This window comes from Thalassospira sp. SN3W, from assembly GCF_038070535.1.
In the GTDB taxonomy this organism is placed as follows: Bacteria; Pseudomonadota; Alphaproteobacteria; order Rhodospirillales; family Thalassospiraceae; genus Thalassospira; species Thalassospira xiamenensis.
The window spans coordinates 3,499,501-3,555,978 of record NZ_CP121124.1; the positions used below are offsets into that span (position 1 = coordinate 3,499,501).

The 56,478-nt window shown below is 55.4% G+C and carries 55 protein-coding genes (1 of these 55 only partly in view); 19 read left to right on the plus strand and 36 right to left on the minus strand.

The genetic code is table 11. The annotated features are described in order from the left end of the window. Positions 1-2,005, minus strand: the 5' portion of a protein-coding gene (locus tag P8T57_RS16020; protein ID WP_007090860.1) for an RNA degradosome polyphosphate kinase. Its footprint begins 143 nt before the window's first position; 2,005 of the gene's 2,148 nt are visible here — the first part of the coding sequence; it begins with the start codon at positions 2,003-2,005; its stop codon lies beyond the left edge, outside the window. 195 nt (positions 2,006-2,200) lie between these two features. Between P8T57_RS16020 and P8T57_RS16025 the strand changes: the two genes are divergently transcribed. The 4 genes from P8T57_RS16025 to P8T57_RS16040 all read left to right on the plus strand — a co-directional run bounded on the left by P8T57_RS16025 (position 2,201) and on the right by P8T57_RS16040 (position 6,731). Beyond that, on the plus strand, positions 2,201-2,737 hold the full coding sequence (locus tag P8T57_RS16025) for a histidine phosphatase family protein (RefSeq protein ID WP_341363657.1): 537 nt from the start codon (positions 2,201-2,203) through the stop codon (positions 2,735-2,737). Between the two features lie 246 nt (positions 2,738-2,983). Further along, complete coding sequence (aspS, locus tag P8T57_RS16030) at positions 2,984-4,771, plus strand: aspartate--tRNA ligase (RefSeq protein ID WP_007090862.1); 1,788 nt, start codon at positions 2,984-2,986, stop codon at positions 4,769-4,771. 146 nt (positions 4,772-4,917) lie between these two features. After that, on the plus strand, positions 4,918-5,835 hold the full coding sequence (locus tag P8T57_RS16035) for an SPOR domain-containing protein (RefSeq protein ID WP_341363658.1): 918 nt from the start codon (positions 4,918-4,920) through the stop codon (positions 5,833-5,835). Positions 5,836-5,837: 2 nt separating this feature from the next. After that, the gene (locus P8T57_RS16040; protein WP_341363659.1) at positions 5,838-6,731 is read left to right on the plus strand and encodes a DUF1849 family protein; all 894 of its coding nucleotides are present in this window, start codon (positions 5,838-5,840) and stop codon (positions 6,729-6,731) included. 97 nt (positions 6,732-6,828) lie between these two features. Here the strand turns inward: P8T57_RS16040 and P8T57_RS16045 are convergent, their stop codons facing one another. Continuing rightward, positions 6,829-7,146: a metalloregulator ArsR/SmtB family transcription factor gene (locus P8T57_RS16045; protein ID WP_007090865.1), complete on the minus strand. Its 318-nt coding sequence runs from the start codon at positions 7,144-7,146 to the stop codon at positions 6,829-6,831. Between the two features lie 465 nt (positions 7,147-7,611). Here P8T57_RS16045 and P8T57_RS16050 point away from each other — a divergent pair, with 465 nt between their 5' ends. The 5 genes from P8T57_RS16050 to dxs all read left to right on the plus strand — a co-directional run bounded on the left by P8T57_RS16050 (position 7,612) and on the right by dxs (position 12,887). Next, positions 7,612-8,541, plus strand: a complete 930-nt coding sequence (locus P8T57_RS16050; RefSeq protein WP_341363660.1) for a histone deacetylase family protein — start codon at positions 7,612-7,614, stop codon at positions 8,539-8,541. 153 nt (positions 8,542-8,694) lie between these two features. After that, positions 8,695-8,958, plus strand: coding sequence for an exodeoxyribonuclease VII small subunit (locus tag P8T57_RS16055; protein ID WP_341363661.1), 264 nt, complete (start codon positions 8,695-8,697; stop codon positions 8,956-8,958). A 14-nt stretch (positions 8,959-8,972) separates the two neighbouring features. Beyond that, positions 8,973-9,869 carry a polyprenyl synthetase family protein gene (locus P8T57_RS16060; protein WP_007090870.1) on the plus strand — a complete coding sequence of 299 codons (897 nt, stop codon included), beginning with the start codon at positions 8,973-8,975 and terminating at the stop codon, positions 9,867-9,869. 16 nt (positions 9,870-9,885) lie between these two features. Then, entirely contained in the window at positions 9,886-10,854 is a 969-nt protein-coding gene (locus P8T57_RS16065; RefSeq protein ID WP_341363662.1) for a hypothetical protein, read from the plus strand. Between the two features lie 113 nt (positions 10,855-10,967). Next, a complete protein-coding gene (gene dxs, locus P8T57_RS16070; RefSeq protein ID WP_007090872.1) occupies positions 10,968-12,887 on the plus strand; it encodes a 1-deoxy-D-xylulose-5-phosphate synthase in 1,920 nt (639 codons plus the stop codon). A gap of 79 nt (positions 12,888-12,966) precedes the next feature. Here dxs and P8T57_RS16075 read toward each other — a convergent pair whose 3' ends face one another. The 3 genes from P8T57_RS16075 to P8T57_RS16085 form a co-directional block, all read right to left on the minus strand. Further along, positions 12,967-15,207, minus strand: coding sequence for a TonB-dependent siderophore receptor (locus P8T57_RS16075; RefSeq protein ID WP_341363663.1), 2,241 nt, complete (start codon positions 15,205-15,207; stop codon positions 12,967-12,969). 177 nt (positions 15,208-15,384) lie between these two features. Further along, positions 15,385-16,167, minus strand: coding sequence for a glucose 1-dehydrogenase (locus tag P8T57_RS16080; protein ID WP_341363664.1), 783 nt, complete (start codon positions 16,165-16,167; stop codon positions 15,385-15,387). A 99-nt stretch (positions 16,168-16,266) separates the two neighbouring features. Next, positions 16,267-16,986 carry a YkgJ family cysteine cluster protein gene (locus tag P8T57_RS16085; protein WP_341363665.1) on the minus strand — a complete coding sequence of 240 codons (720 nt, stop codon included), beginning with the start codon at positions 16,984-16,986 and terminating at the stop codon, positions 16,267-16,269. A 657-nt stretch (positions 16,987-17,643) separates the two neighbouring features. Here P8T57_RS16085 and P8T57_RS16090 point away from each other — a divergent pair. Beyond that, positions 17,644-18,132, plus strand: a complete 489-nt coding sequence (locus tag P8T57_RS16090) for a hypothetical protein (protein WP_341363666.1) — start codon at positions 17,644-17,646, stop codon at positions 18,130-18,132. 60 nt (positions 18,133-18,192) lie between these two features. On the opposite strand, the gene P8T57_RS16095 is transcribed toward P8T57_RS16090, so the two are convergent. From P8T57_RS16095 to dctP, 5 genes are all read right to left on the minus strand, one after another. Beyond that, the gene (locus P8T57_RS16095) at positions 18,193-19,734 is read right to left on the minus strand and encodes a malonyl-CoA synthase (protein WP_341363667.1); all 1,542 of its coding nucleotides are present in this window, start codon (positions 19,732-19,734) and stop codon (positions 18,193-18,195) included. A 9-nt stretch (positions 19,735-19,743) separates the two neighbouring features. Next, positions 19,744-21,060, minus strand: coding sequence for a malonyl-CoA decarboxylase (locus P8T57_RS16100; protein WP_007090878.1), 1,317 nt, complete (start codon positions 21,058-21,060; stop codon positions 19,744-19,746). A 1-nt stretch (position 21,061) separates the two neighbouring features. Further along, positions 21,062-22,378, minus strand: a complete 1,317-nt coding sequence (locus tag P8T57_RS16105; protein ID WP_341363668.1) for a TRAP transporter large permease — start codon at positions 22,376-22,378, stop codon at positions 21,062-21,064. 12 nt (positions 22,379-22,390) lie between these two features. Continuing rightward, positions 22,391-23,089, minus strand: a complete 699-nt coding sequence (locus P8T57_RS16110; protein ID WP_037990007.1) for a TRAP transporter small permease — start codon at positions 23,087-23,089, stop codon at positions 22,391-22,393. Between the two features lie 81 nt (positions 23,090-23,170). Next, positions 23,171-24,178 (minus strand): TRAP transporter substrate-binding protein DctP, encoded by a 1,008-nt coding sequence (gene dctP, locus P8T57_RS16115; RefSeq protein WP_037990004.1) that lies wholly within the window; start codon positions 24,176-24,178, stop codon positions 23,171-23,173. 319 nt (positions 24,179-24,497) lie between these two features. On the opposite strand from dctP, the gene P8T57_RS16120 reads away from it, so the two are divergent. After that, positions 24,498-25,175: a GntR family transcriptional regulator gene (locus P8T57_RS16120; RefSeq protein WP_007090882.1), complete on the plus strand. Its 678-nt coding sequence runs from the start codon at positions 24,498-24,500 to the stop codon at positions 25,173-25,175. A gap of 32 nt (positions 25,176-25,207) precedes the next feature. Then, entirely contained in the window at positions 25,208-25,948 is a 741-nt protein-coding gene (locus tag P8T57_RS16125; RefSeq protein ID WP_341363669.1) for a TlyA family RNA methyltransferase, read from the plus strand. A gap of 31 nt (positions 25,949-25,979) precedes the next feature. Here P8T57_RS16125 and P8T57_RS16130 read toward each other — a convergent pair whose 3' ends face one another. Together P8T57_RS16130 and P8T57_RS16135 are read right to left on the minus strand one after the other, a co-directional pair. Then, positions 25,980-26,408: a heme-binding protein gene (locus tag P8T57_RS16130; protein ID WP_341363670.1), complete on the minus strand. Its 429-nt coding sequence runs from the start codon at positions 26,406-26,408 to the stop codon at positions 25,980-25,982. Between the two features lie 96 nt (positions 26,409-26,504). After that, on the minus strand, positions 26,505-27,434 hold the full coding sequence (locus P8T57_RS16135; protein ID WP_341363671.1) for a LysR family transcriptional regulator: 930 nt from the start codon (positions 27,432-27,434) through the stop codon (positions 26,505-26,507). A gap of 130 nt (positions 27,435-27,564) precedes the next feature. Between P8T57_RS16135 and P8T57_RS16140 the strand changes: the two genes are divergently transcribed. Further along, the gene (locus P8T57_RS16140; protein ID WP_341363672.1) at positions 27,565-28,548 is read left to right on the plus strand and encodes a DMT family transporter; all 984 of its coding nucleotides are present in this window, start codon (positions 27,565-27,567) and stop codon (positions 28,546-28,548) included. Positions 28,549-28,562: 14 nt separating this feature from the next. Here the strand turns inward: P8T57_RS16140 and P8T57_RS16145 are convergent, their stop codons facing one another. The 5 genes from P8T57_RS16145 to fabI all read right to left on the minus strand — a co-directional run bounded on the left by P8T57_RS16145 (position 28,563) and on the right by fabI (position 33,129). Beyond that, positions 28,563-29,030 (minus strand): DUF2269 family protein, encoded by a 468-nt coding sequence (locus P8T57_RS16145; protein ID WP_063095447.1) that lies wholly within the window; start codon positions 29,028-29,030, stop codon positions 28,563-28,565. Positions 29,031-29,062: 32 nt separating this feature from the next. Further along, the gene (locus tag P8T57_RS16150; protein ID WP_341363673.1) at positions 29,063-29,668 is read right to left on the minus strand and encodes a TetR/AcrR family transcriptional regulator; all 606 of its coding nucleotides are present in this window, start codon (positions 29,666-29,668) and stop codon (positions 29,063-29,065) included. Positions 29,669-29,830: 162 nt separating this feature from the next. Continuing rightward, positions 29,831-30,964, minus strand: a complete 1,134-nt coding sequence (locus P8T57_RS16155; RefSeq protein WP_341363674.1) for a hypothetical protein — start codon at positions 30,962-30,964, stop codon at positions 29,831-29,833. A 162-nt stretch (positions 30,965-31,126) separates the two neighbouring features. Then, positions 31,127-32,218: a chorismate synthase gene (gene aroC / locus P8T57_RS16160; protein ID WP_341363675.1), complete on the minus strand. Its 1,092-nt coding sequence runs from the start codon at positions 32,216-32,218 to the stop codon at positions 31,127-31,129. Between the two features lie 80 nt (positions 32,219-32,298). Further along, complete coding sequence (gene fabI, locus P8T57_RS16165) at positions 32,299-33,129, minus strand: enoyl-ACP reductase FabI (RefSeq protein ID WP_007090890.1); 831 nt, start codon at positions 33,127-33,129, stop codon at positions 32,299-32,301. A 258-nt stretch (positions 33,130-33,387) separates the two neighbouring features. On the opposite strand from fabI, the gene P8T57_RS16170 reads away from it, so the two are divergent. Then, a complete protein-coding gene (locus P8T57_RS16170) occupies positions 33,388-34,689 on the plus strand; it encodes a YihY family inner membrane protein (protein ID WP_341363676.1) in 1,302 nt (433 codons plus the stop codon). A gap of 84 nt (positions 34,690-34,773) precedes the next feature. On the opposite strand, the gene P8T57_RS16175 is transcribed toward P8T57_RS16170, so the two are convergent. The 5 genes from P8T57_RS16175 to P8T57_RS16195 form a co-directional block, all read right to left on the minus strand. Then, positions 34,774-35,442 carry a tetratricopeptide repeat protein gene (locus tag P8T57_RS16175; RefSeq protein ID WP_341363677.1) on the minus strand — a complete coding sequence of 223 codons (669 nt, stop codon included), beginning with the start codon at positions 35,440-35,442 and terminating at the stop codon, positions 34,774-34,776. After that, entirely contained in the window at positions 35,439-36,242 is an 804-nt protein-coding gene (locus P8T57_RS16180) for an SDR family NAD(P)-dependent oxidoreductase (protein ID WP_341363678.1), read from the minus strand. Before P8T57_RS16180 ends, P8T57_RS16175 begins: the two co-directional genes overlap by 4 nt. Further along, complete coding sequence (locus tag P8T57_RS16185; protein ID WP_341363679.1) at positions 36,214-38,232, minus strand: AMP-binding protein; 2,019 nt, start codon at positions 38,230-38,232, stop codon at positions 36,214-36,216. Before P8T57_RS16185 ends, P8T57_RS16180 begins: the two co-directional genes overlap by 29 nt. Before the next feature lie 2 nt (positions 38,233-38,234). After that, entirely contained in the window at positions 38,235-38,933 is a 699-nt protein-coding gene (locus tag P8T57_RS16190) for a thermostable hemolysin (RefSeq protein WP_341363680.1), read from the minus strand. A gap of 101 nt (positions 38,934-39,034) precedes the next feature. Continuing rightward, positions 39,035-40,378 (minus strand): mechanosensitive ion channel domain-containing protein, encoded by a 1,344-nt coding sequence (locus tag P8T57_RS16195; protein ID WP_341363681.1) that lies wholly within the window; start codon positions 40,376-40,378, stop codon positions 39,035-39,037. Positions 40,379-40,593: 215 nt separating this feature from the next. Here P8T57_RS16195 and slyA point away from each other — a divergent pair, with 215 nt between their 5' ends. Continuing rightward, the gene (gene slyA, locus P8T57_RS16200; protein ID WP_085645668.1) at positions 40,594-41,094 is read left to right on the plus strand and encodes a transcriptional regulator SlyA; all 501 of its coding nucleotides are present in this window, start codon (positions 40,594-40,596) and stop codon (positions 41,092-41,094) included. Between the two features lie 22 nt (positions 41,095-41,116). On the opposite strand, the gene P8T57_RS16205 is transcribed toward slyA, so the two are convergent. The 4 genes from P8T57_RS16205 to P8T57_RS16220 form a co-directional block, all read right to left on the minus strand. After that, complete coding sequence (locus P8T57_RS16205) at positions 41,117-41,383, minus strand: hypothetical protein (RefSeq protein WP_085645667.1); 267 nt, start codon at positions 41,381-41,383, stop codon at positions 41,117-41,119. Beyond that, positions 41,383-41,796: a hypothetical protein gene (locus P8T57_RS16210; RefSeq protein ID WP_341363682.1), complete on the minus strand. Its 414-nt coding sequence runs from the start codon at positions 41,794-41,796 to the stop codon at positions 41,383-41,385. Before P8T57_RS16210 ends, P8T57_RS16205 begins: the two co-directional genes overlap by 1 nt. A 107-nt stretch (positions 41,797-41,903) precedes the next feature. Then, positions 41,904-42,824: a DnaJ C-terminal domain-containing protein gene (locus tag P8T57_RS16215; RefSeq protein ID WP_040059695.1), complete on the minus strand. Its 921-nt coding sequence runs from the start codon at positions 42,822-42,824 to the stop codon at positions 41,904-41,906. Positions 42,825-42,993: 169 nt separating this feature from the next. Then, positions 42,994-43,470 (minus strand): RT0821/Lpp0805 family surface protein, encoded by a 477-nt coding sequence (locus P8T57_RS16220; protein ID WP_007090901.1) that lies wholly within the window; start codon positions 43,468-43,470, stop codon positions 42,994-42,996. Between the two features lie 148 nt (positions 43,471-43,618). Between P8T57_RS16220 and pdxH the strand changes: the two genes are divergently transcribed. Continuing rightward, a complete protein-coding gene (gene pdxH, locus P8T57_RS16225) occupies positions 43,619-44,239 on the plus strand; it encodes a pyridoxamine 5'-phosphate oxidase (protein WP_341363683.1) in 621 nt (206 codons plus the stop codon). A gap of 70 nt (positions 44,240-44,309) precedes the next feature. Here pdxH and P8T57_RS16230 read toward each other — a convergent pair whose 3' ends face one another. Continuing rightward, on the minus strand, positions 44,310-44,615 hold the full coding sequence (locus P8T57_RS16230) for a metalloregulator ArsR/SmtB family transcription factor (RefSeq protein ID WP_007090903.1): 306 nt from the start codon (positions 44,613-44,615) through the stop codon (positions 44,310-44,312). A 322-nt stretch (positions 44,616-44,937) separates the two neighbouring features. Between P8T57_RS16230 and P8T57_RS16235 the strand changes: the two genes are divergently transcribed. Together P8T57_RS16235 and P8T57_RS16240 are read left to right on the plus strand one after the other, a co-directional pair. Further along, a complete protein-coding gene (locus tag P8T57_RS16235) occupies positions 44,938-45,795 on the plus strand; it encodes a universal stress protein (RefSeq protein WP_051682248.1) in 858 nt (285 codons plus the stop codon). 213 nt (positions 45,796-46,008) lie between these two features. Beyond that, a complete protein-coding gene (locus P8T57_RS16240; protein ID WP_063095421.1) occupies positions 46,009-46,197 on the plus strand; it encodes a hypothetical protein in 189 nt (62 codons plus the stop codon). A 24-nt stretch (positions 46,198-46,221) separates the two neighbouring features. On the opposite strand, the gene P8T57_RS16245 is transcribed toward P8T57_RS16240, so the two are convergent. Beyond that, entirely contained in the window at positions 46,222-46,935 is a 714-nt protein-coding gene (locus P8T57_RS16245) for an SOS response-associated peptidase (protein ID WP_007090906.1), read from the minus strand. 184 nt (positions 46,936-47,119) lie between these two features. Here P8T57_RS16245 and P8T57_RS16250 point away from each other — a divergent pair, with 184 nt between their 5' ends. Continuing rightward, positions 47,120-47,863, plus strand: coding sequence for an SDR family oxidoreductase (locus P8T57_RS16250; protein ID WP_071239676.1), 744 nt, complete (start codon positions 47,120-47,122; stop codon positions 47,861-47,863). Between the two features lie 58 nt (positions 47,864-47,921). Here the strand turns inward: P8T57_RS16250 and P8T57_RS16255 are convergent, their stop codons facing one another. The 8 genes from P8T57_RS16255 to P8T57_RS16290 all read right to left on the minus strand — a co-directional run bounded on the left by P8T57_RS16255 (position 47,922) and on the right by P8T57_RS16290 (position 56,386). Then, a complete protein-coding gene (locus P8T57_RS16255) occupies positions 47,922-48,434 on the minus strand; it encodes an N-acetyltransferase (protein WP_007090908.1) in 513 nt (170 codons plus the stop codon). Positions 48,435-48,509: 75 nt separating this feature from the next. Continuing rightward, positions 48,510-49,049, minus strand: a complete 540-nt coding sequence (locus P8T57_RS16260; protein WP_341363684.1) for a hypothetical protein — start codon at positions 49,047-49,049, stop codon at positions 48,510-48,512. 148 nt (positions 49,050-49,197) lie between these two features. Further along, positions 49,198-49,617, minus strand: coding sequence for a nucleoside diphosphate kinase regulator (gene rnk / locus P8T57_RS16265; RefSeq protein WP_037989959.1), 420 nt, complete (start codon positions 49,615-49,617; stop codon positions 49,198-49,200). A 799-nt stretch (positions 49,618-50,416) separates the two neighbouring features. After that, a complete protein-coding gene (hemA, locus tag P8T57_RS16270; protein ID WP_341363685.1) occupies positions 50,417-51,634 on the minus strand; it encodes a 5-aminolevulinate synthase in 1,218 nt (405 codons plus the stop codon). Between the two features lie 522 nt (positions 51,635-52,156). Beyond that, positions 52,157-53,557, minus strand: coding sequence for an aspartate aminotransferase family protein (locus tag P8T57_RS16275; RefSeq protein WP_341363686.1), 1,401 nt, complete (start codon positions 53,555-53,557; stop codon positions 52,157-52,159). 210 nt (positions 53,558-53,767) lie between these two features. Continuing rightward, positions 53,768-54,610, minus strand: coding sequence for a universal stress protein (locus tag P8T57_RS16280; protein WP_007090914.1), 843 nt, complete (start codon positions 54,608-54,610; stop codon positions 53,768-53,770). A gap of 176 nt (positions 54,611-54,786) precedes the next feature. Then, entirely contained in the window at positions 54,787-55,332 is a 546-nt protein-coding gene (locus P8T57_RS16285) for a hypothetical protein (RefSeq protein WP_063095410.1), read from the minus strand. A 160-nt stretch (positions 55,333-55,492) separates the two neighbouring features. Continuing rightward, a complete protein-coding gene (locus P8T57_RS16290; protein WP_037989949.1) occupies positions 55,493-56,386 on the minus strand; it encodes a LysR family transcriptional regulator in 894 nt (297 codons plus the stop codon). Positions 56,387-56,478: the final 92 nt, after the last annotated feature.

The window sequence follows — 56,478 nt, forward strand, 5'->3', positions numbered from 1 at the left end:
CGGGCTGCAGGTACCAAGCCTGCGCCGTATCTTTCAGATTTGCAATCATGATCTGTTCGACAATCTGGCGCTGGCAGGTGGGGTTTTCCACCGGGACCAGTGTTTCGACACGACGGTTAAGGTTGCGCGGCATCCAGTCGGCAGATGAAATAAACGCCTTGGCCTTGCGCGACGGCAGTTTTGCGCCGTTTGCAAAGACGACAATGCGCGAATGTTCAAGGAACCGACCGACGATGGATTTGACCCGAATATTTTCCGATAACCCCGGCACACCCGGCCGCAAACAGCAGATTCCGCGCACGACCAGTTCGATATGAACCCCGCACTGGCTGGCGCGATAAAGCGCGTCAATCACCACCGGATCAACAAGGCTGTTCATCTTGGCCCAGATGCCCGCCGGTTTGCCCGCCTGACAGTTTTCGATCTCCTGATCGATATGGGCAAGCAGGGTCGGGCGAAGCGTATGCGGCGCGATGGCAATCTTTTCAAGCGACCGCGGGGTGGCATAACCGGTCATGAAATTAAAGATGCTGGCCGCGTCACGACCCAATGCCGGATCGCACGAGAAGAACGAAATATCGGTATAGAATTTCGCAGTGATCGGGTGATAGTTGCCGGTCCCGAAATGGACATAGGTCCGAAGCCCGTGGCTTTCGCGCCTGACCACCAGTGACACCTTGGCATGCGTTTTCCAGTCAAGGAAGCCATAGACCACCTGACAACCGGCACGTTCAAGATCGGCCGCCCAGCGCAGGTTGGCTTCCTCGTCAAAGCGGGCCTTGAGCTCCACCATCGCCGTTACCGATTTGCCCGCTTCGGCAGCCGCAATCAGGGCCTTGACGATCGGGCTGTTTTCCGATGTGCGATAAAGGGTCTGCTTGATGGTGACGACTTCGGGGTCACGCGCAGCCTGCAACAGGAACTGCACGACGACGTCGAAATCCTCGAACGGGTGGTGAACCACCAGATCCTTTTTGCTGATCGCGGCAAAGCAATCGCCGCCAAAGTCGCGCACCCGTTCAGGATAACGCGCGCCATAGGGCGGGAACAGTAGATCATGATGCAGATCGGAATCGATCAGCTGTTTGACATCGACAAGCCCGACAAGCCCGTCGACCTTGACGACTTCTTCGGGGGCGACAGAAAGTTCGTCGACCACGAAATCCAGAAGGTCTTCTGGCATCTCGGCATTGACTTTAAGCCGGATGATGCTGCCGCGGCGACGACGTTTCAGCGCGGTCTTGAAAACGCGCACCAGATCTTCGGCTTCTTCTTCGATTTCAACGTCCGAGTCACGGATAACACGGAACAGGCCGTGTTCGATCATGTCGAAACCGGGGAACAGCTTGTTAAGGTAAAGGACAATCGCCTGTTCCAGCGGCAGATACCGTTCGGTCCGGCCCGGCATGCGCAGGAAACGGCCGATTTTCGGCGGTACCGGGATCAGCCCGCGCATGTTGTGACCATCCGCCGGGTCAAACAGCTGCATGACAATCGCAAAGCCAAGGTTCGGAATGAACGGGAAGGGATGGGACGGATCAATGGCAAGCGGCGTTAAGGTCGGGAAGATTTCGCGCATGAAATAGCCATCAAGCCATTTGCGGTCGGTCTGGGTCAAATCATCCGGTCTGATCACCGAAATCCCGTGCTTGTCCATCTCGCTGCTAAGCTGCTGCCAGATGCGCTGCTGATCCTGCATCAACTGGCTGGCATCATATGTGATGGCGCGCAGCTGCTCGGACGGGCTCATGCCATCCTGGCTGACCTTGGTCATGCCCGCACGCAGTTGCCCGACCAGACCTGCAACGCGCACCATATAGAATTCGTCAAGGTTGCTGGCGGAAATCGACAGGAACCGCAAGCGTTCCAGCAACGGATGCCGTTTGTTCTGGGCCTCTTCAAGGACGCGGCCGTTAAAGGCCAGCCACGAAAGTTCGCGGTTTATAAAGCGCTTGTCCGAATCAAGTGTGATGGCGCTTGATTGAATAACGGCGGCGTGGGTCACGCTGTGCCTCCTGCGAAAGTGGGTTTGTGTCCTTGAAATAAAGCGACAGGTCCCGGTTGCGATTGGAGTATAGGATAACTGCTTGTCGGGGTGCAATTTTCTTAAATTTTTAAGTCAGTTTTCTTGGTGGCTTCACAGCGCCCGATGTGGCATGCAAAAGTCTGCTTTCCTTAAGATCACCGGATACCCGATTTTATGAAGACATTGCTTCTGCTCAGGCATGCAAAATCAAGCTGGACCGATCCGTCCCGATCCGATCACGACCGGGAACTGAACCGGCGCGGCGAAAAGGCGGCCCCGGTGATGGGGCGCTATTTGCATGAACAGGGGCTGGTGCCCGATCTGATCTGGTGTTCAACCGCGGAACGTACGGTGCAGACATTAACCCTGCTGGGGCGCGATTTTGCCAGTGCATCCGACGTGATCTACAGCGAAGACCTTTATATGGCGAACGAGGCCGTGCTGCTTGAAAGCCTTGGGCACACCCATGACGAGGCCCGCTGTGTGATGATGATCGGCCATAATCCGGGACTTGCCGATTTCGCCGCCCGGCTGTTTGGCGAGGGCGATGGCGAGGCATTGCTGGAAATGAACCGTAAATATCCGACCTGCGGTCTTTGCCAGTATGAATTTGATGTTGATCATTGGGCGGACGTTCGGTTTGAAGCCGGGCGCCTGATTCGCTTTGTAAAGGTCAAGGATTTGCAGGGGATCGGTGCGCCGCCGACCTGAAATTCCGGCCCGCAATGCAGACCATTGCGACGGGCACTTGACGGCGGGGCTTTGGCAGCGTTTTATACCGCAGAATTTCAAGCGCCGCGTCGCGCAAACAGACAGATCACCCGATTTAAGCCCCCCGAATTGACCGGGGTGGCTGGATTGCGGTGCTTTTTTGTTTGACAGCGCGGTGCAGCCATGCACCTTTGCGCCAAATTTGTGGCCCAAAATACCAAGCATACAAAGCAACCTGGAAAGACCATGCATCCTTATCGTTCACACAATTGTAATGCGTTGCGCGCCTCTGACGCCGATGCGGAAGTGCGCCTGTCCGGCTGGATCCACCGCAAGCGCGACCACGGCAACCTTCTGTTTGTCGATTTGCGCGACCATTACGGCATCACCCAGATCGTGATCGATATTTCAAGCCCGCTTTTCGCGGTTCTTGAAAAGTCGCGCGCCGAAAGTGTGATCACGGTGGACGGCAAGGTCGTCAAACGTACCGCCGAAACCGTCAACCCGAACCTGCCGACCGGCGAGATCGAGGTTTATGCATCGAACATCGAAGTCCAGTCGTCGGCCGACGTGCTGCCGATGCCGGTCTTTGGCGATGCCGAATATGGCGAGGAAATCCGCCTGCGTCACCGTTACCTTGATCTGCGTCGCGAAAGTGTTCATTCGAACATCGTTCTGCGCTCGCGCGTGATTTCGGCGATGCGTCAGAAAATGACCGCACAGGGATTTTTGGAAATCCAGACCCCGATCCTGACGGCAAGCTCGCCGGAAGGTGCGCGTGACTTCCTCGTACCGTCGCGCATGCATCCGGGCAAGTTTTATGCCCTGCCGCAGGCCCCCCAGCAGTTCAAACAGCTACTGATGGTTTCGGGCTTTGACCGTTATTTCCAGATCGCACCGTGCTTCCGCGATGAAGACGCCCGTGCCGACCGCTCCCCGGGCGAGTTCTATCAGCTCGACTTCGAGATGGCCTTTGCCACTCAGGACGATGTGTTTGACGCGATCGAGCCGGTTCTTCATGACATCTTCGTCGAATTCGGCGGTGGTCGTGACGTAACGCCGCTTCCGTTCCCGCGCATTCCGTTTGATGAATCGATGGCGAAATACGGCTCGGACAAACCCGACCTTCGCAACCCGATCATCCTGTCTGACGTGACCGAAGCCTTCCGCGGTTCGAATTTCGGCATCTTTGCCTCGAACATCGAAAAGGGTTCGGTGGTTCGCGCCATTCCGGCACCGGGGGCCGCTGGCCGCCCGCGCAGCTTCTTTGACAAGCTCAATGCCTGGGCCCGCGAAGAAGGGGCCGCCGGTCTTGGTTACATCGTTTACGATGAAAACGGCGAAGCCAAAGGCCCGATTGCCAAAAATCTTGATGCCGAACGCATCGCAAAGATCAAGGAAGTTACCGGCGTTGCCAATGGCGATGCGGTCTTCTTTGCCTGTGACAAGGAACTGGCAGCAGCCAAATTTGCCGGCAAGTCGCGCGACAAGGTTTGCGATGAACTGGGTCTTCGTGAAGACGGCATGTTCAAATTCTGCTGGATCGTTGATTTCCCGATGTACGAGGAAGACGACGACGGCAAGATCGAATTCAGCCACAACCCGTTCTCGATGCCGCAAGGCGGTCTTGAAGCCCTTGAAACCATGAACCCGCTTGATATCAAGGCGTGGCAGTATGACATCGTGTGTAACGGTATCGAACTGTCGTCCGGTGCCATTCGTAACCACCGCCCGGACATCATGTACAAGGCGTTCGAGATTGCCGGTTATGGCAAGGAAGTCGTTGATGACCGCTTTGGCGGCATGATCAACGCGTTCAAATTCGGCGCCCCGCCGCACGGTGGTTCGGCCCCGGGTGTTGACCGTATTGTGATGCTTCTGGCTGACGAGCCGAACATTCGCGAAGTCATTGCCTTCCCGCTGAACCAGCAGGCGCAGGATCTGATGATGAATGCCCCGGCCGAGGTCGATGACCGTCAGCTTAAAGAACTGCATCTGCGGGTGCAGCTTCCGCCGAAAATCAAAAAAGACTGATTTCTGTCTTTTGATGACGATAAAAACGGTCCGGAAATTTCCGGGCCGTTTTTGTTTGTCTATTGAGCTTCGATGCTTACGTAATCTTAACCCGCCGTAATCCACATTCAGGGTGGAACAATTTATATCCTGCGGGGGATTACGGTTTGAAAAAGATACTTGTGGTGGTGGCACCGTTGGCTTTGGCGGCGTGCGGTGGTCCGGTCGAACTGACCGTTGCCAAGCTGGCCGGCGATCTGATCAGCTATGTGACCACGGGCAAAAGCACCACCGATCATGCGGTTTCAGCGGTTGCCGAGCGCGATTGCGCCCTGCATCGCCCGCTATTTGAAGAAGACGTCTGCCGCGATAATGTCGTGCTCGATGATGCGGTTGCGCTGGCCGAACCGGGCGCACCATCGGTGAAACAGAAAATCCGCGACGCCGAACCTGCAATTTATGCCGTTAACGCGCCCGGCGAAGACTGGTCAAATCCCAAAGCCGGTGCCCGCACATCGGCCGTGATTGTCCAAACCGATCTGCCGCCGCGCGCAACCTCCCATGCCGAAGCGACCGTTGTTCCGCAAACAGCCCCGGTCGAAATCGCCAGCGCACAGGCGCAGTTCACCCCCGATCATGACCGTATCCCGCTTCGCAACGAAGGTCCCCTTGATCCGCAGGGCGAAGCCGATGCCGCGGTTGCCGGATATGTCGCCCCGCCAAAGCCGGTCGCACCTGTTGCCAAAACCCAAACCGCCGCCCTGACCGATACCGGCATCATGACCGACGAGGTCAGCGTGATCGCGCCGGAAAACGCCGGGCAGGACAAGCTTGTTGCAGTGCCGCTGCCGGGAGACTATGTAATACTGGCAAGCTTTGCAGATCTGCTGCGCGCGCAAAATGCCCTGTCGCTTTACCGCGAATATCAGCCGCGCCTGATCAGTGCGACGGTTGCGGGCCGTGAATATCTTCGTGTCGCTGTTGGTCCGCTTTCGCATCAGCATGCAAAAGATTTACGCCATCTTGCTGCCAAAAAGGGTGTCAAAGATCCCTGGATTGTCGGGATCGACGCTGCCGGAGAATAGAGTTGCCAGTTATTACGGTTTGTCCTGAAAATCGACAGCGTTCCGTCTTCGGGGCGCTGATCTTTTGTGTCGCCCTGGCGGGATGTTCCGCGCAGGCAGGGCAATCCTTTGCCGCCGGTCCGGGCGGTTTTGACCCGGCCCATGTGCGCAAGGCGGCCGATACTCAGGCCGAACTGGTGCCCCATGTGGCGGAATACCGGTTTTCGATGGTGTCATCGGATGTCGGCAGTTCCGTTGTCGGTGTGCGCGGTGCGCTGGGTTACCGGTTTGAAAAGGTCTGTGATGGCTGGATCACCGAGATGCAGCATCTGATGGTTCTGCAAGGGGCCGAGGGCGGTTCGATCAATTCCGCCTATTCGATGACCCAGTGGGAAAACTTTGACGGATCGAAATACCGCTTCCGGATGCGTGATTATCTCGACGGTGTGCAGGTCGACGAGGTTGTTGGCGATGCGGTGCGTGACAAGGACAAGGTTCTTGTGACCTACGAAGTTCCGGTCGAAGTGACCGAGGAACTTCCGGCCGATACCATGTTCCCGACCCAGCATTCCCTAACCCTGCTGAAGCGCGCGCTTCAGGGGGATAAATTTGCCAATGATCTGGTGTTTGATGGCAGTGGCGATACACCGACCAACCGGATTGCCGCGGTGATTTCGGCAGCCAGACCATCGCAGAACACGGCCGAAGATGCCGATGGTATCGCAAATCGGCCCTATCACAGCCTTAACCTGGCCTATTACCCGCTTGGCAATGCCGAAAACGGCCCGTCGACCGAGATTGCGGTTGATTTCGGTGAAAACGGTGTTGCCCAGGAACTGCGGATGAATTACGGCAGTTTCCGCGTGCGCGGCGACCTTCAGAAAGTCACGCGGCTTGCTGCCCCCGAATGCGGTTAGGCACAAACCGGATTATTGCCGCAATAACGGCCCGATAACGCAAAAAAGCCTGCCGGATGTCCGACAGGCTTTTTTGTGGGGGAAGTTCCATAAAGTCTTAGGCGGCGACGGCGCTGCTGTCGTCGCGGCAATACAGACCATAAAGTGTCTTGATGACGGTGACGGCTTCATCGCCTTGCAGCGAATAAAAGATCGTCTGTGCCTCGCGCCGGGTTTTAACCAGCTTGTCCCGCCGCAATCTTGCAAGATGCTGTGACAGGGCGGACTGGCTCAGTCCGACAATGCGTTCAAGTTCACCGACCGATTTTTCGCCATCGTTAAGCTGGCAAAGAATCATAAGTCTGCTCTGATTGCTCATGGCCTTCAGAAGCGCGCTGGCTTGCTCGGCCTTTTTTTCGAGATGGGTAAGTTCCATTTGGCTCCCTTTAGCCTGGCCATATTCGGCTTTTGTCCCAACTGGGGCATCGGGTGTATCACATTCGTGGTGATAATCTCCGATGGGATGTCCCCGATTTTTTCCAACCAACGAGGTCTTGGTGCCTCAAACCCATTAATGAAATTCAAGAATGGGAAGATTCCTATTCTCAAGTATAACATCAAACTGTCAAGACACTCTTTGTCTTGTGGACAGAGATTATGGCGATATTTCGTTCTGAGTCACCGTGTATACAATAGACAGTTCATACAGGGTCTTAATCTGTCATTCAGTTTGAAAACTTGCAGTATTTGTCTGATTCATGATGATCTAGAACAAAGCAGCAGATAACGTCGGCTGGCACGATGAAACAATAATAACCAGGGTCGCCGCCCGTAAGGCAAGGTGACCGGCAAAAATCAAACTTGTCTGACTGGCATCTATTCAGGAAGGTATCCGCAAAACATGGCGACATTATTTGTCACGCATCAAAGCTGTATCGATCACGATACGGGGCCGGGCCACCCGGAACAGTCTGATCGTCTTCGCGTGATCCAGCGGGTGCTTGAAGCCGAAGAATTCATGTTCCTGCACCGGGAAGAAGCCCCAAAAGCCGATCTTGATCTGATCAAAAAGGTGCATGACCCTGCCTATGTCGACCGGGTCATGGCCGCGATCCCGCAAAGCGGATATGAATCCCTTGATGGCGATACCTATGTTTCACCGGCCTCGGGCGAGGCGGCATTGCGCGCGGTTGGCGGTGTCTGCGTCGCGGTCGATGCGGTCTTGGCCGGCCATGAACGCAATGCCTTTGTCGGCGTGCGCCCGCCGGGACATCATGCGGAATATGACCGGGCGATGGGGTTCTGTCTGTTTAACAATGTGGCGGTCGGTGCGCGTCATGCCCGCGATGCCCATGGCATCAAACGTGTGGCGGTGATGGATTTCGACGTTCATCACGGCAATGGCACACAGGATCTTTTCTATAACGATCCCGACCTGTTTTACTGTTCAACCCATCAATGGCCGCTTTATCCCGGCACCGGTGCCCCCGATGAACGCGGATGTGCCAACAATATCCTCAATGTCGGGCTGTCGGCCGGGGCGGGAACGGCTGAAATGAAACACGCCTTCGAACAATCGGTTTTACCCGGCATTGCCGCCTTCAAACCGGAATTGCTGATCATTTCGGCCGGCTTCGATGCGCATCGCAATGACCCGCTGGCGGGACTTTCATTTGTTGAAAGCGACTTTGCCTGGATGACCGAACATCTTCTCGCCCTCGCGGGCGAGGTTTGCGATAACCGCGTCGTCTCGGTGCTTGAAGGCGGCTATGACCTGCCATCGCTGGCAAGTTCGGTCATGTTCCATGTGCGAACCCTGATGACGGCATAAGGCATCCTTTTCCGCATTAGTTTCCGCAGTAATTTCCCCAGTAATTTACAAAGTAATTTACAAAGTAATTTCCGCTGCGATTTCCGTTCTGGCCGGTTGCCCTGCCGGGACGGTCGGCGTAAACTCCGCGCCAATCAAATCAATGGAGCAGATATGTCCACGCCAACCCCATCCACCACGATCCCCGATGATATCGCCAAACTCAGCTTTGAAGAGGCCCTTGGCCAGCTTGAAAGCCTCGTGCGGCAGCTCGAACAGGGGCAGGTGGGGCTTGATGATGCCATTGCATCCTATGAACGCGGTGCGGCGCTGAAACGTCATTGCGCCGATAAACTGCGTGCAGCCGAAGAACGCATCGAGAAAATTACCCTCAATGCCGATGGCCGCCCAACGGCAACCCCGACTGAAATCGAATAATTCTCGCGGAGAATATGGTGAGTTACGACCTGCTTGCTGAGCTGAGTACTGCTTCTGCTGACCTTGGCGAAACGCTTGATGGCATTCTGCCGCGTCCCAATGGCCAGATCGAGCAACGCCTGTTTCAGGCGATGCGTTATTCAACCCTGGGCGAAGGCAAACGCCTGCGTCCGTTTCTGGTGTTAAGCTCCGCCGGATTGTTCCGGGTATCGCGCCAATGCGCCTTGCGAGTCGCCGCTGCGGTTGAAATGGTGCACAGCTATTCGCTGATCCATGATGATCTGCCGGCCATGGATGATGATGACCTGCGGCGTGGCAAGCCAAGCTGCCACAAGCAGTTTGACGAGGCGACCGCCATTCTGGCCGGTGACGCGCTGCTGACGCAGGCCTTCGAAGTGCTGGCCGATGAAAGCACCCATCCCGATCCGCGTGTCTGCACCGATCTTGTCCGCGCCCTTGCCCGTGCGGCCGGGCCGTATGGCATGGTCGGCGGTCAGATGATCGATCTGGCGGGCGAGGGGCAAAGCCTTGATCAGGCGCAGGTCACCCATTTGCATCTGCTGAAAACCGGCCGGATGTTTGCCTTTGCCTGCGAAGCCGGGGCGATTCTGGGCAAGGCCCCCAAAAGCATGCGCATGGCCTTGCGGTCCTACGCCCATGACATGGGTCTGGCCTTCCAGATCAAGGACGATCTTCTCGATGTGGAATCCAGCAGTGCGGAACTGGGCAAGACGGCAGGCAAGGATATCGATCAGGATAAATCGACCTATGTGAAGCTTCTGGGCCTTGAACAGGCGCGAGAGCAGGCAACCATGCTGTGCAATCAGGCGATCAATCACCTGAACTGCTTTGACGGCGAAGCCGAACCGCTGCGCGAAATGGCGCGTTTCGTGATCGAACGCGGGCGTTAAGGCCAGTCCCCCTGACATGAGCCAGCAAACCAGATATACAGCCGGTTTTCGTGACCGGCTGTTTGACAAGGACCCGTTCCCGCTGGCGATCTGGTATCCGTCGCATGCCGCCGAAGGCCCGGTGCGTCATATGGGTGTCACGTCAACCGGCGCCCGCGATGCGGATTTCGCCGATGGCGGACCCTATCCGCTGGTGATGTTTTCGCATGGCTCCGAAGGGCACCGGTTCAATCAGTTCTGGCTGGCGGAATATCTCGCGCGGCGCGGTTATATCGTCGCCGCCCCGCAGCATCATGGCGACAATTACCTTGATCCGTCCGATGCGCGGCAATTGACGATCATCGAACGCCGTCCGCGCGAAATGCGCCTTGCGCTTGATCTGTTGCTGGATCATGACGGCATTGCTGTCCATATCGATACGGATCGTATTTACGCGCTCGGCCATTCGGCGGGTGGGGCGACGGTGCTTAAAATGGCGGGATGGCGGTTTGATGCCTCCGCCTGGCAAAGCTATTGCGCGCTTAATGCCGATCAGGACCGCGTGATTTGCCAGCATGTACCGGGTGATGACATGGTCGATGAGTTGCATGATCGTTATGGCGGCCCGGTTGTTTCCGCACGCGATGACCGGATTGCCGGCGTGATTGCCGTAACCCCGGCCTTTGGCGTTGCGGCGACCGATGCGGGCTTTGCCGATGTGACGATCCCAATGCTGTTTATCGAGGCCGATACCGATGAAATCCTGCCCGAAACCGCCAATGCCGCGCATTTTCGCACCCTTTTGCGCGGGCGGGCGAAGTTTGTTAAGGTCAAGGGGGCCGGGCATTATTCATTTCTGCCGCCCTGCACGCCCTATATCGCGGAAAATTTCGGCTATTTATGCCGGGATTTCGGGCGCGAACGTGTTGATATTCACCGCACTGTTGAACAGGTGGTGCTGAAGTTCCTAAGTGACATCAAATCAGGTGATTTTCAGGGTCGCTAATTATGGCGAAGCTGTTTATTTTACGCTGCTTGCAATAGGGCTTAGGAAACGTCACCCTGTTGGTTTGACGACTATATAAAAAACGCCACACAAAACTGAAAATCGAGATCGGTATGAGCACGACCTCCAAGACCCCGCTTCTGGACACGATTAAAATCCCGGCTGACTTGCGTAGCCTTCAACCCGCGCAGATGAAGCAGGTCGCAGATGAATTGCGCGCCGAGGTGATTGATGCCGTGTCCGTCACCGGTGGGCATCTGGGGGCCGGGCTTGGCGTGGTCGAACTGACCGTGGCGATCCATTACCTGTTTGATACCCCCGATGACCGGCTGATCTGGGATGTCGGGCATCAATGCTATCCGCATAAAATTCTGACCGGGCGGCGTGATCGTATCCGCACGCTTCGTCAGGGCGGCGGGCTTTCGGGCTTTACCAAACGCTCCGAGTCCGAATATGACCCGTTCGGTGCCGGGCACAGCTCGACCTCCATCTCGGCCGGGCTTGGCATGGCGGTTGCCAACCAGCTTTCCGATGATAAACGCAAAAACGTCATTGCCGTGATCGGCGATGGTTCCATGAGTGCCGGCATGGCCTACGAGGCGATGAACAATGCCGCCGCTGCCGATCAGCGCATGATCGTGATCTTGAACGATAACGACATGTCGATTGCCCCGCCGGTGGGCTCCATGTCGGGCTATCTGTCACGCCTGATTTCGGGCAAGGGCTATCAGGGCCTCCGCAATGCGGCCAAGGGCCTGACCAAACATCTGCCCCGCCAGATCGAAGAAGCCGCCCGCAAGATCGAAGAATATACCCGCGGCATGGTGACCGGCGGGACCCTGTTTGAAGAAATGGGTTTCTTCTATGTCGGCCCGATTGATGGGCATAATCTGGATCACCTTCTGCCGGTGCTTAAAAACGTCCGCGACGCGGATGTCGATGGCCCGATCCTTGTTCATGTCGTGACCCAGAAGGGCAAGGGCTATGGCCCGGCCGAAAATGCCGCCGACAAATATCACGGTGTCGCCAAATTCGACGTCGTCACCGGCAAGCAGGCCAAGGCCACACCCAATGCACCGTCCTACACCAAGGTTTACGGCGAAACGCTGACCAAGCTTGCCGAAACCGATGACAAGATCACCGCGATCACGGCCGCCATGCCATCGGGCACCGGGGTCAATATCTTTGCCGAACGGTTCCCCGATCGTGCCTTTGATGTCGGCATTGCCGAACAGCATGCCGTGACCTTTGCCGCCGGGATGGCGTGCGAGGGATACAAACCTTTTTGCACGCTCTATTCGACCTTCCTGCAACGCGCCTATGATCAGGTGGTGCATGATGTCGTGATCCAGAACCTGCCGGTTCGTTTCGCCATGGACCGTGCCGGGCTTGTCGGGGCGGATGGCGCGACCCATGCCGGGGCCTATGACATTGCCTATCTTGGCTGCCTGCCCAATATCGTCCTGATGGCGGCGGCGGACGAGGCCGAACTGGTTCATATGACCACAACCGCATGGGCGATTGATGACCGGCCCAGTGCCTTCCGCTATCCGCGGGGCGAGGGTGTCGGCGTTGAAATGCCGGCCGAGGGCAAGGTTCTTGAAATCGGCAAGGGCCGCATCCTGCGCGAAGGCGGCAAGATCGCCATCCTGTCCTATGGCACCCGTCTGGCAGAGGCGATGCTGGCCGCCGAAGACCTTGCCGCACGCGGCCTTCCGGCAACGGTTGCCGATGCCCGCTTTGCCAAGCCGCTTGATCATGCCCTGATCGCCGATCTGGCCCGCAACCACGAAGTCCTGATCACGATTGAAGAAGGCTCCATCGGAGGCTTTGGTGCGATGGTCCTGCAGCATATGGCAGGGCAGGGATTGCTTGATCACGGGCTCAAAGTTCGCACCATGGCCTTGCCCGACGCCCTGATCGATCACGACAAGCCCGACATTCAATATGCCAAGGCAGGCCTTGATGCGCAAAGCATCGTCAAAACCGCCCTTGGCGCGCTGGGTCTTTCCGAGGCCAAAGTGCGCGCCTGATCGTTCAGGCAAGACCGGTTATCGTAAAAACGCCGCCCTGAAAAAGGCGGCGTTTTCTTTGGTCCATCATCTGCCGGGATCAGAAATCCGCCGTCAGGGACAGCTTTGCCGTCAACGGTGCCCCCATCGTCAGGTAACCGCCATTGGCCGACGCCCAGTAATCGCTATCCGTGACGTTTTCGATATTGGCACGGATGGTAACGGGATATTCATGCACCTCGGTCGTGTACCGCGCGCCAAGGTCAAGGCGCGTCCATGACGGGATGGAAAGGGTGTTGGTCGCATTGACATATTGCGATGCCGTGTGAACCGCACGCGCATTGACCGTCGCACCTTTAAGGAACGGCAGGTCATATTCGATGCCAAGCTTGGCAACATAATCGGGAATGCCAATCGGCGTGTTGCCGTCATTGGTGCCGTTCTGGGTATCGGTTAGTTCCGCGTCATAAACCGTGATACCGCCCAGAATGCGGGTGCCGGTCACAGGCTCGCCAAAGACCTGGAATTCAACGCCGCGGTTCTGCTGCTCGCCGTCTGCGGCAAAGGTGTTGCTGGCATTTTTATAAGAAAACGGCTTGGAAATCTGAAACAGGGCGACACTACCGCCAAAGCTGCCGAAATCGGCCTTTGCCCCGATTTCATATTGCTCGGACGTGTAAGGGGCCAACTGCTCGCTCGGGTTGGTCAGGGTCGCGTCACTGGCCGCACTGGCGGCTGTTTCGCCGGGCGACAGGGATTCCATATAGTTGGCATAAACCGACACCTGATCGGTCACATTGCCGACAATCCCGACCATCGGCGTATATTCGTCCGCGTCATAGTTGCTTGATTGTGCACCGCTGGTCAGATCGAACTGCTTGGTATTGACTGACTGACGACGAATGCCGCCCGTGACACTGACGCGGTCGTCAAGGAAGCTGACGGTATCGGCCAGAAAATAGCTGGTCAGTTCGTTGATATTACGAAGCCCCGGATCAGCCAGATTGCCCGATGGCGCTGCCAGCGCCGGATAGCCCGTGGGGGTTGGCCCGTAAATATTGCCGGTAAACGCCGACGCACCGGGCGAAAACGCCCATGCCTGATGGCTTTTGTTCTGAAGATAGGAAACCCCGGCATTCAGTTCATGCTTTACCACGCCGGTTTCAAATTTAACGCGCGCACCGGTCAGCGCACTATTGGTCGTATCTTCGCGAATGATGGTCGAACCGCCATAGGTCATGGTGCCATCGGTACCGGTAATGCGCGGGGTCGAATAAATCCCGGATTCTTCCATGTGGCGGGTGCCTGCGGCGGCATAGGCCATAAGATAGTCGTTCACATCATGCTCGATCCGTCCCTGGACAAAGCTGTCCTCGAGGTCGGCCCATGTCCCATCCGCATTATAGTTATGGCTTGCATCCGGCGCATCGGGGATGTTCGTAAGCGTGCCGAGCAGATTTACCGATGTCCGCCCATGATCAATATTCTTTTCATTATGCCCGGCATCGACCGTGATGCGGGTATCATCGCCGCGATAATCGAATGACAGCGACCCGATCTGGCTGTTGCGGTCTTCGTCATCGATGGCGGTTTCACCGTCGCCATATTTCAGATTGGCACGAATGCCGAACTGGTTATTTTTGCCAAAACGCCGACCGAAATCGACATGCCCGCCGGTCTGGCTGTTCATTTCATAGAATGTCGTGACACTGGTGATCGGATCATCTGTCGCGCGTTTGGGGATAAGGTTAATCCCGCCGCCAATGCCGCTGCCGCCCGGTGACATGCCATTGATGAATGCCGATGCGCCTTTGACAACTTCGACCCGCTCATACATCGACATGTCGATCAACTGGCGCGGTGCCGTGCCATAAAGGCCATCCAGCATCACGTCATCACCGTCAAGAACGAAGCCGCGGATCATGAAGCGGTCACCCGATCCGCCATAGCTGTAGGATGTCAGAACGCCCGGATCGTTATCAACCACATCGGCAAGTGTATCGGCCTGCTGGTTCCTGATCACTTCGCTGGTATAGCTGGTGATGCTGACCGGGATATCCAGATTGTCCTTATTGCCCAATACACCGGCCCGGCCACCCGTCGCAACCTGACCACCGGCATAGACCGGCGGGGTTGGATCGCCTGCCTGCGATGTGGCGTTGTCCTCTACCCGGATCGGAGCCAGCTTGATGGCATCGTCGGTTTCGATCTGTGTGCTGTTTGTGCTGCTCTCCGTCGCGTCCTGCGCATGGGCGGGAAGGGCAGCAACAGCAGACATGCTGACAGACGCCAGCAATAGGGTACTGAATGTATGACGTTTGAAAATCGGTGTGATCGGCATGAAAAAACCCCAAGGTCGAATTTCCCCGCCCCCGGCGGGATCGATATGGGGTGCTGATTATCACTATTGATAATCAATCTCAATATAAATGATTATTATTATCAATATTGATGTAATTGTTCAGTTATTCAATCACGGGGTGGATTGGCGCTGTTTGGCAAGCCGGGCATGACACGCTTAATCGGCATAAATCATTTTATGCGTCATGCCGCCATCAATGCGGATGGTTTCGCCGGTCATGAAGCCTGATTGTTCATGATCAAGCAGGAAGGCGACCATTTTTGCGATGTCATCAGGTGTTCCGATGCGCCCCGCCGGGTGTTGCTGCCGGTCGATGTCACGGTGTTGCGGTTCTTCGCGGGCGGATGATTTCTGCCAGTCGCCAACCTCGATCCAGCCCGGCGCAATGCCATTGACCCGCACCGCCCCCGACAGACTGACCGCCATGGCATGGGTCAAGGCAACCATGCCGCCCTTTGACGCGGCATAGGCTTCGGTATTGGCTTCGGACTGAAACGCACGGGTGGATGCGATATTGACAATCGCCCCACGGGTTTTGCGCAAATGCTGTGTCGCATGTTTAGCCGCCAGAAACGCCCCACCCAGATTGACATTGATCACCCGTTGCCAGCTTTCCCAATCCAGATGTTCGAACGATCCGGAATGCGGATCGGCAATCCCGGCATTATTGACCAGTCCGTCAATACGCCCGAACCGGTCGACGGTCTGCTGAACCGCAATGGCAACATCGCGTTCATCGGAAACATCGCCCTTGAAAAACAGGGCACGTTCGCGCTGATCTTCGGAAAGGGCGGTGATGGCTTCATCCCCGGCATCCGCATCCAGATCAAACAGCATGACCTTCCATCCCGTCGACAGAAAATGCTGCGTAATCCCCAGCCCCAAACCCTGCGCAGCACCAGTGACGAAGGCGACCTTGGGATCAGGGAAGTTGTTCATGTGCTGCTTTGCCCGTATCAAGATGGAAGGAATTGGTGAATTTTATCAACGCATTGAAAATGGACCTGTTCCGGTCCGATGCAACGCATCAGCCGAAATTTAATCTTGTATCTCGTCTCCCGCCGTTTCCAGTTGATCAAGCAGCGCATGAACGAGCCCCATTTGCCGCCCGTCAAGCCCGCGGGCTTTGGCGGCATCCTGAAGGGCTTCGGTCGCTTCAAGATGCAGGCGGTAATGCCCGGGATTCTGATCAATCCGATCCATGCGTTGCCGTTCATCACCAAAGACCATGCTTTGGCAACGCGGCGCACTCGATGATGTAAAGGCGCGGCAGGTCAGGGGGCGAACGTCATAGATCGTGCATCTTTCATCTGCGCCTAGAAGCGGGCAGCGTGCGCGCACTTCGGATGTGGTCTTTGCCTGTTCAATGATCCGTGCTGCCTGGGTCAGACGTTCACGCAATGCCTGCTGTTCGTCTGGCGGAAACGTCTTGCGGATATGCTCGGCAATCAGGCTGGTGACACCGGGCGGCACCGCAACAAACAGGTGGCAGCACGCGCTGCATCCATCCCGGCAGTCGCAATGGGGTTGATGCGGAAAACTATCCCGAAGGCTTCGCGACGCCGCATCAACCAGCATTATGGCCGCCTGCGCGGCGTCAGTGATGGTCGGGGCCTGTTCAAGCACACGGGCCAGTTCGGCGCGAAAGCCCGGAAACATCTCCTCGTATCGGCGCGATGCTTCCGCGGTCAGGGCACCGGTTCGGGAAATATCCCCCGTGATCCGGTCGATTGCGTCGTCAAGTTTTACCATGACCATGCGATTGCCTTTATCCCGATCCCTGTCCGCACACCGGACAGGCTGATACGAAACAGCCTGCTAGCCTTGTCCCATCATGATGGCTTTAGCACCATTTTCCAAGTACGCGGTTACAACCGGCGGTTCCCAAAAAAACTCTGCCAGAATTCCCAACCGGCAGGGTAGTCTGGTGATCCGTAAACCCGCCAAAAGATACGCTCCATCGGAACCGGTTCCGGGCCTTGGGCGGGCTTCGGGCCTCCGAACGGTGCGTTTGGCTCCTCGCCATAGGTTCCTCGCCGAACTGCTTCTCGCCCCTTTGGTCGTTCTGCCACTTCCTGCCACCCGATGAAACGCAACCTGCCGTGATCCTCCCATGCTGCCTCCGACGCGTGGTTCCGCCAAACTTTGCCGCGCTGGTTCCTTCGGCGGATGTCCCCCGTCTGACGAACACGGAAATCCAAACAGCCGACGGACTCCCGCCAGTCGCACCAGCCGCACCGGACCATTTGCTCCAACAGACCCACCTCCCGCCGCTGTTTGCCACCTGCTGCCCAGTTCTGCCAGTCGCGGCCAAACGCTGCCGATCACAATTTCGCCGGCTGCCTTGCCAACAAGGCGGACCTCTCCCGTCCTGACCTATCACCAGCGGACCCATCACCAGCCGCCGCTTGCCAAATGCTGCCCGACGCAGCCTCGCCGCTACCAGATCGCAATCTCGCCATTACTTTGCCGACAAGACGCACCTCTCCCGTCATGACTCATCTCCGCCACCGCTTGCCAGATGCTACCCGGCGCAGCCCAGCCGCTGCCGATCACAATTTTACCGGTTGCCTTGCCAGCAAGGCGCACTTCTCCCGTCTTGACCTTTGGGTGACCTTGGGGTGGGTTATGACACGGGCGCAAAACCGCCGTAATGGCTTTTCCACCCGCCGGTCATCATCCGGCGATGTTGCCACCGGATCGGTCTGTCTTTGTGCTGCTGCATCATCATCACTTTCATCTGGCCCCAAACGCAAAAACCCGCAAAGCGAATCACGCTTTGCGGGTTTTGGTCCGGGCGCTTTTATCCCGTTGACTTTTCTTTTCTACCACAACAAAAAGAACAAATCAAGAACTTTCTTTGGGCTGCTCAAAAAAACACCGGCCAGAATTTCCGACCGGTGAGAGAGTTTGGCTGTCTGCAAGACAGCAGGGAGACACGGGAAAACGAAACAGAGTGTGCAATTACCCGTTGGCAGATTTGCCGGACGGGGGTGCAAAGGTATCGGCATAATCCTTGCGCAACTGGGCCTTTTGAATTTTACCCATCGTGTTGCGCGGCAATTCGTCGAGCATCCAGATGCGTTTGGGCACCTTGAATTTCGCAAGCTTGTCCTGGGTGCGTTTGATGATCGCGTCTGCATCGGGCTTGGTGCCCTTGGCCGGGACGATCACCCCGGCAACCGCCTCGCCAAAATCGGGATGCGGCAGGCCAAAGATCGCGACTTCCTCGACCTCGTCATATTCGGCAATGATTTCCTCGACTTCCTTGGGATAGACGTTGAAACCACCCGAAATGATCAAATCCTTGTCGCGACCGACAATGGTGACATAACCGTCTGCGCCGATGGTCGCCAGATCGCCGGTGATAAAGAAACCGTCCTTGCGAAACTCGGATGCGGTTTTTTCCGGCATCTGCCAGTAGCCTTTGAAAACGTTGGGCCCGCGAACTTCAAGCACACCGATTTCACCGACCGGCAGAACATTGCCATCCTTGTCGCAAACCCGTGCCTCGATCCCCGGAAGGGTCGGGCCGACCGCCCCCGGACGGCGTTCCCCGTCAAGCGGGTTTGACGTGTTCATGCAGGTTTCCGTCATGCCGTAACGTTCAAGGATTTTATGCCCGGTCCGCTCAAAGAACGCATCATGGGTTTCCGCCAGAAGCGGCGCGGACCCCGACACGAACAGGCGCATATTCGCGACCAGATCCTTGTCAAACTTCGGATGCGCCAGAAGCCTTGTATAGAAGGTCGGAACCCCCATCAGAACAGTGGCATTCGGCAGGCGTTCCACCACGTCATCGGCATCGAATTTCGGAAGCAGGATCACCTTGCCGCCATTGACCAGCATGATGTTGATCGCAACAAACAGGCCATGCGTATGGAACAGCGGCAGGGCATGTAAAAGCGTATCACCCGGCTTGAAGCCCCATGCCTTATGCAGGGTTAACGCGTTGGACCCCAGATTGCCATGCGTCAGCATCGCACCCTTGGATCTGCCGGTGGTGCCGGACGTATACAGAATGGCGGCAATGTCATCCTTGGTCACGTCGGCGACGTCGCCATGCGGTTTGGCATTGGTGGCCAGATCATTTAGCGTGCCATCGCCCTTGTCGCCAAGCGACAGGACCGCACCAACATTGTTTTGCGCGCCAAGGGTTTTGGCGGCATCAATATGGGCCGGACGGCAGACAAAAACGCGCGGTGCGGCATCGCCAAGGAAATAGGCGATTTCATCACCGGTATAGGCGGTGTTCAGTGGCAGGTGAATCGCACCAAGCTGAAGGCACGCCAGATAAAGCGCAATCACATCGGATGATTTGTCGATCTGGGCGGCAACCCGGTCGCCTTTGACCACGCCATGATCGGCAAGAACCGTGGCATAACGCGCGGTACGATCCAGCAACCAGGCAAAGCTGCGCTCGGTGCCATCACGTTCGATCAGGAAGGTACGCGCGCGATCCGCCGGGAAACGTTTGGTAAATTCGTTGAAAAGATTATCCGACATGGTTCTGTCCTAGTTTCCCGTAAGCTGCATGACCGATTTCGAAACGGCGATTTTGCCGTCATTCATCAGCGCTTCGTGGTTTCGTTCAATATCATCAAGGTGGTAGGCGTAATTGACCATCATCCCGCCTGCCTGACGCAAGCCTTTGGACGACGTATCGCCCAGCCAGTTGAGGCGTTCAAGCTGTGCCCCATTGCCAAGATGGAAGCGCGCGGTGGGATCAAGCGGCGATTTGCCGCGCTTGCAGGTCGCAAGATAGCGCGCACACAGCATCATCGCCGGTTTTTTCAGTTCGGCGGTTTTTTCCGCATCCTCGATCCAGCTGTCGTCTTCCATCGCGGCAAGGACGATGGCGGCGATATCGGCGTCGTCAGACTTGCTTTTCTGGCGGGTGCGCAGCCATCCCATGAAGCCCGGAATCGGCGACAGGGTGGCGAATTGTCTGAGTTTCGGGAACTCGCGTTTAAGCTCCTCGACCACCTGTTTGATCAGGAAATTGCCAAACGAAATGCCCTTAAGGCCCGATTGGCAGTTGCTGATTGAATAGAAAATCGCGGTATTGGCCTTTTGCGGGGCCGTTTCATCGATTTCCGGTGCCAGAAGCGCCTGAACACTGTCAGCAAGGCCATGCACAAGGGCAACTTCGACGAAAATCAGCGGATCATCGGGGATCGCCGGATGGAAAAAGGCAAAGCACTTGCGATCCGTTGCCAGACGACGGCGCAGATCATCCCAGCCCTGGATTTCATGAACCGCTTCGTAGCGGATCAGTTTTTCAAGGATGGAGGCCGACGTATCCCAATCGATATGACGCAGTTCAAGGAAGCCCCGGTTAAACCAGCTTGTCAGCAGATGCCCCATATCGGCATCAAGCGGCTCAAGGTGGCGGTTTTCCTTGATCAGACCCAGAAGCGTTTCACGCATGTCGACAATCGCACGCGTACCGCCCGGTGCCATGTTGATCCTGCGCAGAAGCTCCTGCCGGGCGGGTTCCGACGCATGGGTCAGAACCGCCAGATTGGCTTCGGAGGGATCCTTAGCAAAGGCTTCGGCGGCCTTTCTGACTTCGGTGCGGTTGGCGCTGAAATCGTTCTGCATCATTTCGAAAAAGCGCAGATGATCCTCTTCGGGCAGGGTTTCCCAAAGGCGCACCACTTCGCGCGCAACGGCGGTGCCGCGGGCTTCGCCCTTTTGCGACACAAGGTCCTTGCACATTGCCTTTAGCTGGGCGAACGGGTCCTGCGGTGTCGAAAGCGGCAGGTCGAGAAGCTCCCGGCCGCGATCGGCAATACTGGAAATCCAGCTTCTAACGGAAATTCCGGACATTTTAACTTCCTCCTATGACCGTTTCGGGAAGCCATGTGGCAATTTGCGGGAAGAAGCACAGGATCACGATGGCAACCACCATGCACAGCACATAGGGCATCGCACCTTTCAGGATGGTTTGCAGGCGGATGTCAGGTGCAATCCCGTTAATGACATAAAGGTTCAGGCCAACCGGCGGCGTGATCAGGCCGATTTCCATGTTGATCGTCAGGATTACCGCAAACCAGTAGGGATCAAAACCGGCATTGACGATCACCGGCAAAAGGATCGGGGCCGACATCAGGATCACGGCAACCGGCGGCAGGAAGAAACCGCTGATCAGCAGGAACACGTTGATGAATCCCATCAGAACCCAGCGGTTGACGTCAAGGGCGGAAATCCACTGTGCGATGGATTGGGTGATGAACAGCGACGACAGCATATAACTGAACAGACCGGCGGCCCCGATGATCAGAAGGATCATCACCGATTCACGGGTCGTGTCGCGCATGATGTTCCAAAGCTTGCCTGGCTGCCACATGCGATAGATGATCATCGCGACAATCAGGCAGAACAGCGCGCCAACACCCGCCGTTTCGGACGGCGTTGCCACCCCGCCATACAGTGCGAACAGAACCGCACAGATAATGACGATGAACGGCAGAACACGCGGAAGGATTTCAAACTTTTCCTTCCAGCTATAGGTCACCGATGCTAGTGCAACCGATGCATTGCCCTGACGCCAGGTCGAATAAAGCGACCAGACCATGAACAGCGCGGTCAGCATCAGACCCGGCAGAAGACCGGCAAGGAACAGGCGCCCGATCGATGTGTCGGTCGAAATGCCGTAAACAATCATGGTGACGCTGGGCGGGATCAGAATGCCAAGTGTACCACCGGCCGCGATTGACCCGGCGGCAACCGAACTCGGGAAACCGCGTTCACGCATGGCGGGAATGCCCATCTTGCCAATCGCGGCACAGGTCGCCGGTGACGACCCCGACAGGGCAGAAAAGATCGCGCATGCCCCCAGGTTGGAAATGACCAATCCCCCCGGCACACGCGTTAACCAGCGATCCAGCACGGAATACAGATCACCACCCGCACGGGATGATGCGACAACCGCCCCCATCAGGATGAACATGGGGATGGCGAGAACTTCGAAACTTTCGAGTTTGGAAAACAGGATTTCAGGCAGCAGCGGCAGCGCGCTTGCGCCATCGAAAATCCAGATAAACCCGACACCGACCATCAAAAGACCGATACCGACCGGAATACCGGAAAACAGGATCAGGGTGGTGACAATGCCAACGAGCGCGGCAAGAGAAAGCGGATCCATTGCACCGGCTCCTTAAAACGGGTTGTCTTCGATATGGAAGGCTTTCGACCGGTTGGTCAGAAGGCACATCAGATCGGCGAGGAATTGCAGGAACAGCAGGCCAAAACCGACCGGCAGCATCAGGTAGGGTTTCCACAATGCAGGGGCCCAGATCGACGGTGATTTCCACCCGCCCTGATAGGCTTCGATCACCAGTTCGATGCCGTAAAAGGCAAACATCGCACTGATGGCAAGGCCGCACAGCAGGGTCGCAACCGCAAGCAGTTTGCGCGCCCCGCGTTTCAGATACATCGGCAGAAGATCGACATTCACATGCCCGCGCAGCAGCTGCACATAAGGCAGACCGATCAGGGTGCCGCCGATCATCAGGTAAATCACGGCTTCTGTCTGCCAGACGGTCGAGGAATTCAGGATATAGCGGATGAAGACCAGCTGGCAGATCAGCAGCATGGCGATGAAGAACATCGATGCCGCGACAACACCACAGGTCTTTGACAGGAAGTGAACGACATTGACTGCGTGATCAAGCGGGCCACGCGGCTTCATCGGATCAGGGCGCGTCCCTGTGCCGGTGCTGCCGGTTTTTTCAGGCAGCGGTTCGACATCGGGTGGCGGCGGGAAACTGTTATGGTTCGACCGCGCGCGCGGTGCGCCATCGCCTTCGTCAGGCAGGTCGACCGGAAGGGAATTGGGAAAAACTGCGTTCGCCACGCTGGGACTCCTGAAGATCAAGCTCGTCGCAAAAAAGCGGAAAAGAAGTGGCGCCGGCATGCATCCGGCGCCACGAGACCATTATTCTACGGCAAGAGCCATATCGAGCAGTTCCTGACCGCCCGGGGTTTCTTCAACAAACTTCGCATAGGACGTCTGTTTGGCAAGTTCCTGCCATGCCTTGAAGTCGGCGTCGGTCAGATCGGCGATTTCAACACCGGCATCCTTGAAGACCTTGACGCTGTTGGCATCTTCGTTACGGGCTTCTTCGGAATAGAACGCCTCGGCCTTTTTGGCTGCCGCGGCAAGGGCATCTTTCTGGGCGTCGTTCAGACCGTCATAGGTTTTCTTCGACATCAGAACCGGCTGATACATGAACCACAGCGCGTTGGCACCCGCCGGGGTGTAGCATTTGACCTGTTCATAAATGCGGTATGAAACGAAGCTGGCAGAACTGGTGTTGGTGGCATCCAGAACGCCGGTCTGCATGGCCGGATATATTTCCGAGCTCGGCATTGCAGCGATGGATGCACCGGCACCCTGAAGCATCTGTTCGAACGATTTGCCAGCGGCACGGATCTGCAGGCCTTTGACGTCATCCGGAACCCGGATGCAGCCCTTGGTCGAGGCAAAGCCACCGGCCAGCCAACCCTTGGCAATGGTAACAACCCCGTTTTCATTCAGGAGTTCTTCCATCTTTGCCATGAAAGGCGAGTTGTTCAGGCGTTCGGCGTGGTCATGGTTTTTAACCAGTGCCGGCATCAGCGTCAGGTTGGTTGCCGGAATACGGCCACCGGCATAGGCCAGCGGATAGACAATCATGTCAAGCTGACCGCGTTCCATCGGCGTCCACTGTTCGTTCGCCTTGAACAGCGAGCCGGACGGAAAAATCTGGATTTCGAGATCGACATTGGCCGCTTTGACTTCGTCGGCAATGATCTGGGCGACCTTGTGGCGGACATCGCCGGTCGACCACTGGTGCGACAGCTTGAGCGTTTCCGCATCAGCGTTCGAGGACATGCCAAAAGCAGCGATGGACAGGGTAATAGCGGCGACGGACGCCGTAAGAGTACGTTTGAAAATCTTCATCTTTTCCTCCCGGATGAAGCATGCGTTTCTGGATGCATTTGTGACGTGTTGACACGTCTTTTTATTGGTGCGGATTTCGCAATATCAAAAAGCGTTACAGATTTCTGGCATCCTGTCTATGGATTTTTGTATACCAGAAATGTGTATTGCGGTGCCACAGATGTGCGCTCAAGGATTGCAGCCATTTTAGCCGTTTTTTGCCAGATAACTTTTGCGATGCAGCAGAATTTCGATGCAAAGCAGCACGTAAAAGGCTTTGCGCGGTACCATTTTCTATGTTCTGGTATACCACGATTGCAGCGCAAGGATGAGGCTTCTCATGTCACGGAACGGCAAGCTCGCCACCGATCTGGTTCAGAAACTTGAACGCGATATTGTCACCGGTGTTCTTAAACCCGGCGACAAGCTGGACGAGCGCAGCCTGTCGGAACGGTTTGGTGTTTCACGTACTCCGGTCCGCGAAGCGTTACAAACGCTGGCGGGGTCGGGACTGGTGGCGACCATGCCTCGGCGCGGCACCATCGTTGCCTCGATCACCGTGGCCGATCTGATTGAAATGTTCGAAGTCATGGCGGAGCTTGAGGCAATGTGTGCCCGGCTTGCCGCGCGTCGGATGGCGCGCACCGACATTGAAAAGCTGATCGCACTTGGCAATGAATGTGGCACGCTTCAGGAACATGCAGACGCCGATGCCTATTACGAGGCCAACGTCAATTTCCACGAAGTGATTTACGCCGGATGCCGCAACAGCTTCCTTGAACGTCAGACCAAGAATGTGCGCAATCGTCTCGCGCCCTATCGCCGTTTGCAGTTGCACCGGCCCGGGCGCGTGAAAAAATCCAATGCTGAACATTCCGAAATCCTTGATGCGATTTCGAACGGCGATGCCGAACGGGCGGGCCGGCTGATGCATCAGCATGTCGCGGTTCAGGGCGAGGCGTTAAACGATCTTCTGGCCATTGTGCCGCGTGGTTACCTTGAGCCGCTGGCAAGCTAGATTTCTTCGGAACTTTGCGCTAAAACCCGCGCATGGCAAAGAAACGTTTGGATCAGTTGCTTGTTGAACGCGGATTGGTGGAAACCCGGTCCAAGGCACAGGCTTTCATCATGGCAGGCAATGTCTTTAGTGGCGAGCAACGGCTCGATAAGCCGGGGCTGCAATGCAAGGAAGACATTTCGCTGACCCTGCGCGGGCAACCCCATCCATGGGTATCGCGCGGCGGGCTCAAGCTTGAAAAGGGTCTGGCCGAGTTTGGCGTCGATGTCACCGGTTTTACCGGCATTGATGTCGGATCCTCGACCGGCGGTTTTACCGATGTGCTTTTGCAAAACGGTGCGGCCAAGGTCTTTGCCGTTGATGTCGGGCAGGGGCAGCTTGACTGGAAACTGCGCAATGACGGCCGGGTTGTCGTGATGGAAAAGACCAATGCGCGTCACATCACGTCCGAACAAATTCCCGACCCAATCGATATCGTCGTCTGCGACGCCAGCTTCATCGGCCTTCGCACCGTACTTCCGGCAAGCCTCGATCTGGTCAAACCTGGCGGTTGGCTGATTGCATTGATCAAGCCGCAATTTGAAGTCGGCAAGGAACGCGTCGGGAAAAAGGGTGTGGTCCGTGAACCGGAACTGCATCAGGAAGTCTGCGACACCATTTCCGACTGGCTGGAAAGTCTTCCGGGCTGGGAGGTGCTTGGCATTGCGACAAGCCCGATCACGGGGCCCGAAGGCAATGTCGAATTTCTGATCGGCGGGCGCAAATCGGCGTAATTAACGCCGATTTGCGCCAATAGTGATGGGCTTATTTACCGATCACTTTCAGGAAATGATCAATCCCGGCTTGGGCGCAATCCTGATCCTGCGGCGGGGTGCCTGAACTGACGCCGATTCCGCCGACAACATCACCATCAACCGATACCGGCAATCCACCGGCGACAATCGAAAGACGACCGCCGACTTCGGAATCGATTCCGAATGCTGGCATGCCCGGCTGGGCCGCGGCGGCATATTCATGGGTCGCCTTGCGCGCACCCGCGGCGGTGAATGCCTTATCTTGGGCAATCGTGGTGCTGGTGACCTTGCCGCCATCCATGCGTTCAAAGGCAATCAGAACACCGGATTCATCGGTGATGGCGATGCACATGGGAATACCGATTTCGGTGGCGCGATTGCGTGCGCCTTCGATCAGTATTTTGGCGTCATCGATCGACAGGCGTTTGATGGTCAGCATCGGGCGTCTCCGGCAGGATGTTATTGAAACGGCTGTTTCTAGCCGGGGCATCTTATGGGCGGCGTTATCGGGCGATCAACCGCATAAAAAGTCTTTTCATATGGTGGAAGAAGCCGGTGCCATGGCAGGTGCAATTGTGCCGGTCAGACTGTGACTGTCTCCGTCGCTATCTGCTGGTGTTGACGGTGCAAGGGCCGCAATCGCACCAAGGGCGAGTTCCCGAACCGCAGGATTGGCCTGTTCGCGCACCAGAAGGGCGATGTCGATCTTTGGCAACGGCGGTAAGGATGGATCATCAACAATCTGCATTCCGGCATATTCAGCCGTACAGCGCGGCATCGCCCCCAGCGCATGGCCACCATCAATTGCCGTGATGATCATGGAATTGGAGTCGCTGCTGTGGCTGATGCGAAAGGCGATGTCCTGTTGTGACAGGACTTCGGTCACGGAACGGCGGATTACGCAGCCATCATGGAACATCGACAGGCGAAGCGGACGTGCCTGATGGTCAAACCCGGCATCGGCCACCCAGACCAAGGGTTCAGATGTCACATGCAGGCTGGGCGTTTCGGGATCGGCGGTCAGAATCGCCAGATCAAGATCGCCATTGGCGACCCGTTTGCCGAGATTGCGACTGATATCCGCATGGCAGCTGATTTCTGTTTCCGGCAGGCGCAGGGCCGCAATCCGCAGGATTTCCGGCAGATAGATTGCGGCATAGTCGTCGGGAAGCCCGATGCGCAGCACGGCCGGTGCCGCATCAAGAAGATCGGCCAGCATCTTGTCGTTCAGGCCGATAATCCCCTCGGCATAGGATTTGACGACAAGGCCGGTTGTGGTTGGGGTGATGGCGTTGCGGTCGCGCGTGATCAGCGGTGCGCCAACGGTATCTTCGAGCTTTTTGATCTGCTGGCTGATGGCGGGTTGCGTGCGCAAAAGGCGTTCGGCCGTGCGTGTGAAACTTTGGGTATCCAGCACGGTCAGAAACGTTCTGAGCAGATCGATATCGACATTCAGAAGAGCCATAAGCGCAATTTATCCCGACGATAAGGCGAAGCAATTTCACATCGATATAGCACCGCTGCAAGATAAGCGCTATCAGCCAAGGCGCATTTTGCACAACCTGCACATCGCCCCCGTTCCGAAAGACCAGACCATGCCCGATATCCTGCGCAATACCGGAAACGCATCTGCTGTTCCCTCCGCCACCACGGAAATTGCACTGGGAATCGAAAGGGTCACGCCGATGGTCCAGTCATCATTCTGGGCCATTTTAACCCTCGTAGTTGCGGCAATCCTTATGGGGCTTGGTCCAATTTTTGTGCGGTTCAGCGGTGTGTCCCCCGATGCCTCGGCTTTCTGGCGTGTTGCGCTTGCTGCTCCTTTGCTGGGCGCGACCGTCTTCTTGATACCGGCAGGATCATCAAAACCAGCGGTCGGAAATAGTGTTTCCGTGCGCAAGCGTGATACGGGTTTGATGATCCTTGCCGGTCTTTTATTTGCCGCCGATCTGGTCGCCTGTCATATGGCGATCGAAATGACGACGGTCGGCAATGCGATTTTGCTTAACAACCTTGCACCGGTGATTATCGGGTTTCTTGGTCTGTTTGGCATCGCGCGCAAACCCGGCGTGATGTTCTGGTGCGGGGTGCCGTTTGCGATTATCGGCGGTTATTTCCTGTTTCGGGCCAGTGAAACTGGCGCAGGATCGATGCAGGGTGATGCCTTTGCCGTTCTGGCGGCCTTTTTCTATGCCGGATATCTGATTGTCATCAGCCGGTTGCGCCGCAATCACAGTGCTGCATCAATCATGTTCTGGAGCACCCTGACCACCATGATTGCCTTGGGCGTGATGATGGTGATCAAAGGCAATTTCGTCCTGCCACCGCATATGACAGGCTGGCTGGCGCTGATCGGTCTTGCGATGCTGGTGCATGTTTTGGGGCAGGGGATGGTGTCGGTCGGCCTGAAGCGCGTGGACGAGGCGACCGGATCAATGATCCTGCTGTTGCAGCCCTTTGTCGCCTCGATCCTTGGGGCTGTCATCCTGGGCGAGCTGCTCAATCAGTGGCACATCATGGGCAGTGCGGCGGTGGTTGTGGCCCTTCTGATCGCGACCCGTCGTCGCCGTACGCTTTAGGCTTGATCTTGGCACTATCTGGCAATCATGAACCAAAGGGTGCCAACCGGCATCAGGGTTGCTGCAATGCCGAGCATCGTCCAAAGCCTTACACATTTATCATAGGCATCTGGCATGATGGTTTCACCCGCCGCCACCGTCTTGGCGGCAATCCGCGACATATATAGTTGCAAGGGCAAAAGCCCGACCAGCCAAAGGGTTGCCGCCATGGCAAACAGACTGATGCCAATCGTCAGATGCGGGCTATCGGAAAGCGAAATGCCCCCGGCATGAAAAAGACCAACCCCACCAATCACGACCAGAGCCGCGCCAAAGGCGGTAAAGGCCAGATCGGTGACATTCACCAACCGGCAGGCAAAGGCGATGATCACCGGGTTTCTGGTGCGGTCGGCCAGGCTTTTCCATACCGCCGTAACGATGATATTGCCCAGAAACAGTACGGCACCCAGAAGGTGAATGAATTTGACGGTGGTGTATTCCATCTTTGGCGGCCTTTGATTTGCGGATATCGGGATCAGGAATTTTCAGGGGCTGTCAGGTCTTCGGCAAGAAGCCCCAGCACAAAATCATCAAGTTCCTGATCGGCAGGCGGAACAATCATCCCGTCAATCACCAGCATGGCGATGCCGTGTGCGCGGCTCCATGCCGCAAGGGCGCGGTTATAGGCGGTGGCTGCTTCGTTCAGGGTCATATCGGCACGACGATCAACTGATGTAACGGCGCGTTGCAAAACGTCAAACGCGTTATCGGCCGCCTCGCGGAGTTCTGGATATTGATCGAGTGGCGGACGTTCCCGGCCAAAGATCAGGCGAAAATGCTGCGGGAAATCGACTGCGAAATGCACATAGGCCGCACCAAGCGCCATGATGCGCTCTTCGTGTTTTTTGATATTTGCAGCAACATTTTCAAGCCGTTCGGCAAAGCGTTCAAACGCATCAATCGCTACTGCCGCCAAAATGCCATCCTTACCGTCAAAATGGCGATAGGGCGCTGCTTCCGAAACACCGGTAAGCCGCGCCAGACGTCGCAACGACAGGCCACTTGGCCCTTCTTCGGTCAGGATGTTTTCAGCTTGCTGTAGAAGGACATTACGGACGTCGCCGTGGTGGTATTTCCCCATAAACTCGTATCTCGATTTTCTTATGTTAACTTTGTTAACTTTAACAATCGATAGGCCATGACACAAGCAAAAAAGGACCGTCAATGTGACGGTCCAGTTTGGCGCTGTCGGGGATTGTGGAATCGTCGAGCCGGGCTTAAAGCACCGGTAAAATCCTGAACGCTAGGTTGCCGGAGGCGGCGATGATGTGGATTCATCATCTTCATTCTGGGCCCCAGATATTGAGGATGCGTCATCGTTAACGGTTGCCGTTGAAGTTGTGGCAGGGTCCTGGCTGTTATCGTCGGCTTTGCTGTCATCGGTTGCAGCGTCATTTTTGGGCGCAGTTATCGCTGTGGCTGCGGCTTCTGTTCCGTTTTCGGATGGCGCTGGCGCATTACTGCCCGTTGGAGACTCTGCCGCCGTGGTATCGGCAATTGCGCCATTGGTGGCGTCGGGCTTAGGAGATGCCGTTGTGCCATTTGTTGGTATCGAACCTGCTGCGGATGAGCCGGACGTGCTTCCTGCGTCCGCACCGGTTTGACCGGCAGGCTGCGTGGCCGAACTGTTGGTGCCGCCATCCTTTACCGTATTGGTGCTGTCGCCTGTTGCAGAAGGTGCAGGGGCTTTTTGTGGCTCATCGGCTGCGGTTGGTGCCGCATTGCCAGTATCGGTCGTGCTCGACGGCATGTCTGGCGTGGTTGCAGCGGATTGCTGGTTGCTGGTGCCTGTATCAGATGCCAATGGCGCAGAAGACGCCGTTTCGGCAGGTTTGTCCTCGGGCGCCGGGGCAAGCGTTGCCGAGGGTGAGGGTGGGTTTGATGATGTCTTATCGTGATCCGGGCGGATCAGGAAGCGATTGGACAGAATATCGCGTCCGACCAGAAGCGGTTGGATGATGCCCGCCATTTCAAGCAGGCCAAGCTCGACATCACAGACGACATCGCGCAGGACCAGTTTCGTTCTGATTACAGGCGCACGCACAGGTGTGCTGTTGGCGTTGGTGGTAACCTGTCGGAAGGCGGTCACCGGCATCGCCAATCGCCAGGTGATCTGGCGTTGAGTGATTTTGGCGGTTGGATCAGGGGCACTGTCGACCGTGAGCGAGAAGGAAGCGCTGCCCACGCTTTCGTCTTTTTCGTCATCAGAGGAACCGGCGTTGCTATCGCCGTCGCCTTCGGGTTGCTCGATGGTCAGATCGCTGACGAAAAGGCAGCTTTGCGGTGCCGCGCCAAGGATCATGGCGGGCAGGGCCGCAATGCCCCAATCGGGCAGATCGACCGGCTCATCAGGATAAAGAACTGTTCTATTGCCCAAGCCAGCATCCCGACCGGCTGCCTTGGAGGCCGGGGCCGGTTTGTTCGCGGATGCAAGCAGAATCAGGGCTTTGTACAATGTCGGGTTCATACACCGATGACGGTGCAGCAGGCTGCTTGTGACAGACTATTTGTGCGATTTCACGCAGGAATTAGTTGTTAATTACTTGTTGCGGTTCCAGCCATCACACTGGCCGCGATGGCGCAAAAGATGATCAGCCAGAACGATGGCTGCCATGGCCTCGCCAACCGGAACGGCACGAATGCCAACACACGGATCATGGCGGCCCTTGGTGACGACATCGACATCCTTGCCGTAAATATCGACACTTTTGCGCGGTGTCAGGATCGAGCTGGTCGGTTTGACGGCAAAGCGCACAACAACATCCTGCCCGGATGAAATCCCGCCCAAAATGCCGCCCGCGTGGTTGGAGCCAAAGACCGGTTTGCCATCTTCGCCCATGCGCATTTCATCGGCATTTTCGATGCCGGTCAGTTCGGCGGCCTCAAACCCGTTGCCGATTTCAACACCCTTGACTGCGTTGATTGTCATCATCGCCTTGGCCAGATCAGCATCAAGTTTGTCATAGACCGGGTCACCCAGCCCGACCGGAACGCCCGAACAGACAACTTCTATTACTGCACCGACCGATGATCCGTCCTTGCGCAGGCCATCAAGATATTCCTCGAATACCGGAACGGCGGCTGCATCGGGGCAGAAGAACGGATTGTTATCAACCTCGTCCCAGTTCCAGTTGTCGCGATTGATTGCCTTGGTGCCCATCTTGATCAGGGCACCACGGATTTTGATATCATCGCCAAGGACTTTGCGCGCAATTGCCCCGGCGGCAACCCGCATCGCGGTTTCGCGCGCCGATGATCGTCCGCCACCGCGGTAATCACGGATACCGTATTTTTCCCAATAGGTGTAATCGGCATGGCCCGGGCGGAACTGGTTTTTAATCTCGCCGTAATCCTTGGAGCGCTGATCAACGTTTTCGATCAGAAGTCCGATAGGGGTGCCGGTGGTTTTGCCGTCGAACACGCCTGACAGGATTTTGACCTGATCGGGTTCGCGGCGCTGGGTGGTAAAGCGCGATTGTCCCGGTTTGCGTTTTTCAAGAAACTGCTGGATGTCTTCTTCGGTCAGGTCAAGAAGCGGCGGCACACCGTCAACGACGCAGCCAATCGCCGGGCCGTGGCTTTCGCCAAAGGTGGTGAAGCGAAACAGGGAGCCAAAACTGTTGCCAGCCATTTCCGATATCCAGAATTCAGGTGTTTGAAGACAATACAGGCTGCCAGTAAGGCAGCCCGCAAGATCATATCATGTTCGGATCAGGATTTCTGAACATTGATATCCGGTGCGTCTGCCTGCTTCATGCCGACGGTATGATACCCGCAATCGACATGATGGGTTTCGCCGGTAACACCGGTCGACAGGTCCGACAGGAAATAAAGGCCCGATCCACCAACATCATCAAGAGTGACGTTGCGGCGCATCGGCGAATTATATTCATTCCATTTCAGGATATAGCGGAAATCGCCAATGCCCGACGCGGCAAGAGTCTTCATCGGACCCGCAGAAATGGCGTTGACGCGAATACGATCCGGGCCAAGGTCATTGGCAAGGTATTTCACGCTGGCTTCCAGTGCTGCCTTGGCAACGCCCATGACGTTGTAATGCGGCATCACCTTTTCCGCCCCGTAATAGGACAGGGTCAGAAGCGAACCACCATCGGTCATCAGCTTTTCCGCGCGCTGTGCAATCGCGGTAAAGGAGTAGACCGAAATGTTCATCGACATCGCAAAGTTTTCCGGCGAGGTATCGACATAGCGCCCGCGCAGTTCGTTTTTGTCAGAAAAACCGATGGCATGCACGACGAAGTCCAGCTTGCCCCATTTTTCTTTCAATGTTTCAAAGACGGCGTCCATACTGGCCGCGTCGGTCACGTCGCAGGGCAGAACGGTGTCGCTGCCAACAGACTCCGCCAATGGGCGGACGCGCTTTTCAAGGGCTTCACCCTGATAAGTAAAAGCAACCTCGGCACCAGCGGCGGCCACGGTACGCGCAATCCCCCAGGCAATCGATTTATCGTTCGCGACGCCCATGATCAGGCCACGCTTGCCAGCCATCAGGCCAGAAATGTTTTCGGCGGAAAAGCTCATTTTCCCTCTCGTTCCCACGATCTCTCTCTGGTGCGGGGCAGCGCGGAACAAAGCTGTGGCCCACACAGGAGGCATTTGACATTGGGCGCATCCTACACAAAGCGAAGCCAAGGTCAATCTGGCCTGTTTTATCTTGTGCGGTCACGTTATCCTGTTGATCAGTTACACTATAACCAGAAATCGTGCAGGGATAAGTGTTTAATGGTTCCAATCGGCCAATTACTTAAGGACCGCACTGGATTTTGGCGCTACGCCATTATGCGATTTGTGCATGACAAATCCGTCGAACGCGCAGCGGGGCTTTCTTATACAACCCTTCTTGCCATGGTTCCGTTCCTTGCTGTTGCGCTTACGGTATTGTCGGCCTTCCCGGTTTTTGAACAGTGGAAGGACCAGATCATGGGTGTGGTCCTGAACAATTTTCTGCCCGAAACTGGCGAACAGGTGACAGGTTACCTCAGCAATTTCCTTCAGAATACCGGCCAGATGACAGCGGTGGGCACGATTGTGCTGGCCTTGACCGCGGTCATGCTGCTTGCTGCGATCGAAGGTGCGATGAACGATGTGTTTCGCGTTACCACTCCGCGCAAACTTTTGGCGAAACTCGTCGTTTTCTGGACCTTGCTGACGGTCGGGCCGATGTTGCTGGGGCTGAGTCTTTCGGTGGCATCCTATATTTTTGCCATGCGCTATATGGTCGGGGCCGACGGGCTGGGTCAACATATCGGGCAATTGACGTTTTTGGCCCCTTTCCTGCTATCCTCGATTGCCTTCTCGCTTTTGTTTATTGGCATGCCGAACCGTTCTGTCGTGATCATTGACGGTATTTTGGGCGGCTTGGTGGCGGCTGGATTGTTCGAGGCGCTTAAAAAAGGGTTCGGGTATTACGTTATTAATTTCCCGACTTACCAGACGATCTATGGCGCCGTGGCGATTGTACCGATCTTCCTGTTATGGATGTATCTGACCTGGATTGTTGTGCTGCTGGGCGCACAGGTTGCTGCCGCCCGATCCGAATGGCGTGCGGCACGTGCCGCTGGGCTGATCCCCGATCCGCGGGGTGCCGTGCCCGGCCATATGGAACGCATTATCGCGGTGTTACGCGTTCTGGAATATTTGCAACATGGTTTCCGCGAAGCAACCAAACCGCCGACCTATCGCCGCATGTTGCGCGAAACCAAGCTGGGCGGGCGGGATCTTAACTGGGCCTTGGCGGCCCTTCGGCGTGAAAAGCTGATTGAACGGTCCGAAAGCCACCGCTGGCTTTTATCAGGCGATCTGTCGCGGATCACGCTGGTGGATCTGATGTCCAGGCTGGGGCTGTTTCTGGATTATGACCGGTTGCTTCTGGTTAATGCCGATGGCGGTTGGCCAGGAGCCATGCGCGAACGTCTGGTGGAACTGGAAAAAACGCGAAAATCCGTTCTGGATGTTGAAATTGCTGCCCTGCTTGATTTGCCAAAACCCGATGATACAGCCCCCAAGCAGGTTGAAACCAAGCCCGAAGACGAAAAGAAAGACGAAATCGGCCCAAAAGACATGACTGAAATCGTCGATTAAAGTGTTCCGAAGGCATCAAAATACAAGGCCGGGTTTGTGTTCCCCGGCCTTGTTTCGTTTGGCGAATTGTGCTGTTCGTCAAGGTTAGTTTTTGGAAACTTCCTGCGCGATTTCATTTAGTGCCTTGGCTATTTCCGCCCGACGTCCGGCATCCGCCGATGCGCGGCTGGGGCGATCGGGTGCGTTCAATGCTTTTTCCAGATAAAACTTGGCTTCGGCGTAATGATCATTCTGAAGCAGGAAATCGCCATAGAAATAGTTGGGGTCAATCCCGTCAGGATTAAGTTCCAATGCCTTTTTCAGGAATTCTTCGGCCTTGCTGTCACTGCCAAAGGCAAGCGGCCATGGCGGCACCTGATAATAAAGCGATCCCAGTGACGTATAGGCCGATCCATCAAGTGCCGTTGGATCGAGGGCAATCGACTTTTCAAACAAATCGCGCGCGTCGTTTACTTTGCCAAGGGCCGAAATGCCGCGCACGATCCCGGCATCGGTCGACAGGACAATACCCTGCCAGATAATGACTTCGGGACTATCCGGATAGAGGTTCAGCAGACTTTCGCCCTCGGTTTCAAGTTGGTGAATGGCTTCAAGCTGCTGTTTTTCATCCGTCATCTGGTACTTGATGCGGGCCCATTCTTCCTGCAGATGGGCAACGCCATTCATGGCCTCGTTATTGGCCGTGTCGGCATTGGCAGACAAAGGCAGGCCAAGCGCAAAGGCGCATATCATGGCAAAACGGGTGATTTTCATGCCGGGTGGCTCCTTGGGTTGGCGTCCTGTTTGTTGGCGATCAGGGGGATTGGTGCAACTACCTGCTCGGCCTTGAGGATTTCTTCGCCGATGGTGGTGTTTTTACGAAGTCCCCTGTCGACGATGCTCGGTATGACGGCATTGATCAGGGCAAAAAGCCGTTCCGGCCAGCCGATCCGAACATCGGTTTTGTCTTGTTCAATCGCATTGACGATCTGACGGGCAACGTCACGTGGATCGTCTTCGGTGACATTTGTGCGACGGTTAAGCAGCCCTGCCTTGCCGCTGTTCATGGTGGTACGAACCGCACGCGGGGCGATGTGACTTATGGTGATGCCCGTGCCGGACAGTTCACGACGCAGCGCATCGCTATATCCCTTAAGCCCGGATTTGGCTGCGACATAGCCGGTCATATGGGGCAACGGGATCAATCCGGTCATTGATCCGATATTGACGATCTGACCGCTACCGCGTTTGCGCATGGCCGGAAGAACGGCCTGGCACAGGCGCATTGGCACCAAAAGGTTCAGCGTCACAAGCGCGTCGTAATCCTGATCTTCGGCATGATTGAAATCATTGATCCCAGCCAGATTGATCAGGATGTCGGGTGTGTGTTCACGCAATGCCTTGCAGGTCGTATCGATGCTTTCCATCAGGTTGCCCTGCGTCGTGCGGTCATAGGCAACGACATTTGACCCGCGTTCGATCAGCAGGTTGACCAGTGGCATGCCAATGCCGCCAGTCGCGCCCGTCAGGAAAACGGATTTTCCATCAAGCAACATTTTTACGTTGTCCTTCATGCGGGATCGCCGCAAACAGATTGGCAAACAGCCGGAAGGTGTTTTGCGCGACTTCGATGATGGCGGCCTGATCAGCCGGATCGGTGACCTGATTGACGGTCTTTTCGAAGAATTTCATGTGTTCAAGATCAAGGGTGCCGTGCGAAAACAGATAGCTGAATGCTGATTTCGGCAAATCAAGGCCGGTCATGACGGCATCCGCACCCTGACTGGCGATTTGGGTTGAAGTGCTTTCAAGCATGAAGACCATACCAAGGAAACCGACCGGGTTCTTACGGCTGATATAGTCGTAGTTATAGGCAACCATCACCTGGGTTTCGAGGTTCGGTAACGTGTTGCGGGCGGCTTCGCGGTTGCCACCGGCGGCTTCGATATCATTGAGAATCCATTCTTCGTGGCCTTCTTCTTCTTCGAGATATTCAATGATCGCCTTGTGCAGCCAGCGTTTTTCATCTGGCATACGCGATCCCATTGCCATCAGGAAGGGAACGGTGTGTTTGACATGGTGATATGCCTCCGTCAGGTAGGCGACATAGGTTGACCGTGAAATGCGACCTTGCAGGCCATCAACAAGCTGGGGAACGTTATAAAGGGACGCGCGGGCTTCGGCGGTTTCGGCAACAAGGCGATCATAAAAATTCATGGTTTTCTCCGGGACGGACAAGGGGGATGTGTAAAGTTTGGCAATCGCATCGCGGCGCGGGCGTCCGGTGCCTGTCAGGCAGCCGTTTTCGACCGTAAAGGGGGCAACGATGCGGGTATGTTTGATGTGTGCGTAATCGGGCAGGCCAGCATTGGCCGCGGCAACCGCGGCACTTACATCGGCGGTCGGACCGGTCGGAACGATCAGGGCGCTTAGTTCCGGTTCCCCATCGCCAAAGACCATGGCCTGATAGATGCCTGGCTGGGCCAAAATGGCGGCTTCGGGCCATTCGGGGGAAATATTGCGCCCAAACGATGTGATCAGGACGTTTTTGCGTCGCCCTGTCACACAGACGAAACCATCGTCATCAATCTGCCCCAGATCGCCGGTTGCAAGAAAGGCCGGTGCTGCTTCGCCGACATAGCCAAGGAAACCGGGATTTTCGATGATGATTTCATCGTTGGAAATCTGGGCCTTTACATGGGGCAAAAGCGTTCCGGTGGTGCCGGGCTTATCTTTGCCCGGTACATTCATTGAAACGACCGATGCGCATTCCGAAAGACCATATCCTTCGTAAACCGGAAGCCCGATATGGCGGGCCTTGGCAATCAGGGCCGGATCAACACGCGATCCACCAACCGCAATGAATTTAAGGTCAGGAAGGGGCCCCTTGCGGATGACCAGCATCATCAGCGCACGCAGGATTTCAGGCACCAGAATGACCGATGTCGCGCGGGTATCCTTAAGGATTTCGTGCAGGCCCTGATATTGCGGCCCGAACTGGCCAAGCGGTGTCAGGGTAATGGTACACCCGGCCAGAAGACCGGTATAAACTCCCGCGACATTTTCCAGAAGTACTGCAAGTGGCAGCACACAGGCATGGGTGCCAGCAAAATCATCGCCCAGCATCGCGTGGATCGAAGATGCAACAGTGATCATCGCCGATGCGAGCAGGCAAACGCCCTTTGGCGTGCCGGTGGTGCCGGATGTGAAGGTGATTTTTGCCGTGCCATCGGGGATGTCGGGCGAACGCGACTGCCCTGTTTCCGTCATCCCATTAGCCGTCAGCATGTGGGTGATGCCCGCGGTCACAATTGTGTGATTGATCTGATCGCGGGTGAAAAATGGCGGGATCGGAACGCATACAATGCCGGCCGATAGGGCGGCAAGGTCCCAGACCAGCCAGTCGATCCCGTTATCAAGTGCTATACCCAGTACATCGACATCTGCAAGTTCAAGACAACGTGCGTCGATCAGGTCGGAAAGGTCGCCATAGGTTAGGCTATCATCGCCTTCGCGGAGCGCGACTTGATCGGCGTTATGGGTGCGGATGCATTCGAACAGCATGATTATTTCTCGCCGTTATGTTGCAGATGGGGATAAAGGCGCGGGCGCATGTGGGTGTATTCTGCACCCAGCAATGTCTGAAGGCGGCGATAACCATGTTCGACCGAACCAGACAGAACATGCGGGCACGTGTCGTAATACCGGCCCCAGTCGATTTCGTTTTCCGTCAGGCATGATGGATCGGCATGGGCGTGGCGAACGGGCTTGAGGCCCATTTTACACAGGCGTTTTTCGATACTGTCGGTGCCGGTTACAACCGCCTGTTTAAAGCCGTTATGGTGCAGATAGGCCGACAGTGCCGCAAACAGGAAGGACGACGCGCCACCACCCGATGACGCCAGGTTGCCGATCTCGACAATCTGATGGCGCGGTACACCAAGGATCACTTCGATTGGCGCGGGCAGATATTGTTCAAGAAACAGCGGTCCATGCCCGGCTGACCGGAAACCAAGGGCGGCGACGATCCGTCCGGCATCGTCGCGGACACTCATCAGGCTGCCATATTGCACGCGGATCGCGGCGTCATAGGCATCGGCATAGATATTGGCGATGAATGTTTCGACTTCGGGGCGTTCTGTCGCCAGAAGTGTCAGCACCGAAATGGCACAGGCACGCATCTGCAGATGATCCAGAAAACCGCGTTTCTGGAAGCTGAGCTTGGCGGCGGGGAAACCATTTTCATTATAATTCAGGTGAAGCATGCCATTGGGCCTTCGACTGCGTTGATAGCGCATTCTTGGCCCGGAACCTGACAGCAACCTGAATGAGGGGTTGTTAAAGCAAAAACCTTGGAAATGTTACTTTAGCGGGCAGTGTTTTCTGAGGCATTGCCGGGGATTTCGATCTTTACCGTACCATCGGAACTGCGTAGATGAAGGTCGTGCTGCGGGAACGGAATTTCGATCTCGTTTTCCTTGAAGCTATCCCAGACATTGAGCAATACCTCGCTGATGATATTACCACGTCCGTTTTGTGGATCCGTGATCCAGAGGCGGATTTCAAGATCGACCGAATTATCGCCAAAGCCGCGTAGCAGTGTGTTCGGGCCGGGATTATCCAGAACGCGTGCACATTTTGCTGCGGCTTCATTGCACAATTTGATCGCGAAATGCGGATCGCAACGATAGGCAATGCCGACCGGAACCTTCAGGCGCAATTTGACGTCCGAGTGGCTCCAGTTTTCCACCTGATTGGTGATCAGGTCTTCGTTGGGGATCAGGAATTCGGTACCGTCGCGGGTGCGAACGGCGGTGTAACGCGCGCCAAGCGACTGAATCCAGCCAAATGTATCGCCAATCGCAATCACGTCGCCCGGCTTGATCGACCGGTCCAGCAACAGGATCACGCCGCTGATCAGGTTGGCGACAATCCGTTGCAGACCAAACCCGATGCCGACACCGATGGCACCACCAAAGACAGCAAGCGCGGTCAGATCGACACCGATGGTCGAAAGCGCAAACAAAACCGCAATCGACAGCAGCACAAGTTTCAGAAGCTTGGACATAAGCACCTGAACCGATGGCGTCAGGCGGTGAACCTTCTGGATGCGTTGTTCGAAAATGCGCGAGGCAAATGACGCGACCCAAAGCAGGATCGCCAAAGACAGCATTGCCTTGAGGATGCCAAACACCGATATCCGAAACTGCCCGATATGAAGGGCAAGGCTGTCCAGCAGATCAATTGCCGGATCAAGCCAGCCGACAATGTTAAGGGCGGCCAGCCCCCATGCGATGATGGCGATACTGCGGGCCCAGACGGGATCATTCACCACCGCCGTGCCCAGACGGATGAAAATCCACGCATTCAGAAGGCTTGCGACAAGGCGCAGGATATTGTGCCGCAGCCCCGCCTGTATCGCGACCGCATCAATAAACCAGATCAGCAGAACCAGAATGATCGGAAACGCCAGATCGGGTAAAACCGCAAGCAACCGACGGAACCCGGCATAGTGCAAAAGCGCCCGCCAGTTTTGCAAGCGCGCCAGTTGGCGCGAAAGCGGCCTGCGCAGTAACAGGGCAGGGATCACCGACAGCAAACATGCCCCGATCTGTAACAGGATCGGAACCAGCAAGATATTGTTGTCCACCCATGCGGCTGCCTGTTCAAGCCAGATCACGAGCTGGTCGGGATTCCAGAATTGCTCCATACGTCCCCTGATTTTGCCCTGTATTATGATTAGTGAATGGAAAGCATTATATTTCATATGGTAACGCGAAACCGCCTGCGGGAGATAGGGCGCTAATTCTTCGTGTTCTGGTTGGTTCTGCGAAAGATGCGTCTTTTGGCTTTGGTTTCCTTGACGTTAGATAGCTATCTAACTAAATCTTTAGGATCAAAAACCTCCTGCAGGTATCTCCCCCCATGACAATTTCCAAAGATAGCAATGCATCGCGTGAACAGTTCGGTTTCTGGCTGGGCATGCTTGCCCGGCAATGGCGTGCGGAAGTCGACCGGCGTTTATCGCCCTTTATCCTGACCGAGGCGCGCTGGATCATCCTGTTTCGTCTCAGCACGACCGATCATGACCTGACGCAAAAGGAACTGGCGCGTATTGCCGGGGTGCAGGGACCGACATTGGTGCGGACATTGGACTGGCTGGAGGAAAAGGGATTGATCGAACGGCGCGAAGTCCCCGATGACCGGCGGGCAAAAACGGTTCACCTGACCGAAAAGGCCGAACCGGCGCTTCGACAGATTCAGGCGGTCATACAGGGTGTCCGAGCCCAGATTTTTGCCGATGTTACCGATGAAGAACTTGAACATTGTCTGACCGTGTTCAAAAAAATCGGCCGACAGTTCGATGCCTTTGCCGGAAGTGAACAGGACAAGGACATCATCATGGTTGGACGGGTGAAAACCTAAAACCGTTTCCACCGTCTTATATCTACCTGTGAGGCAGGGCTTGGTCGGATGATCGGTTCCGCAGGGTTTCGCGCTCCCATCGTTCTGTCAGAACTGCGGCCCCAAAGCCGAGCCCGCCAAAGATCGCAAGACTGATCACAAGTGCGGGCAGTAAACTGTTTGCGGGCATGAATGTCGGCGAGCCGCCGGGCAATGACAACCATACCATTGCAGCACTGCCCCATAAAATGCCAACCGCAACCATGCCGATCCCGGTAAAGGCGAGCCGCAAGCGCGAAAGATATTTCATTATTCTGACCTGCGCCGCTCGACTGATCCATCATAATGGATCGCTACGGTTTCCTGTGCCGGGCCATCAAGGGCAAGCGCGATAACATCCGCCGGTTTGCGCCGCAAAAGTGTAACGATATCGCCAGACGGGACCTCGCCGATCACGCTATAACCCGCAACCCGACCGATCTTGCAATCGCGCATCGGGGCAGGGGTGATCATCATTGCCTGTTGTTCTGAAAGGGACAGGTTGCTGACCTGTGCGGCGCGAACGTCAAAACCTTCGGCCTCAAGGTGGCTTTGCCAATCGATGCTGTCTTGGCAATCATTCGTGTATGAAAGTTCAAGCGTCGGGCGCGATGTGCCGACAAATGCGGTCAACCCGATCAGGGCGATACCGGCCAGAATCGTAGAAAGAGCAATGGGTTTCATGACTTCTGCCTTTGTCAGATAAAACTGCAAAGGCAGAATGCCTGTTAGAGCAGGTGCGAGTCTTGAGCCCGGTCAAGCCGCAATCGGGCGTGGCCGGGCTACCCGTGTTAACGTGCCTTGTAAGGATGTTTTTCCGACCATTCTCGTACGAAATCGATCAGTTCATCGTCGCGATCTTCGGGCAGCTTGACGGTCAGATGTACATATTGATCGCCGCGTTTGTCACCCCGGTCATATGCCGCACCCTTGCCACGTAGCCGCAATTTCGTGCCGCTATTGGCGTTGGCAGGCAGTTTCATGCTGACCTTGCCATTGATCGTCGGGACTTCGATAGACCCGCCAAGGATTGCTTCGGCCAGGCTGATCGCAAGATCGCAATGCAGGTCATTGCCTTCGCGACGGAAAACCTTGTCCGGGTGGACATGCAGCTTGATCAGCGCGTCACCCGCTTCCCCGCCATTCATGCCGGTCATTCCCTGGCCTTTCAGGCGAAGGGTCTGGCCATCTTCGCTTCCGGCAGGGATGCGGACTTCAAGGCTTTTGCCGCTGGCAAGATTGATGCGCTTGGTCGTGCCGATAATGGCTTCGGCCAGATCAAGGCTAAGCTCATAGGAAATATTGGGTCCTTTGACCTTTTCGGCCTGTCTGCGCCCACCAAAACCACCGAAGCCGCCCCCGCCGCGGCCAGCCTTGCCGAAAATCTCGTCAAAGATATCCTCGGCATTGGCACCGGAAAAACCAAACGGATCACCGCCAGCCTGGCCGCTATAACGCGCACCGCCACCACGGCCAAACGGCCCGGTTTCACGGCCATCGGCATCAATTTCGCCCGCGTCATATTTTTTGCGACGTTCGGCATCCCCCAAAAGATGATAGGCGGCCGAAACTTTCTTAAACCGCTCTTCGATCTTGGTGTCACCGGGATTGACGTCCGGGTGCAATTCGCGCGCAAGTTTGCGATAGGCTTTTTTGATTTCGTCCTGGGTGGCGTTTTTGGCAACGCCCAAAGTCTTGTAGGGATCCTGCATCGCCTGACCGGTTGGAAAATGGGAAACGCTATAAGTGTATTATAGGCCTGTATTGGCTGTTGCAAGGAAGGCATTTGTTTTTATTGCTGTCCTTGACATGGCTCAGATATGAAAAAGCGGCGCTGTTCGCAAGGAACGCGCCGCTTTTTTTAATGTCGTTTCGCGACGGTCAGTTTACAACTTCCCAGCTTCCATCCGGCTTGCGGCATGCGGTGCCGTACGCTTCTTCCTGCTTGCCGCCGATGGTGACGGTCTGCTGGTATTCACGGCAATATTCCTGGGTTTTCGGTTCCTGATAGGTCCGGGTCGGGGTTACCGTGCCACGAACCCCGGTATCGGGGTTGTTCCAGGTCGATGTCTGGCCCGTCGGCGCACTTTCAAGGGTGCGCTGCGTGCTTTGTGCCATGATCGCGCGGTCGGCATTGTCCAGTGACTTGCCGACTTCACTGCCGATAAAGGCGCCAGCCAGTGTACCAAGTGCCACACCGACAAGCTGTCCCGATCCTTTGCCGAACTGCGCACCGGCAACAGCACCACCAACCGCGCCCAAAAGGGTGCCTGCGGTTTGTTTCTGGCCTTGATCCTGTGCACAACCGGCAATGAATGCGGTCATCATGACGGGGATTACGATATGACGAAATTTCATATTTTTTTGCCTACCTTGTCTTTCCTGTCCCAACCGATATGTTCTGTATCTACGGAACGATCTTGATTGCGTCGTTTCACGTATATCCAAAACCCGTATCTTTTGAATTTGGTGCGGATTTTGAACTATCAAAGGAATCCTGACCCCAATGGACGAAAAAAATACGCCAAAAATGGGGCATGAAGATCATGCCGTACCGTTCGATCTTTTTGACGTGTGGTTTAAAGAGGCGAAAAACAAGGAGAAACCGTATCCGGATGCGATGACGCTGGCGACAGCAGATGCGCGCGGGCGGCCTTCGGCGCGTATTGTACTGCTTAAGGGCTTTGATCAGCGCGGTTTTGTTTTTTACACCAACTATGAAAGCCGCAAGGGCGATCAACTTGCCGAAAACAGCTTTGCCGCATTGTGCTTTCACTGGAAGTCGCTTGAAAAATGCGTTCGCATCGAGGGGGCGGTGACCAAGGTCGACAGTGTGGAGTCCGACGAGTATTTCGCATCCCGACCGCGCGGCAGCCAGCTTGGCGCGTGGGCGTCAACCCAGTCCCGCCCGATGAGTGGCCGGTTCGATCTGGAAAAACGGGTTGCCGAATTCACCGCCAAATTCGGGCTGGGCAAAGTACCTCGCCCGGAGCATTGGGGCGGCTTCCGCCTGATCCCTGATCGCATCGAATTCTGGTCCGAAGGCAAGTTCCGCCTGCATGATCGCCAGCTTTACACCCGCGATGCCGAGGATAAGGGCTGGAACCTGCAAAAGCTTTTCCCGTGATATGGAAGGCTGTTCTGAAAATGCAAAACGCGCGAATGTCGGTTCGCGCGTTTTTGTTTGGCAGGTTTGATCAGTATTCTTCTGACGGGCAGAAGACTTCCTGTAACACGACGATGATTTTCATGATCTCGGGATTGGCCAGCGAATAATAGATGGTTTGCGATTCCCGGCGTGTCTTGACCAGTCCCTCGCGGCGCAAACGGGCAAGATGTTGCGATAGTGCAGATTGTTTAATACCCAGTTCACCTTCAAGCGTGCTGACTGATTTTTCTGTTGTTCCAAGCGAACATAAAACCATCAGACGCCACTCGTTTCCCAATGTTTTCAGGAACTCGGCAGCCTCGCGAGCGTTTTCATGCAAGTTTTTATAGGGCATCGCAGGCAGTATCCATTCTCGAAGTCAGTCCGGCTATTTTCTGGCACGTTAAGACCGATAAACCGTATAGGATGATTAATCTTCGGAATTCGGCAATGCATTGGTTTGATGTTACACTGGTTTCTCTCTCCGCCTAAGCATTTCGTAGGGGAAAGCCCCTTTTCAATGCATGGACGGGATCTTTTATAAAAGTTTTGATCTTGAACAAGGAAAGATGCGTTTTCTGGTTGCAGACTGTCCCTTTCTGACGTCTTGACGCATTGTAGTGATCGCAACAAGGCACACGTGTCGGAAGACACATCAATTCTCGGGAGTGAGTGCGATGGCAGTAAGAACAATTCTGGCCCCGGTGGCAGGTTCGAACATTGATCAGCGTGTACTGGATCTGGCGTTCCGGACGGCCAAAAGATTTGATGCACATCTTGAGGCATTGTTTGTTGCCGCCGAACCACAAGATGCGATCCCGATTGTCGGGGAAGGCATGTCGGGCCTGATCATCGAAGAAATGATGCGGGCTGCTGAAAACGAAACCCAGCGCCGTGAAACCCGCGGGCGTGCTGCCTATGATGCGGCGCGTGATGCCGCCGCCGTTGCCGAGGCCGCCGTTCCGATGGCCGATCTTCAGGCGACCTGTGCATGGCGGCGCGACAATGGCCGTGAAGACGAAACCGTTGCCCGACGTGGCCGTCTGTTTGATCTTGTGGTCATTGGCCGCGAACCGCGCGAAGCTGCCGCGTCGCTTACTTTTGATGCCGCCCTGATGGAAACCGGTCGTCCGTTGCTGGTTGCGCCGGAAAAAACACCCGAAACCGTTGGCGAAAAAGTCGTGATTGCCTGGAATGGCGGAGTGGAAGCCGCCCGTGCCGTGACATCGGCCATGCCACTTTTGCGTACGGCCAAGGAAGTCACCATCGTCAGTGTCGGCGAAGTCCCCCATGGGCGTGCCTGTGCCAAAGCATTGGCCGAACAGTTCCTTTGGCACGGGGTCGAGGCACGGGTGTCCGAATTGCCCGAACAGTCGCACGTTGCTAATGCCTTGATATCCGAGGCAGAAAAGGTCGGTGCCGATAGCATCGTACTTGGCGCTTACAGCCATTCGCGGTTCAAGGAAATGATCCTTGGCGGTGTTACACAGGATATGCTGGCAAAATGCACTTTGCCGCTTTGGATAATGCATTGACCCATAGGTCACGTAACATCCTGAAATCCGGATGATTATTTGTATGATCATTGGTATATGACAAAAAAGGCGCAGTCTTTTGCGCCTTTTTTGTTGCGTCTGCGAACAAAACCCGCCACCGTTACTGAAATCTTACAAAGACGACGGCCCGATCAACGAGGCCTTCGCCCGATAAAAGAACAGTGGAAGAAACGTCTGGCAGGGGAAAATCCCATGTTATCACTTCGCGATGTCATTGATTTCGCATCCATGTCCGAGGATCTGAGCCGGGAACTTACCCGTCAGAATGTCGGCTTGCCCGATCTTGGCGCTTTGGTTGCAAGCTATTCCGGTGTTGCTGCTGGCCCTGTTAGCAATTGCAATGAAGCACCATGTGCCGCCAACGATGTGGATGGCGAATAACTTACAAAGTCTCTGATGTCCCGATCAGAACAGGTTGATCTGGTCTTTTCGCTTTCGCGAATTCGTTTTTTCAGGGACATCTTCTTCGCACCAATCCAGAACATGATTGGGCACCGGGCCCAGCATGTGACGCACGGCGTCAAATCCGTTGACCGGATCAAGCCATCCGGCGATATGGTTTGGCCCGATTACGGCGGGCATGCGGTCATGGATATGTGAAATTGCCTGTGCGGGGGCGCAGGTGATGATGACCGCCTCGCGTCCGTTTTCAAGCCCGGCAAACAGCACTGGCTGATGATCTGGCAGGGTGATGCGGGTCTTGTGCTTTACCCTGCCGTCCTTGCGCCATTCAAACCAGCTTGTCGCTGGTATCAGGCAACGCCGATCCAGCAAGGGACGAAAGGTCGGTTTCTGATCAAGGGTTTCGGCTCGGGCATTGATCAGTGGCGCATTCAGCGTTGAAACGCTTAACCCCCAACGGCGCGAGGCAGCCTTTTGACCCGGCAGGATCACAATCACCGGATCGGTCGGGCGTCGAATGCCAGACAGGCTCTCAAATGCGGCTTGGTCTGCGTCCTCTAACGGTTTTTCGGTATCTCGTCGATGTGCATCCCGCCCGTCTAAATCGCGGTCGGCGGCAAAATCGGATGCTTCCTTGCGAATGATATCGCTAAGGTCGATGGCCAGTTGTGCCTGAAACGCGTTCATGTCGTTGATAAGCTGGTATTGGCTGCACATCGGATTATCTGTTCGTTCCATAATTGACAATGATCATAGCCGTTTGACTGGTTTTGATACAACCTTCGTCCTATATAGGAACGCGTGTTGCGATGCGTGCTTGCGACGGATCGCAATGCTATAAGAAGATGACGATACGATATAACGTGCCACTTCGGCGCGCGGGATTTGAAAGAGCCACCCAATGAATGCCACTGCCCCGAAAACCGTTGTCCTGACTGGCGCAAGCCGGGGGATCGGCCATGTTACGGTCGGTTATTTTGCCGCGCGCGGCTGGCGGGTGATTTGCTGTTCACGGGAAGCTCCGCCGCCCAGTTGCCCGCGTGATCCGGCACAGGGCATTCATATTGCTGCCGATCTTTCCAAACCCGAAGATGTCGAGCTTTTCATCAAGCAGGCCAACGAAGTTCTTGGCGATGATCCGCTGCATGCATTGGTCAATAATGCCGGGGTATCACCCAAGACGCCGTATAAAGAACGGCTCGGCTGCCTGAATGGCGATATCGAGGCATGGCGTGATGTCTTCGAACTGAACTTTTTTACCCCGTTGACTTTGTCGCGGGGCTTTGCCGCAGCCCTGCATCGCGGCAAGGGGGCGATTTGTAATATCACCTCAATCGCGGGCCATTATGTTCATCCGTTTGCCGGATCGGCTTATTCCACGTCCAAGGCCGCCCTTTCGGGGCTGACACGTGAAATGGCAGTGGAGTTTGCCGAACTGGGCGTGCGGGTCAATGCCGTGGCACCCGGCGAGATCAAAACCGCAATGATTTCCCCGGAATACGAGGCACTGGTGCCGCGTATTCCGATGAACCGAATGGGCACCCCCGAAGACGTCGCCGCCGCCGTTCATTATCTGGTGGGGGAGGACAGCAGCTATGTCACCGGTACGGAAATTTTCGTAACCGGTGGGCAGCATCTGTACTGATTTTGTAAATCTGCGGGGCTTTGATCGAAAAAACAGCCAGGAACTTACGGCTGTTTTTTTATCGGTGGTGGTTCGGGGAAATGTAAAATGCCGGATCATATTCAGCCTTGCCCGCCGGAATATCATCAATCAGCGGACGGGCCATGAAATACTGTTCCGGAACGCCGTCCAGTTTCAGGTCGGGCAGGGGAGCAAAGCCGAACCGGCTGTAATAATCAGGTTCGCCCAGAACCACGCACCCCGCCGCATCATTGATCCGCAAGCGTGCAATGCCTGCCTGGATCAGTTCCGATCCGATGCCAAAACCCTGTCGGTCGGGGCACACCGCCACCGGACCAAGGCCGAACCAGTCGATATTTTTGCCATCGATGGTAATCGGCGAGAAGGCTACGCACCCGACAAGTTCGTTATCTTCAATCGCGACAAGCGAAATGCTGAGCTTGCCCTTTTTGCGCAAGGCATCGACGATCAGATGTTCAGTTTGCTGACTATGAGGGGCTGTTGCGAATGCGCTGGCCAGCAATGCATGGATTGCCGGAATATCGGACTTTGTCTCATCGCGTATAAGCATGATCGTCCCGTCCCATCCTGTGACTTCACGCCTGCTACCTGCAGGTCTGTCACACGACTATAACGGGAAAATCAATTAGACCAACAGGCTTTTAAGCCAGTCGCGCTTTTGCTCCAGCCGACGGGCTTCCATATCAAGCCATCCGGTGAACGGGGCGGCTTCGTTTGCGTGGTCTTCACGCAGTGCCAGAACGCGATCAAGTTCCAGTTCGCAAACGTCATGCAGGATTTCGATCTGGTCGCGACGGGTTTCATCATCAAGCAGATGCAAGAACCGCATTTTAAGCGCCATGACAAGCCGCGAAAGTTCGCCCGACGTATCTCGAAGCGTGCCCTGCATCAGTTCCTGAAATTTATCGTGCCCGGCCTTGGTCAGCGACAATTGTGCATCTGAATAGGACCCGCTATTGCAATCCTCGCGCACCAGCCCTTCAAGCTTCAGAAGCTGAAGCGAGCTTCCCATCATATCAAGCGATGGCCCCATGATATGGGCGGTAAAATGACGCACTGCATTGGCCAGATCGGCATAGCTGATCGGTTTGTCCGAAAGGGCAAGGGTACCAAGTGCGCAGAGGCGCAGACATTCTTTGGGCAGCAATGTTCTATCCGAATACATAAACGGTCCCTGTCATGTTGCAGGTACCTATGTTAACGCGAACGGTTCTTAATTGCAAGGTGTCGATGCCGGAGAAACCCCGGCACCGGTGAATATAGATCACAATCATGATTCCGCAAACAGACTGTCAAAGACATATCGTTCCCGTTCAGGGGGCAACGACGTCATGAACGGTCAGTTCCCGGACTTCACCATCGGGCGTTTGCCACCAGATGGTTTCACCCTTTCTGATACCGATCAGGGCTGCTCCAACCGGTGTCATGACCGAAATCCGCTGGGTGGATATGTCTGCTTCGGTGGGCATGACAAGAATTATGGTTTGCATGCCACCGGTCGCATTGTCGCGGAATGTGACTTCCGATCCGATGGTGATGGCATCAGGGGGCAGTTCGGATCGTGTGGCGATCACAGCCCTGTCTATTTCGTCAAGCAGGCGGTTGGCGACAATCGGGTTCCGGCCAATATTGGCCCGTGCAAGGTTTTCAAGCTGATCGGCGATGGTCTGATCGATGAAAACGGCTGGATCATGGGACTGGGTTTCAGTGAAGGTTTTGGTAGTGGTTTGCATATCGAAAAGTCCTTTGGATGGGATGTGATGTTGCGACACATAAGGTCGCAAACAGGATTCAGTTGAACGGGACCAAAAGGTCCCCCCCCCTGAAGGGGGAGCCTTCTGACTGTGGCGTCGGCCAAAAGAAGCGGGCTGCGTTGTCGTGGTTTCATGCCGATAACGGTCAGGCCGATAAAACTTCGCAAATCAACGACACTCGGATCGCGACTGTTGCCACCAGAGTTGGCTGAGTGATCATTGATATTGCCAATCATGGCTTTGAGGCTTGGTTAGGTTCAGGCTCAGGAACGATGTCTGTGGCGGCTGATCAATAATCGAAAAGCAGATGAAATCGCCCGGGCAAGGCCTGCTTGTCAGAGGGCGCAAAGTTTCAAGTCGTTTGAATTGCTGGGGGCGACCGATAGGATGCGTGCGCACATTGTGTGTTTGCGTGCATGTGATGCTGTTTGGGGGAATGCCACCCAAAGCACGGCATTTCAAAGCTGTCATTGTAATCCTGCCTGTCAAACGATCCGGTTGGATGTTCATCGAAGGTCATTGAAGGTTTGACTTCAAAACCCCGAGTGCAGGTATAGGAATACGTTCCTCACCCCACTCGGGGTAAGGCTCCTGCGAGAAGGGAACCCGCATTGATTACAAAACGAATGTTTAATTGCTGCTTCAACATGACTGGATCAATCTAACATATCGGTCTGGAAATTGAATGATCTTATTGGTGCATAAAAAGCAAAACCGGCACATGGTCATGTCTGTGCCGGTCTTATGTGTTCCGTCGCGGATCGCGTGATTTTCCGCTTTATGCCGCTTTTGCGATGCCCAACTGGCCCCAGACGGTCAGAAGTGAATCGATCAGGTGATTGATCAGTTCATCATTGTGAAGCGGGCCGGGGGTAAAGCGCAGCCGTTCTGTGCCGCGCGGTACGGTCGGATAGTTGATCGGCTGGACATAGATGTCGTGATCAAACAGCAACCGGTCGCTGGCTTCCTTGCACATGCTGGCGTCGCCCACCATCAGTGGCACGATATGACTTGGCGCATCCATGACCGGAAGACCGGCGGCACGCATACGTTCACGCAGCGTTTCGGCACGTTCTTTCTGCGCTTCGCGTTCGACATTGCTGTCTTTGAGGTGGCGAACCGATGCCAAGGCACCAGCCGCGATGCTGGGCGGATGGGAGCTGGTAAAGATAAAGCCGTTGCCAAAGCTGCGCACGAAATCGACGATTTCGGTTTTACCGGCGATATAGCCGCCAATAACGCCAAAGGCCTTTGCAAGCGTGCCTTGGACGATATCAACGCGGTCCATCACGCCGTCGCGTTCGGCGACGCCGCCGCCGCGCGGGCCATACATGCCAACCGCATGGACTTCGTCGAGATACGAAATCGCGTTGTATTTTTCGCACAGATCAAGGATTTCGGCGATCGGTGCGATGTCGCCATCCATTGAATAGACGGACTCGAACGCAACGATCTTGGCGCGGTTCGGCCCCAGATCGCGCAGGATTTCTTCAAGATGTTCGACGTCGTTATGTTTCCAGATCCGGCGTTCCGCCTTTGAATGGCGCATGCCTTCGATCATGGAATTGTGATTGAACGAGTCGGAAATGATCACACAATCCGGCAGCTTCGAGCCAAGGGTCGAAAGCGTCGTCCAGTTGGCGACATAGCCCGATGTCATCAGAAGGGCTGCTTCCTTGCCATGCAGATCGGCGAGTTCATTCTCGAGCGCGACATGCAGATGGTTGGAGCCGGAAATATTTCGTGTGCCACCCGCCCCGCCGCCCTGACCGGTGACGGCGTTTTGCATGGCTTCAAGAACCGTGGGATGTTGCCCCATGCCGAGATAGTCGTTTGAGCACCAGACCGTAATTTTGCGCGGTGTATCACCGTTATCGGGGTGATACATGGCCTTGGGAAATTCACCGACAATACGTTCAAGATTGGCGAATACGCGGTAACGGCCTTCAGCCTTGAGGCCGGACAACGCGTCTTTAAAGAAGGTGTTATAATTCATCTTTTGTGTCTTTCGCCTGTCTCTTTACCGCGGGTACGGGCTTGTGTCTCATCCCGTTCTCTCTCCCTTGGTAAAGCTCTGGTCCTGGCCGGATATGCGTACATCTCCGGATCAGCATGGTCCCGTCTGACCGGGTCTTGATAACTTCCTTATCGGACATGGCTTCCGACTTGGCATTGACCCTTGTCAAAAATTTTAAAGCGATTCCAGTTTCAGCTAAAACTTTTCAGCAAAGCTTCACTGCGAACCACGCTGTCAAAGAAGGCGTCCATTCATTGTGTGTCGATCACGCCATCTCGTGGCGTTGGGCGGTTCCCCATTCACTTTCCAATTTGGCGCTATTGATCGCATTTGGCAAGGTTTTGAAAGGACTTCCGACCCACAATTAAATCAATTTAAACAAGCGGCAAAATCTATCGATTGTTTTATTTCGGAAGTTTAAGGCTATTCGCCTGCCGCCGTATTCATTGGAGTGCGGCGGCAGGTGTTTGTTTTTAATGTGTTTTCTGGAATGTTATGGATTTAGCCGAGGCTTGCATGCCAGTCTGCAAGGGCCGCTTCGACCTTGTCGAACATGTCATGAACCTGTTCTTCGGCAATGATCAGTGGTGGGCAAAAGGCAACGCTGTCACCAAGTGCACGCAGGATCACACCGTAGTCCATACATTTTGCAACAACCGCCTTACCGGCAGCACCGACAGGCTGCATTGGTGTTTTCAGACATTTGTCAGCGACCAGTTCAAATGCGCCAATCAGCCCGCGTCCGCGGGTTTCGCCGATATGTTCAAATTTGTTCAGGTCCTTAAGGCGTTTCTGGAACGGCGACATGACATTGCGGACATGTTTGACAATACCGTCCTCTTCGTAAATGCGCAGTGTTTCAAGGGCGACTGCGGCCGCGACCGGATGGCCGGAATAGGTAAAGCCATGGCCAAAGGTACCAATTTCATCGGATGCCTTTTTCGCCGCCTGATAAATCTTGTCATTGATGAACAGGGCCGAAATCGGCTGATAGGCCGATGAAAGCTGCTTGGCGACCGTGATCATGTCGGGTTTGAGCCGGAAGGTTTCGGTGGCAAACATCCGCCCGGTCCGCCCAAAACCGCAAATGACCTCGTCGGCAATGAACAGGATATTGTAACGATCCAGAACTTCCTGCACCTTTTCGAAATAGGTGCGCGGCGGCACGATGACGCCACCGGCCCCCATGATCGGTTCTGCAATAAATGCGCCGACGGTTTCCGGGCCTTCGGCCTGGATCAGGTCTTCAAGCTGTTCGGCCAGACGGGTCGCGAAATCTTCTTCTTCCTCGCCGGGCTGGGCTTCGCGCCAGTAATGCGGGGTTTCGGTATGGATGATGCGGTCAATCGGCAGATCAAACATTTTGTGATTTCCCGGAAGCCCGGTCATCGAGGCCGCAGCCACCGTCACCCCGTGATAACCCTTCTTGCGCGAGATGATCTTTTTCTTTTCCGGCTGGCCGATGGCATTGTGATAATACCAGACCATCTTCACCGCAGAATCAGTTGCTTCTGAACCGCTATTGGCAAAGAACACCTTGGACATCGGGACGGGTACAAGTTCAAGAAGCTTCTCGGCCAGATCAATCGCCGGGTTGGTGCTGCGCGATGCGAATGTATGATAATAGGGCAGGGTTTCAAGCTGCTTTGTTGCGGCTTCAACAAGGCGCCTTTCGCCAAAGCCAAGCGAAGCACACCAAAGACCGGCCATGCCTTCGATAAAATCGCGGCCATTGTCGTCGGTCACGTAAATCCCGTGGCCCTTTGAAATGATATGCGGCCCGGTTTTTTCGTGCGCGGCAAAGTTGGTATAGGGATGCAGATAGCTTGCGATATCGCGGCTGGCCGCGGAATTGCCTTTGGGCGATGGGGCAGCTGGGGCGATGGTGGCGTCTGTGGTCATGATAACCTCTGTTTCGTGCAGGAAAGTTCCTGATGCTTTCAGGCACTTTAGTCAGCATTCTGCGGGTTGGAAATCATTAGTTGGGCCCTGTTCCGGCGAAGATTCTTTGGCGGTTCGTCAAAACAGAAATCACCAAAACAGAAGCCCAAAAGCAAAACCGGCCGGGCAAGGGGCACCGGCCGGATTGGTAAAGATGTTATCGGTCGTAACCTAGTGCGACATCAGAACCGGAACCGTCATGTGACGCAGAAGATGTTGGGTCACCCCCCCCAACATCAGTTCACGCAGGCGCGGACGGCCATAGGCGCCGCAAAGGATCAAATCGATGCTTTCATCCGCCGCACGCGACAACAGAAGATCGCCAACACTGATGCCACTGGCATTCATGCTTTCCTTGCGGACATTGACACCGTGGCGTTCAAGCCGCGATCCGATATCGACACCCGGCACCGGAATGGAATCACGTGCCCCCTTGTTCGGATCGGCACAGAGAACGAGGGCCGATTTGGCATTTTCAAGAAACGCCATGCCGTCATTCACCGCACGGACAGCTTCGCGATAGGGTTTCCATGCAACCATGACGCGCTCGCCAATCGTTTCGAACCGACCGGCATAAGGTACGACCAGAACCGGGGTGCCAGCGGTCAGAATGGCCTTGTCGGGCATTTCCGAGGTCGAAGACGGGTCGGCACTGTCCGGATCATACTGGCCCAGAACCGTCAGGTCGTGATGGCGGGCATACATGGCAACCGTGTCGGCAATCTCGGCGGCAGAACATGGTGTTTCCTGCCAGCTGAAGGTTACACCGGCATCTTCGCAGGCTTTGGCGAAGTCGCGCTTGGCTTCCTTGGCGGTTTCGGCCATTGCAGCACGCTGCTGATTGATGATTTCCTGGGAAATCTGAACTTCCATGAAACGCGGAATTTCCGCATAGGGCAGAAGAAACAGCCCGGTCAGGTGGGCTTTGTGCGCTTTGGCAACTTTCAGGGCAACCGAAAGCCGTTGGGCGCAAGGGGCCGAATTGTCGATATGAACAAGGATATCCCGATACATCTGCCAGTCTCCTTTTCCGGGCAGCCCCGCCTTCGATCAAGGCGGCTAGCGTGGTTATGAGAAGCAGTCTAATGCGATCAGTGCTGGCGTTCTTTGTTCTATCTCAAATTACACTTACCGCCTGTACTGAGTATCGCGTAACCCTGTGGCGAGAAAATGACTGTCCGTGAATTGGCTCAGCCGTCGGCAGGACGTGACATCATCGGAATGGACTTTTCCATGGTCGGGGCACTGTCATCGGGCATCGTGACCGGACCAGATGTTGACGTTCCCGCGGTTGGATCGGCCATCATTGGTGCGCCGGCAGACGGCATTGTTCCCATGCTGTTACCCGAAATGATCGCAAGGCTTTTGCGCAATTGCTGTGACAGGGTTGACCAGTTGGTCTGTAGCGTGTTGCAGGCTGCCGGGTCATTTTGCTGAACACAGCGTTGCGCCATGCGATCAAGTATACCAAGGGCGATACGCGCCTCGTCGATTTGCTGGCGCTGCATATCGGTGATTGCGGCTTTTTTCGGATCTGGCGCCATGACAAATTTGTCATTTGCAGTATTGGCTGGCGCATTTGCGGATGTTGACGTGGTCGGGCCACCCCACGGGGTTACGATTTCCGCCGTGGTATTGGTGGGGGAATTGCTTTGTGCGGTGGGCTGCACGCAGCCCGACAGCAGTGCCGCAGAAACAACAAGACCGGACAGGAGGCCCGCGCTTCTGATCTTCATGACTTGCTCCTTTGGCCGCAAGGCGATGTCCGCCGGGCCGTTCCCTTTACTTTACAGTGCCATTTATTGTACGGCCTTGCTTTTGCTTGTGAATATATTGGACCCAGTTACGCGTGATGTCCAGAAAAGGGCGCGTGACAGCTTATTGACCCGGGCTTTGTTACCGAGCTGGCGGTATCAAGCGGGGTTCGTTCTTAAGCGCATTTCCGAGCCATTGCAGAACCAGCTTGATGCGTTCAATGCGTTTGAGTTCTGGATGTGTAAGCACCCAAAGCCTGTTTGGTACGAATTGATGCAGAGACGTAACGCGTTCAAGATCTGGGATCGCCAGATCAGCAGGCAGGCAAGCATATCCAATTCCGGCGCGAGCAAGGCCTGCCATTGCAACAAAATCATCGCTACGATGGATGATCCGGTCAGCGTGGTTTTCGTCGAGCCATTTAAATACCGGATGATTTCTTAGGGCTCCGCTGGCACCGATAAACCCACCGGGCAAGCGATCCGGAAATTTCATGGCATTGAAATTCTGCTCGGTTTTTTCCGCCATATCATGATTTGCGTAAAGTCCCCAATCTATCTTGCGAACTTCGCGGCCGACAAGATATTCGGGCGGGAGTTCCGCGACCCGTATCGCGATATCAGCATGGCGTTCTGCCATGTTGAATTCCTGATTACTTGCCAGAAGTTCAAGGCTGATATCTGGGTAGGCCGTCTGTAAGCGGGCGAAATAATCAGGCAGAATGAAATAGGCAAAGCTTGTCGGTGCGGTAATTCGGACCGTCCCAGCAGCGGCAATATCGCGCCCGGAAACACTTAGATTGATAGCTTCGAAATTGTTCAGGATTTGCCGGGCGGGACCAAGCATCTCTTCACCTGCTTCGGTCAGGCTGTAACGGCCTTTGATCCGTTCGAATAGGCGTGTTCCGGTTTCTTTTTCCAATGCATGGATATGGCGAAATACCGTTGTATTGCTGACATTCAGACGTTCGGCTGCTTTTTCAAGTGACCCGGCGTCGACAACGGCAAGAAACGATTTTACATAATTCCAGTCCATTTTGACCTTTCAAATTTGCAATGGATTTATACAAAATTGCCTATTTATTGTAAATTTGCAAATTCATACGATGGAGCCGATAAAGCCAGACA

What these genes read in the sequence shown, in the direction of transcription:
- P8T57_RS16285 (WP_063095410.1), bottom strand. Translation starts at nt 55,332, where the DNA reads ATGAAGATCAGAAGCGCGGGCCTCCTGTCCGGTCTTGTTGTTTCTGCG.
- P8T57_RS16230 (WP_007090903.1), bottom strand. Translation starts at nt 44,615, where the DNA reads ATGCCCTATAAAAACTTGCATGAAAACGCTCGCGAGGCTGCCGAGTTC.
- aspS (WP_007090862.1), top strand. Translation starts at nt 2,984, where the DNA reads ATGCATCCTTATCGTTCACACAATTGTAATGCGTTGCGCGCCTCTGAC.
- P8T57_RS16065 (WP_341363662.1), top strand. Translation starts at nt 9,886, where the DNA reads ATGAGCCAGCAAACCAGATATACAGCCGGTTTTCGTGACCGGCTGTTT.
- P8T57_RS16175 (WP_341363677.1), bottom strand. Translation starts at nt 35,442, where the DNA reads ATGAAAATCACCCGTTTTGCCATGATATGCGCCTTTGCGCTTGGCCTG.
- P8T57_RS16250 (WP_071239676.1), top strand. Translation starts at nt 47,120, where the DNA reads ATGAATGCCACTGCCCCGAAAACCGTTGTCCTGACTGGCGCAAGCCGG.
- P8T57_RS16100 (WP_007090878.1), bottom strand. Translation starts at nt 21,060, where the DNA reads ATGTCCGGAATTTCCGTTAGAAGCTGGATTTCCAGTATTGCCGATCGC.
- aroC (WP_341363675.1), bottom strand. Translation starts at nt 32,218, where the DNA reads ATGGCTGGCAACAGTTTTGGCTCCCTGTTTCGCTTCACCACCTTTGGC.
- P8T57_RS16140 (WP_341363672.1), top strand. Translation starts at nt 27,565, where the DNA reads ATGCCCGATATCCTGCGCAATACCGGAAACGCATCTGCTGTTCCCTCC.
- P8T57_RS16195 (WP_341363681.1), bottom strand. Translation starts at nt 40,378, where the DNA reads ATGGAGCAATTCTGGAATCCCGACCAGCTCGTGATCTGGCTTGAACAG.
- P8T57_RS16135 (WP_341363671.1), bottom strand. Translation starts at nt 27,434, where the DNA reads ATGGCTCTTCTGAATGTCGATATCGATCTGCTCAGAACGTTTCTGACC.
- P8T57_RS16220 (WP_007090901.1), bottom strand. Translation starts at nt 43,470, where the DNA reads ATGAAATTTCGTCATATCGTAATCCCCGTCATGATGACCGCATTCATT.
- P8T57_RS16260 (WP_341363684.1), bottom strand. Translation starts at nt 49,049, where the DNA reads ATGTATTCGGATAGAACATTGCTGCCCAAAGAATGTCTGCGCCTCTGC.
- P8T57_RS16045 (WP_007090865.1), bottom strand. Translation starts at nt 7,146, where the DNA reads ATGGAACTTACCCATCTCGAAAAAAAGGCCGAGCAAGCCAGCGCGCTT.
- P8T57_RS16090 (WP_341363666.1), top strand. Translation starts at nt 17,644, where the DNA reads ATGCTGCCCGACGCAGCCTCGCCGCTACCAGATCGCAATCTCGCCATT.
- P8T57_RS16185 (WP_341363679.1), bottom strand. Translation starts at nt 38,232, where the DNA reads ATGCTGTTCGAATGCATCCGCACCCATAACGCCGATCAAGTCGCGCTC.
- P8T57_RS16290 (WP_037989949.1), bottom strand. Translation starts at nt 56,386, where the DNA reads ATGGACTGGAATTATGTAAAATCGTTTCTTGCCGTTGTCGACGCCGGG.
- P8T57_RS16060 (WP_007090870.1), top strand. Translation starts at nt 8,973, where the DNA reads ATGGTGAGTTACGACCTGCTTGCTGAGCTGAGTACTGCTTCTGCTGAC.
- P8T57_RS16235 (WP_051682248.1), top strand. Translation starts at nt 44,938, where the DNA reads ATGGCAGTAAGAACAATTCTGGCCCCGGTGGCAGGTTCGAACATTGAT.
- P8T57_RS16095 (WP_341363667.1), bottom strand. Translation starts at nt 19,734, where the DNA reads ATGTCGGATAATCTTTTCAACGAATTTACCAAACGTTTCCCGGCGGAT.
- P8T57_RS16125 (WP_341363669.1), top strand. Translation starts at nt 25,208, where the DNA reads ATGGCAAAGAAACGTTTGGATCAGTTGCTTGTTGAACGCGGATTGGTG.
- P8T57_RS16280 (WP_007090914.1), bottom strand. Translation starts at nt 54,610, where the DNA reads ATGTATCGGGATATCCTTGTTCATATCGACAATTCGGCCCCTTGCGCC.
- P8T57_RS16245 (WP_007090906.1), bottom strand. Translation starts at nt 46,935, where the DNA reads ATGTGCAGCCAATACCAGCTTATCAACGACATGAACGCGTTTCAGGCA.
- P8T57_RS16170 (WP_341363676.1), top strand. Translation starts at nt 33,388, where the DNA reads ATGCGATTTGTGCATGACAAATCCGTCGAACGCGCAGCGGGGCTTTCT.
- P8T57_RS16145 (WP_063095447.1), bottom strand. Translation starts at nt 29,030, where the DNA reads ATGGAATACACCACCGTCAAATTCATTCACCTTCTGGGTGCCGTACTG.
- P8T57_RS16085 (WP_341363665.1), bottom strand. Translation starts at nt 16,986, where the DNA reads ATGGTCATGGTAAAACTTGACGACGCAATCGACCGGATCACGGGGGAT.
- P8T57_RS16255 (WP_007090908.1), bottom strand. Translation starts at nt 48,434, where the DNA reads ATGCTTATACGCGATGAGACAAAGTCCGATATTCCGGCAATCCATGCA.
- P8T57_RS16120 (WP_007090882.1), top strand. Translation starts at nt 24,498, where the DNA reads ATGTCACGGAACGGCAAGCTCGCCACCGATCTGGTTCAGAAACTTGAA.
- hemA (WP_341363685.1), bottom strand. Translation starts at nt 51,634, where the DNA reads ATGAATTATAACACCTTCTTTAAAGACGCGTTGTCCGGCCTCAAGGCT.
- P8T57_RS16130 (WP_341363670.1), bottom strand. Translation starts at nt 26,408, where the DNA reads ATGCTGACCATCAAACGCCTGTCGATCGATGACGCCAAAATACTGATC.
- P8T57_RS16080 (WP_341363664.1), bottom strand. Translation starts at nt 16,167, where the DNA reads ATGAACAACTTCCCTGATCCCAAGGTCGCCTTCGTCACTGGTGCTGCG.
- P8T57_RS16215 (WP_040059695.1), bottom strand. Translation starts at nt 42,824, where the DNA reads ATGCAGGATCCCTACAAGACTTTGGGCGTTGCCAAAAACGCCACCCAG.
- P8T57_RS16205 (WP_085645667.1), bottom strand. Translation starts at nt 41,383, where the DNA reads ATGAAATATCTTTCGCGCTTGCGGCTCGCCTTTACCGGGATCGGCATG.
- dxs (WP_007090872.1), top strand. Translation starts at nt 10,968, where the DNA reads ATGAGCACGACCTCCAAGACCCCGCTTCTGGACACGATTAAAATCCCG.
- P8T57_RS16150 (WP_341363673.1), bottom strand. Translation starts at nt 29,668, where the DNA reads ATGGGGAAATACCACCACGGCGACGTCCGTAATGTCCTTCTACAGCAA.
- pdxH (WP_341363683.1), top strand. Translation starts at nt 43,619, where the DNA reads ATGGACGAAAAAAATACGCCAAAAATGGGGCATGAAGATCATGCCGTA.
- dctP (WP_037990004.1), bottom strand. Translation starts at nt 24,178, where the DNA reads ATGAAGATTTTCAAACGTACTCTTACGGCGTCCGTCGCCGCTATTACC.
- P8T57_RS16210 (WP_341363682.1), bottom strand. Translation starts at nt 41,796, where the DNA reads ATGAAACCCATTGCTCTTTCTACGATTCTGGCCGGTATCGCCCTGATC.
- rnk (WP_037989959.1), bottom strand. Translation starts at nt 49,617, where the DNA reads ATGCAAACCACTACCAAAACCTTCACTGAAACCCAGTCCCATGATCCA.
- P8T57_RS16055 (WP_341363661.1), top strand. Translation starts at nt 8,695, where the DNA reads ATGTCCACGCCAACCCCATCCACCACGATCCCCGATGATATCGCCAAA.
- P8T57_RS16190 (WP_341363680.1), bottom strand. Translation starts at nt 38,933, where the DNA reads ATGCTTCACCTGAATTATAATGAAAATGGTTTCCCCGCCGCCAAGCTC.
- P8T57_RS16180 (WP_341363678.1), bottom strand. Translation starts at nt 36,242, where the DNA reads ATGAAGGACAACGTAAAAATGTTGCTTGATGGAAAATCCGTTTTCCTG.
- P8T57_RS16050 (WP_341363660.1), top strand. Translation starts at nt 7,612, where the DNA reads ATGGCGACATTATTTGTCACGCATCAAAGCTGTATCGATCACGATACG.
- P8T57_RS16075 (WP_341363663.1), bottom strand. Translation starts at nt 15,207, where the DNA reads ATGCCGATCACACCGATTTTCAAACGTCATACATTCAGTACCCTATTG.
- fabI (WP_007090890.1), bottom strand. Translation starts at nt 33,129, where the DNA reads ATGAGCTTTTCCGCCGAAAACATTTCTGGCCTGATGGCTGGCAAGCGT.
- slyA (WP_085645668.1), top strand. Translation starts at nt 40,594, where the DNA reads ATGACAATTTCCAAAGATAGCAATGCATCGCGTGAACAGTTCGGTTTC.
- P8T57_RS16275 (WP_341363686.1), bottom strand. Translation starts at nt 53,557, where the DNA reads ATGACCACAGACGCCACCATCGCCCCAGCTGCCCCATCGCCCAAAGGC.
- P8T57_RS16240 (WP_063095421.1), top strand. Translation starts at nt 46,009, where the DNA reads ATGTTATCACTTCGCGATGTCATTGATTTCGCATCCATGTCCGAGGAT.
- P8T57_RS16025 (WP_341363657.1), top strand. Translation starts at nt 2,201, where the DNA reads ATGAAGACATTGCTTCTGCTCAGGCATGCAAAATCAAGCTGGACCGAT.
- P8T57_RS16105 (WP_341363668.1), bottom strand. Translation starts at nt 22,378, where the DNA reads ATGGATCCGCTTTCTCTTGCCGCGCTCGTTGGCATTGTCACCACCCTG.